This window comes from Bacteroides ovatus (assembly GCF_001314995.1).
GTDB classification, from domain to species: Bacteria; Bacteroidota; Bacteroidia; order Bacteroidales; family Bacteroidaceae; genus Bacteroides; species Bacteroides ovatus.
Genome location: NZ_CP012938.1, coordinates 2,477,230 through 2,534,900, shown reverse-complemented (window position 1 = coordinate 2,534,900; position 57,671 = coordinate 2,477,230). Strand labels below are relative to the sequence as shown.

Sequence of the window (57,671 nt, the reverse complement as noted above, 5' to 3'; positions counted from 1 at the left end):
ATGAAACAAAGCCTGAAAATCGTGTCGGCAGGGATTGAAATAGGCGAAGTGAAAGGAAAGGATTTGATCCCTAACCATGCGTTGGCAATGTGTACCTCACTTTTATGCCGGGAAGCATTCGCTACGGAAGAAATAAGTTATGAACAGGCCATCACATATTTACGAAAAGAGGCCATTACCTTACCGGTAACAGCCCCTCGTGGATATGTTTTGCTTACTTATCGGCATATTCCTCTCGGATTTGTGAAGAACATCGGCAATCGTGCCAATAATCTTTATCCGCAAGAATGGCGCATCCGTAGTGGATACTTACCGGAAAATATACGCATCTTATCAGAATACGTTACTGATTAAGGCAGTATTCCCGCAGGTATTTCCTGTTGGGAAAGACTAAAGCTAAGCTGTCTGCCTTTTCCGATTTCTGTGCCTTCAGCTATTTCTTCCAGCGTGTAGGAAGGAGGAGGTGCAGGTGATGTCCGCGTTTCTCCAATGGGCGGAGTGTTCCAGTTCAGATTTAGGCTTTTATCCAACCGATGAAATAAGTACGAGTTTCCCCATATTATGAATTTATGATCGGAAACAGGTGTTGCCATATCTTCCGAAAAAGTGAGGGTTAGTGTCATTTTCTTATCGTCTCCTTCTTCTTTTTCCAGTTTGTAACTTCCTTGGGTTATTAATTCAAGTCCGGATGAAAAGGCGGTCTGTTCTCCTTGTTTGAAAAAATAAGCATCCCGTGCGTGGTTGTTAATCAGAAAAATGTCGGAAATACCGGGTAGAAGATTCGCATCTCCGTTGGGTAAGTTAGACAAGTAGCTGCGTAGCAACTCCATATTTTCGTAATTATCGACCACCTTGATTGGTAAAGTGCAGGTTTCTTGTGTGGCGTTGTCTGTTACTGTCAGATAAGTCGTTCCGGTGAGGATACCGGTTACATAAATCATACGTCCGGCAGGTACTCCACTCCAGCCAGTTTCAGTTCCGGCACTTGCGATGCGTGTGTCTTTCACTGCAAGTGAGTAGTCACCATTTCCGCTTTCCAGGCCGAGGTAACGTCTGCCACCCATAGGTACTTCGTATTCACTGTTGTAAAAACGCAGTGGATTGTCGTCATCATCTTTACAGCCACTTAGTAGCGTAAGGATGCAGCATAACATGAATAAATAGAAATGTTTAGGTCTCATAATTCAGATTTTATGTTCGTTGCAAATGTAATGTATTGTTTTGAAATATCCAGTCGGAATTTGAAGAAAAAGAGAGGAGATATATTTAGGCACGAATTACACGGATTAACACTGTTGCTTTATAGTTATGACAATACTAAAGACCGTGAATTCTGTGTAATCCGTGCCTAATTTATTATATAAATATACTTATATAACTTAAAAATAGAAATTAGTATGTTCAGCGTAACCCATACCTAAAGGGTTTTTATGTACTATTTATAGCTTGCTTTTGTAAATCCGTGCCATTGCCTTTTGGTACTGATTTTCCAATTGCAGATAATTTTGATGACTTTGATAGATCACCGATACTTCAACGAAGTACTCGATCATACTAATTTGTCCACCTGTCAAAGCTTGTTTCAGCAATGCCAAATCTTGTTGAGACTGGAAAGTCTTGCTATATTCTTCCATTGAAGCATGCAGCGTTTTCGCTTCCCGGTAAAGTTGTGCCAATTCAGATTCCACTTGTAGTGTAGCATTATCCTTTTGCAAGTCGATGTTGAGTGCCTGCGCTTTAGCAATTTTCACCTTATTCCGATTTTCGAAAAGCGGGAAGGAAAAGCCCACCACTACACCGTTGAAAGGCACACCAGTCTCTGTATTCCGACGGTAGCCGAGTTCTAGCTTTGGCAGCCATTGGGATTTATTGACAGCAATCTGTTTATGGGCAACGAGGCTCTCGTTGCCTAGTGCCATTAAGGTACGGTCTGTAGCCATGACTTCTGATTTCAACATTTGGTAATCGCTTGGGAACGGTATAGTCGGATATTGATTTTCTTCGAAAACCACTGGAATATTACCATTCAGCGTATTCAGTTCCTGCTGCTTATTGCGAAGTGCCGTTTCGTTCAGAGACGCTTCCGTTTTGACATTCAACAGTTCCAAGTTGATTTTATTGGTTTCGAGAGCATTTGCATCCCCTGTTTGGAGACGCTTGGCGTACATTTTAGCAAGTTCTTCCGCATTGCGGAGACGTTCCTCCAAAATATGCTTTTGCTGACGAAGCATGATAATGTCCAGGCAAAGTTCTTTTGCCTGTAACAGTTTCTCCTGACGAAAAACATCCGACTGACTGTCAAGAGTTCCGGCTTTCAGACGGTTTAACTTGTTACGTGTGGCGTATAAACTAGGGAAATCAAAGCTTTGTGAAACAACCAGCTCACCGATTGTTTCGCTTTTATCTTTTGCTCCCCATAGATGCGCGTAAGAGAGAGTAGGGTCAGGCAAGTTATTATCCGTTTTGGCTTCCAGCTTCTGCGAGGTAATCAGTTGCTCGTTTGCCTGCAACTCCTTATTGTTCGTTTCGATATTCTTCAATACCTGTTCAATTCCGTTTTGGGCTTGCACTTCACCTATGGTTAAGAAAAGAAGTGCAGCGCTTATGGTCATGATTTGTTTCATTTCTAATTTCTTTATTTATTACAAGCTATTGTTGATAGATACTTTATGATAAGGCATCTATTTGTTTGACACCGAGGAACGACCCGTTCCTCACCGAGAAACACTTGTTTCCTCACCGGGGAACGATGGTTTTCTCACCGAGGAAAAATATCCCTCTCTACAGGCTTTTCTGGGCCTTTTTCCGATGCATCATCAGATAAACAATCGGAACGATAAAACCGTTCAAAAAAGTAGACGTTAATAATCCTCCTAGAATCACTTTTGCCATCGGACTTTGAATTTCGTTACCGGGCAAGTCGCCGGCAAGTGCCAATGGAATCAGTGCCAGTGCAGAAGACAATGCCGTCATTAAAATCGGATTCAGGCGGTCGAGAGAACCTTGAATCACACTATCATATACATTCAAACCTTCTTCCTTTTGCAAATGATTGTAGTGACTGATGAGTAACATACCGTTACGCGTTGCAATACCGAACAAGGAAATGAAACCGATGATAGCCGGAATACTGACTTCTCCTGTTGTAATCACCAAAGCAAATACACCACCGATCAGTGCCAGCGGAAGATTCAGCAAGATAACCCCGGATTCTTTCACACTGCGGAACTCATTGTACAGCAACAGGAAGATAACCACGATACTGATAAATGAAGTCAACGCTAATGTCCGGCTGGCAGCCTGCTCGCTTTCAAACTGTCCACCATACTCGATATGATAACCTTCGGGTAATTGTACCGATGTGTCGATACGTTTCTGAATATCATTCACAACACTGCGCAAGTCACGATCGGCCACATTGGCGGAAATGACAATTTTACGTTTCACATTCTCGCGGTTGATCGTATTCGGACCCATGGCCGATACCACTTCCGCTACATAGCTCAAAGGAACTTTGCGGCCGTCGTTCGTGTCTACCATCAGGTTACGGATTTTCTCTATTTCATCCCGGGCATCATCCTTCACTTTTACGATCAGGTCAAAACTCTTGCCCTGTTCATACACTTGTGAGATCACTTTTCCAGCCAAAGCTACATTCACATATTCCGAAAATTCCGGCAGGGTAATACCGAACTTAGCCAGCATTTCCCGTTTAGGCTGTATTTTCAGCTGCGGACGTTCAATCTGTTGTTCCACGTTCAGGTCGGCAACACCGGGAATGTCACTGATCGCTCCTTTGATTTGATTACCGAGTGAAAACATTTTATTCAGGTCATCACCGAATAATTTGATAGCAATATTCGCTTTCGTACCCGATAGCATTGCGTCGATACGGTGGCTGATCGGTTGTCCGATTTCTATGTTTGCTCCGGTGATCGTACCTAATTTTTCACGTACATCAGCTACCAGTTCACTGCGCGAGCGGTCTTTCAATTCGAACGGAGCTTCTATTTCAGAAACATTGACTCCTAACGCATGTTCATCCAATTCGGCACGTCCCGTTTTCCGGGCTACCGTTTGTATTTCGGGAATTGTCATCAATAACTCTTCGGCACGATGTCCCATTTTGTTGCTTTCTTCCAGCGAAATACCTGGCAGAGAACTGATATTGATAGTAAACGATCCTTCATTGAACGAAGGAAGGAAGCTGCGTCCAAGTGTGAAAAACACTCCGAGGGCAACTACAAAAAGTCCGATTGTACTTCCGAGAGTCACACGTTTATGTGCCAGTACCCAAGTCAGTGCTTTTTCATAAATCCCTTTCATCCAGCGGGCAACAGGAGCTTCTTTCAGTTCCTTGTTCGTCTTATTGCTTCCTAATAGATAAGAGCAGAGTACCGGAGTTAGTGTCAGGGCAACTATCGTAGACGCAAACAGGGCCACGATAAAAGCAACACCTAGTGGAACCAACATTCTGCCTTCCATGCCGCTCAAGAAAAATAACGGAACAAAGCTGACTACGATAATCAACGTTGAATTAAGGATAGGCATGCGCACCTCTTTCGACGCATTGAATACCACTTCGAGCGTACTTAGTCTTTCTGCTTCCACTTTCAGGCGGTTCTCCCGCAGTCGTTTATATACGTTTTCCACATCGACAATGGCGTCGTCTACCAATGAGCCGATAGCTATCGCCATACCTCCAAGACTCATGGTGTTGATTGTCAGCCCCATGTAGTGTAAAGTCAGGATCGAAACGAGCAGGGAAAGAGGCAGTGTCACCAATGAGATCAGCGTAGTACGTACATTTGCCAGGAACAGGAAAAGCACGATGACAACGAAAATACCTCCTTCAAAGAGTGATTTCTTCACATTGCCGATGGAGCTTTCGATAAAGCGGCTTTGACGGAATATGTCCGTTGAAACTTTTACGTCCGGCGGCAGATTTTTCTGGAGGTCTTTCAGAGATGCTTCCAGTTTGTCCGTCAGTTCCAGTGTGCTGGTAGCCGGTTGCTTGGTAACAGTCATCAGGACGGCAGATTTGCCGCGTTCTGAAGCAGTACCCAGTTTCGGAGCCTTCGGGCCGATGGTTACGTTTGCAATATCTTCCAGCGTGACAGGGAAGTTATTCACTGTCTTTACTACCGCTTTGCCAAGTTGCTCTGTTTTCGAAGTGGAGAGTACACCACGTACAATATATTCATTTCCGAATTCATAGAGCACACCTCCATTGGCATTTAGGTTCATATCCTGTGTTACAGCCATCACTTCTCCCATCGAGATGCCGTAATGACGCATCCGTTCGGGATCTAGCTGAATCTGATATTCTTTGATATCTCCTCCGAGCACAGCCACTTGTGCCACTCCTCCGGTAGACAGCAGGCGTGGACGGATGGTCCAGTCCGCAATCGTGCGAAGATCGAGCATGGAAGTGGAGTCGGCAGTCAGACCGATGATGAGCATTTCGCCTAAGATAGAAGACTGTGGTCCAAGAGTCGGTTTGCCGACATTGACCGGCAGCGATTCGCTGACCACCGCTAATTTCTCACTAACAATCTGACGAGCGAGATAAATATCCGTTCCCCAATCAAATTCTACCCAAACAACGGAAAATCCGTTAGTAGAGGAAGAGCGGACACGGCGCACACCCGTAGCTCCGTTTACGGCAGTTTCAACAGGAAAAGTAACGAGCTGTTCAACTTCTTCCGCAGCCATACCGTTCGCCTCGGTCATGATTACTACCGTAGGTGCATTTAGGTCGGGGAATACGTCTACTTCCGTATGCATGGCGGTGTACGTTCCCGCAATAAGCAGGAGGATGGCCGCACAAACTACAACCAACCGGTTGTGTAGGGAGTAATGTATAATTTTATTAAGCATGATATTTCATTAATTGAGAGTTATAAATAACTTGATAGATGCGCCGCACAAAAAAAACGGTTGCGACGCCTAGTCTCTTTAGTGTTCGTGGCTGTGTGCCGGGATTGCATTGCTTGCGCTTGCCAGTCGAACCTGATAAGCACCCTCGGTCACTACACGGTCGCCAGCCTTTACACCAGTTAGGATTTGAACGCTTTTGCCGTTGTCGGCTCCTATCGTTACTTCCTGTTTTTTATAACCCTCTTCGTCCAGTTGCAGATATATGAAGAATATGCCTTGTTCCTCTGTCAGCGCGGTGCGCGGAAGAGAAATCACGTTTTCCATTACTGAAGAAAGCAGGAATACCTCCACAAATGAGCCGGGAATCACTTCCCCTTTGTTGTCGAACTCAAAAGTGACAGGCACATAAAAAGAATTGTCTCCGGCAGCTTTTCCGAAAGAGAGAAGTTTACCGTTCAATGCTTTCAACTCGTACACCTGATTATTATAAGGAGTCTGGAAATTGGCGGAACTGATGGTGCGGAGATACGGGTAATACTTTTCCGACACTTCGGCACGGAGGAAAAGACGACGGTTCTGCGTCACGCTTACCAGCGGTTGTCCGATTGTCACATAGTCACCTTCTTTCACGAGAATACTTTTCACATATCCGGCAATAGGAGCCGTAATGTTTTGTCCGATAGCCGAATGATTCTTGGAAAGGGCTTTGTAACTAAGGCGGGCATTTTCATAACTTTGCTCTGCCTGTGCAAAATCCTTGTCAGATACAATCTTGTTTTTAACAAGATCTTTCATACGTTCGTACTCCTTCTTAGATACCTCGTAGGCAATGCGGGCTCGTTGCACCGGATCACCATCGGCGATATTCTTTGAAGAAATAGTGACTAGCGGAGTGCCGCTGCCGACGCTCATTCCTTCCGTTACTTTTCCACGGAAAGATACCACGCCGGCTACTGTAGCTACGGCAACCGATTCATCCCCTTGAGCAGCCAGCACCTGTCCGCTGGTTTTAATTACTTGCTGGAAAGGTGCAGGTTCAATAACGCTCACCTTTACACCGGCTGCTTCAGCTTTCGCTTTCGGAAGAATGATTTCATCACTGTGGGCTTCGGCAGCTTCGTTGTATTCATCGGCTGCTTCATGATTGTGTTCTCCGCTACATTCGCCTTCATGGGAATGATCGGGTCCTTCTGCCTCGTGATTATGTCCTTCCGCGGCATGATTGTGTTCATCGTGTGTGTGTGTGACGGTACTATTATTACAGGATCCCAGCACGAATAAGCCCAGGATTCCCACGAAAATAAGTTTTTTCATAATGATATTTTCCTACTAAATTTTACTGTTTTCTTTTTACGCTACAAAGATAAGGTAGCGCAGATGCAACTAATTTGCATTTACGCTTTTACGCAAAAACAGAGTAGGGAGGGGCACGAAGAGAAGTGGTACGATGAGTATCCGTACCATGCAGAGAGTCTCGGTAAACGTAATAGTTTTTAATCCGTTTCTCTTGCGGTCGTAATAAATGCTCGATGATTACATCCGTGAATAAGGTAGCGATGAATACGTAATCCGGTCCGCTATCCGTATGTATGGATGGAGTGGGAGAGTAGAAACGAGTCATACATTCACTGCTGCAACATGAGTCGTTTCCCGGGTGATGATGATGCGTGGGACATTGCTGTTCTACAGGCAAGTCCTGCTTCATGCAAATCATTCCGTTGGGGTGATGATGATGGGGAATAACCGCTGCCACCAACATAATAATGTTGATAAAAAACAGCAGAGTTACTATAATTCGTTTCTTCCCTTTCATCCTTTCTTTTAGAGGTTATCCGCTTTTCAGAGCTTCAAAGTGCAAATATACAAATACTTTTATTTCGCCTGTAGCCGATACCCTCTTTTTATTATTTATTATTTCTTTTCCAGTTCTTGCAACGAATCCATTTTCTTCTTTTCGAGGAACTCATAGATACCGCAAAGATGTTCCGTCACCTTTTGATTACCGAACTCATACACCTTGGTAACCAGCCCGTCAAGGAAGTCACGGTCGTGTGAAACGACGATCAGCGTACCATCAAAATCCAGCAATGCCTGTTTCAGAATATCTTTCGTTTTCATGTCCAGATGATTCGTCGGCTCATCTAAAATCAGGAGGTTGACAGGTTCCAGCAATAATTTAATCATAGCCAGACGGGTACGCTCTCCACCCGAAAGCACTTTGACCTTTTTCATCGATTCCTCGGGACCGCCAAACATAAACGCTCCCAGCAAATCACGAATCTTGTTCCGGATATCCCCTTTGGCTACATCGTCAATCGTTTGGAAAACCGTCAGGTTTTCATCCATCAACGAAGCCTGATTTTGAGCGAAATATCCAATTTGCACATTATGTCCGAGAGTCAATGTACCGTCATGCTCAATCTCCTTCATGATACACTTCACGAGCGTAGACTTACCCTCACCGTTCTTACCAACGAAAGCTACCTTATCACCACGCTCAATCGTCAGATTAGCATTGCGGAATACCACTTTGTCTCCGTATGTCTTTCCAACACCCTCCATGATGACCGGGTAACTGCCCGAACGGGGTGAAGGCGGGAATTTCAGTCGCAATGCAGAAGTATCCTCCTCGTCCACTTCGAGTAATTCCAGCTTCTCCAGCATTTTGACACGGCTCTGCACCTGCAACGTCTTTGAATAAGTCCCCTTGAACCGTTCGATAAACTCCTTCGTTTCAGCAATAAACTTCTGCTGCTCGTCATAAGCCTTCTGTTGCTGTTCGCGGCGGTCCTTGCGCAGCTGCAAATATTGCGAGTAATTTACCTTGTAATCATAGATACGTCCCATCGTTACTTCGATGGTGCGTGTTGTAATATTATCCACGAATTTACGGTCGTGACTAATTACAATGACCGCTTTTCCATTATTAATAAGAAAATCCTCCAGCCATTGAATAGATTCGATATCCAGATGATTCGTCGGCTCATCGAGCAAGAGCACATCCGGTTTCTGCAACAGCAATTTGGCGAGTTCGATACGCATTCGCCATCCACCGCTGAAATCACTCGTCTGGCGTTGGAAATCTCCTCGGGTGAATCCTAATCCAAGCAATGCCTTTTCCACATCCTCTTCATAATTAGTAGCATCGATTGAATAAAACTTCTCGCTCAAGCTGGACACTTCCTCGATCAGCGCCATGTAACTGTCGCTCTCGTAGTCCGTCCGTGTTTCAAGCTCCTTGTTCAACTTTTCGATCTGCGCTTCCATCTCATGAAGATGTGAAAAAGCCTGTGCCGTTTCGTCAAACACTGTTCTTCCGTCTTCCGTCATCAGATGTTGAGGCAGGTATGCTACTACGCAATCTTTGGGTGCGGAAACTTTTCCACGTGTCGGTTGCCGTGCGCCTGCCAAAATCTTCAGCAGCGTACTTTTTCCAGCCCCGTTTTTGCCCATCAGAGCGATGCGGTCTTTTTCATTAATTACGAAAGAAATATCACTAAATAAAGCAGTGCCGCCAAACTCTACGGCTAGTCCGTCAACAGAAATCATACTATTCTTTTAAATTGAGGCGCAAAGATAGCGAAATATATGAATATTTTTTATACCTTGCGGGCTGAAAAGGAAGATAGCTCTAAAAAAACAGATAAAAAAAACAATATATAAGCGATATGGAAAGCGAACAAATGAATGAATTCAGACCTTTAATTTTGGTAGCTGAAGACGATGACAGCAACTTTAAATTAATCAAGGCTATCATAGGCAAAAAGTGTGATATCGAGTGGGCTAAAAATGGCCAGGAAATGGTGGAGTTGTTTCAGCAACACCAGCAAAGAGCCAAAGCAATGCTAATGGATATTAAGATGCCGGTGATGAACGGATTGGAAGCAACGAAGATAATCCGTGAATCTAACACAGAAATTCCTATTATCATGCAGACGGCTTATGCTTTTAGCTCGGATAAGGAAAATGCAATGAATGCAGGAGCAACTGAAGTATTAGTGAAACCTATCACCTTGGGTATTCTCCGCACTACGTTGAGTAAATATTTACCAGACTTGCAGTGGTAAGATTGATTCTTACGAGATTTTTTTTAATTTATCAAAAAATGCTTAAGCGTTAAAAACGTAAAAGCATGGAAAAAAAGTATGGTTGGGTAGAAAAATGGTATTGACCTAACTTCATCTAATGCATTTGGATAAAATAAAATAGGCGAACCTCACGGTTGGCCTATTTTTGTTCGTCTCTGTTAATTTGTTAGAGTACAGAAACGACTCTATGTAAAGTCTCTCCTTTGAGAGATTTTAAGTTCATTATTTGTTTCCGCCAGCCCACCATACGGCCTCGCTATATACGTACTGTCCATCACCGAAAGCAGCTTTCACTTCAGGATTTGCCAATACATCGTCTGCTCCATAACCGAAGCGCAATGGGAATTTACTGCTGTTCTGCGGGTTTTTCAGTACAATGAAGTTTTCTCCTGCACCTTTCAGACGGCGGTAGTCATTATAGGCTTCCAGTGATTCGCCGGATGCGCCGAAGAAAGCAAGATACTTCTGTATCATTGTCTCTTGCAGAGGATTAGCATCGAATAACGGTTCCACTTCATCCGTGAAATATGCTTCTGCCACATCTGCACCCAAATCGCTGTCGCCATCAGCTACCCAAGTATCAGCGGCATCTATAATTGAGTTTTCCAGATTTTCGAATCCGGCGGTAATTGCAGCTTTCAATGCACTCTTAGCTTCGTCCAGTCTGCCTCCCAAGCGGCATAATGCTTCTGCCTCAAGGAATTTCACTTCGTGATAGCTGATTAAAAGAGTAGGAGCCGACATAGCCCATGATATCATCGACATACCATAATTGTTCTGTAACTCTTGCGGAGTTCCGTTAGGAGCCGCTTTGATGCCTGCGATGTCCGTAGCTTGCGTGCCACTTGCGTAACCGGCAGGGAAGTTTCCGCTAGGGTCTGGTTCCAGAAACGCTTGCGGTGCTCTGGGGTCATTGCGTTCAACAAATTTTTCAATCAGGCTTGCACTGGCTGCCAGACTGTTACGGCTGTAGCTGAATGCCCAAAGTGGATTTAGTTGTGCATCAGCATCATAAATAGCCAGCTTACATTCTTCGCTTGCATTGGCGAATGATTTGCTTACATAAGTAAGAATATTCTGAAGATCTGTCGTCTTATTGGCACTTTTATTGAGCAGACGCATTGTATAGCGTGCTTTTAACGCATAGGCCGTTTTAAGCCACATACTTGCCTGTGTACTGGTGTTTGAACCATAGATCAAGTCTTTAGAACCGACTGCACCGGATAACCCTGTATCTTTGGCAGTACCGTTATTCAGTAGAGTGATAGCATCATCCAAGTTCTGCATCACTTCCTGATAGATACTTTCCTGTGTATCTATTTTAGGTTGCATATACATCGGTGTACCGTCCGGATTGAGGATACCAGTCTGGCTGTACGGTGTGTTTCCGAACACATCAGCTGCCACCGCTCCATTGTAGGCGAGCAGGATTTTAGCAATCGCTTCCGTCACTACGTTTCCTTTTTCCGAGGGATCTTCTTCGCACTTCTTGATAACGATTTTAGCGTTCTTTATATTTGCATACACGTTAATCCATGCGTTATTATAAGTAGTAGCCGTTGTAGGCTCTCCGCTGCGTACTTCCGCGCGGTAAAGCTGATTGGATATACCCGTTTCATGTTCTATGTAAACAGAAGAGTAGAGTGAGAAATCCCCTCCGACAGTACTGAATCCAGTGTTTACGCCTAAGTCCGTAATCAAAAACTTAGCGGGCGCATCCAGCGGATTGTTAGGGTTTTCATTGATTTTATCCATTGCATCTTCTGTACAAGCAGAAGCAATGGCAGCAGTCAAGAAAGAAACTGCTAGCAATTTTCCTATTGATTTATATTTTTTCATTGTCTTGCAGATTAAAATTTAATGTTGAAACCAAGGCCGAAACTAGCTGTTTGCGGCATTGAATAATCTTCAAATGCTCCTGCCATGTTGTTGTTACCCTGACTGGCTTCCGGATCGAGGTCGGGCAATTGTGCCCAGATCAAGATGTTTCTGGCAAATGCATTCACAGAAAGTTCAATTGAACGCTTTTGAAGAATTTTGTAGTTGACAGCTACTTCACGCAGTTTGATGAAAGAGTTGTCATACACTGAAGATTCGTCGATATCGTTCAGACGGCTGTAATATACCTGTTGTGCGTTTGCACCAGTGATGGCGATATCATTTTTAGTTCCATCAGTTTTATATCCGTCGAAGATGATAGTACCTTCACGATTTTCCGTTCTCTTGCTGACACCATAGTAGTCTGCCAGTCCGGTTGTTCTACTGTACATCTGCCCACCCTGTTTCCAGTCGAGTACTGCGCTGATAGTACACTTCCATAAGCGTAATGTGGTGTTGAAGCCCATCAGGAAGTCCGGAGAAACCTTGCCGATTACCTGTGCTTCACCAGCAATAGGAAGACCGTTTTCGTCTACCAGACGATTGCCGTTTTCATCTCTCTTGAAACCTACACCATAGATTACAGGGAATTTTTCACCTGCTGAAGCGCGTACCTGTGGAGTAACGTAACCACCCAGGGAGATATTTTCTACACCCGGTGCCAGTTCATCTACGTAGTTGTCGATCTTTGTCCAGTTGAATGCAAAATCCCAATTGATATTCTTCGTTCGGATGGGGTTGAAGCCGAGAGTGAATTCATGCGTGTTGGTATGAATCTTTCCACCGTTGGTGAGTAGTTTGCTAGCACCGGTAGAAGAAGCCAAAGGCACTTCGAAAATCTGGTCTTTTACATTCTGGCGTGAGTACGTATAACTGAATGTGATTAAGTTATCGAGGAAGTTCACGTCAGCACCCACTTCATACGAACGTGTGTTCTGCGGTTTCAGTTTCGGGTCGAAAATCGTGTAGTACGGAGTATAGGCGGTAGTGCCTTTCATCGGGTACATGATTGGAGTCAGCATATAGAAACCACCTCCGTATGTCGGAGTCGAGTAGTAGTTTTCGAGGAAATCTCCTGCCTGTCCTACTTCCGCATAAGATACTCTCAATTTAGCGTGATTAACGACATTGTTTTTCAATGCATCCAATTCCGTCAGGATAAAACCAGCCGAAATAGAAGGATAGAAGAATGAGCGGTTCTTACGTGGCATATTAGATACGTAGTCCTGACGTCCGGTGAGGGTCAGATAAAGCATATTTCTGTAAGAAGCTGATACGTTACCGAAGAATCCCACCGTGCGGTTTTTCCATGTCTCTTCTTCTGTCTGTTGAGTAGTGGCGTTGTTGATGTGGTTCCATCCCGGGAAGTTGTAGTTCGTACCATATTCATAATACTTCTTTCTGTTGCTTTGGATAATTTCGTTACCCACTACCGCATTCAGTCCCCAGTCCTCATTAATGTGCCAGTCGTAGTTGATGGTCAGCAATGAGTTATATGTAGCGTTTGTCCAGCCGTAGTTCTCGATCTGTCCGCGACCGCCACCAGTGTTACTACCATATCCGTAGCTGTCTACGTAGTGAGTAGTGTAAGCATCCACACCGACCATGTATTTTGCGTTCAACTTGTGGTTAGTTGTGCCGAAATCAGTCTGATAGCTTGTATATACGTTTCCGAAGAAACGGTTGGTATCTTCTGTGAATTTATTATTTTCCATCGCCCAATAAGCGTTGTCAAAGCTACCACGGAAAGAATTTTGTGTGTACGGGTTGCCGTCTACATGGCTTGGAATTCCGGCCAGATCATAACTGGGAGGAGCTGCGTAAACCGTTCTCAACAGACCGTTACCGGAAGTCACTGCCTTGTCGATGGAAGTAGTGATGTAGTTGGCTGTAAATCCGGAACTCCAGTTACTAGTCAGTTTGGTGTCGGCACTAACCTTTACATTATATCTATCCATACCGGTGCTTGAGATAATACCGTCCTGGTGCGTATTTCCCAATGAGATAGAGTAGGAACTTTTTTCGAGCATCTGCGCGACATTCAGTGAGTTGCTCCAGGTAATTCCTGTATCGAAGAAATCTTTGGCATTGTCGTATGCCTGTGGAGTGGCCCATGGGTCAAGACCGGCTGACGCACGTTGGGGTACATAATATTTTCCCTGTTGCTTACCGTACTGTTGAGTGTATTTGTTGTCCGTGTTACCACCATACGTTGCATCGTTGGGAAGTTCGGAAATTTTAGGTCCCCAAGAGGTTCCCGAAGTGGGACTGAATTTTCCACCCGAACCTTGTGCGTATGTTTTCTGGAACTCCGGCAGACGGCCGACTACATCGAAGCTGACATTAGAAGAGAAGCTAACCTGCGGTTTGCCTTTTTCCAATCCTTTACCACTTTTGGTCGTGATGATAATCACACCATTGGAAGCACGGATACCATAAAGCGCAGAAGCAGCCTGACCTTTCAAAATGTTGATACTTTCAATATCATTAGGGTCGATATCCACTGCACGGTTGGCGAAGTCCGCTCCGCTCACACTACCATTGTTCTGGATATCTGTGCTAACGTCAGGAGTACTGGTCACCGGCATTCCGTCGATAACGTAAAGCGGAGTGTTGTCACCCGAGAAAGAACGTGCACCACGGATGGTGATCTGTGAAGAAGCTCCCGGCATACCACTTGAAGGCTTCACGTCCAAACCGGACACCTTACCTTGCAACGCTCCCGCCAGATTAGAGTTGGCAGCTTGCGTCAGTTGATCTGATTTTACGTCCTGAACGGCGTAGCCCAGTGCTTTTTTCTCGCGTGAGATACCCATGGCTGTCACCACAACCTCATCCAGTGCCTTCGCGTCGCTTTTCAAAACAACTTTTATCACTCCCGGTTTGATGGAAACGTCTTGCGAAATCATTCCTACATAAGAAACGCGCAAAGTTTTAGCAGAACTTGGTATGTAGAAGTTTCTGCCTTTATCATTGTTAATAGTTCTTTAACCCTTTTGAAGGTGCAAAATGATAAAAAGATACCGTTTTGGAGGTAATAATGTTCTCTTTTTCTTGAAAAGCCTGATTTTGGTGCTATCTTTATGACAGAAACTATCTTTTAAAAGATGCTAAATTTAAAAGAAGTTGTTTTAACCTATCAGTTTTTAGAAACTTATTGCTTTCAAAACGATACTTTTTAGTTAAATACGTAACACTTTTTTCGATTTGTCATAATTCGTGTTATCTTTGCAACCTGTTAGAGACAAAAAATCTGTTTATAGGTTAAATTTAAGAGAGAATTTATGAAAAGAAAATTGATGTTCTTAATGACCTTCCTTTTTATAGGTATAGGTCTGGTGACAGCGCAAACATCCAGAGTTACCGGTTTGGTTACCTCTGAAGAAGATGGGCAACCTGTCGTAGGTGCTTCAATATTGGTGAATGGCACTACCCTTGGTACTATCACTGATATTGACGGTAAGTTTACAATCACGAATGTACCAAGTTCTGCTAAGACTTATTGATTTTTCTTTTCTCCTTTCCTTCTGCTTTTTTTCTCCTATCTTGTTGTTTTTCAATGTTTTTGTTTCGGATTTTAAAAATTAACCTATTCTTCCGGTTTCTTTTATTGAAACTTCCTTTATCAATTCTTATCAATTTAGTAGTCTTTGCTTCTCATTGATTTTTGAGAAGGGATTAATATTCTACCCAAATTTTTAATAAATTTCCCGGTGTTTTTCTTTATCTAGGCGTTTTTAATATTCGTGTTTTGGAGGTATGAGTTAAATGTTACAATCTAATAGTGATTGAAATTATGAGTGATAGTAAAGAAGAATGCAAAAGACTGCAAGTATAAGTTGTCTGACACCCGGGTCTCATGATGCCTGACACCCGGGTGTCGGTATGTCTGAGACCCGGGTGTCAGATAACCTAGTTCTACTAACTAAAATAAAGGTAAAGCTATACTATTTAATTTGCATTAGAACAAATCAAATTTACGTCTTTGCAAAATGGGATTTTCAGCTTGTGTTATTTTATTCCGCCACGATCACTTTGATGTCATAACCTATGAAAAGTCCGCTCTCTATAACACCGGTGATTGCCTTCAGTTGTTCTTCGAGCGAAGAGTCGATGTAGTTGAAACGGGTGTCGAGGATAAAGTTGCCGTTTTCTGTAAAGATAGGTCCGTCTTTGCCACGAGCGGGACGAAGAACAATCTCCGAGGCACCCAGTCGCTGCAACTCATGCTCTACATAAGTCAGTGAGTCCGGAAAGACCTCTACAGGGATGGGAAATTTGCTTCCCAGCTGATTCACACGCTTGCTGGGGTCGATGATGATGAACGTTTTGCGGCTGCTTCTAATCAGTAGTTTCTCTTTGAACATCGCTCCGCCACGTCCCTTAATCAAGTTCTGTTGCGGATCTACTTCGTCCGCTCCGTCGAATGTCCAGTTGGGGCGTTTGTTCCAGAGGGTAGTTTGGGGGATGCCTAGCTGTATGCAGGTCATCGAGATTTCTTGTGAGGCGGGAATCACTTCGATATGCAAGTACTCTTCACGAATTCGTCGTGAGAGTTCGAACAGAGTCAGGTAGACTGTAGAGCCGGAGCCGGCTCCTATCACATCTCCGTCTTTTGCCGTGGCGGCAATTTCACGGGCTACGTGTTCTTTTGCCTCCCGGTTGATGATGGAGTCCGACCATTGCAGGTGTTTTATCAGGTGATTTTTCCAATCCATAAATTTGCGTTCTAAATCGTTTTCGTTTTAAGTTCCTCTTTTCTATATAACGAATTTGTGAATCTGTTTGTTTGTTCGTTTCAAATTCAGAAGGAAAAAACTCATTAGCGGCAATTCAATCATTTAAATCGTTAATAAACGATTCGTTAATTTTTAACTTTATTGCGTTAAACGTTAACGAACCTCTGCTTTTTATTAAACCGTGTTATAAGTTAGGCTGCTTTGGCCTGAAAATTTGGAGATGACCGAAAAGTCCGTATCTTTGTACTGTGTTTTTCATAGTATTAGATTTAAGGTTAACAAAGATTGGCTGTCTGGGATAGATAGCCTTTTTTTTGTCCCTACCATTCCTTACAGAATCAGCCAGATGGCAATGATGTGCCCGATGCTGCCTCCCAGACAAAACAAGTGGAAAGTGGCATGCATATAGGGTTTGCGCAATGAATAAAAAACAGCTCCCACAATATACGAAACTCCTCCGCCAATCAGCCACCAAAAAGCGGTAGTGGCTCCCAGTTCTCCCAGATGATCTAACAAAGGTTTCATGGCTACCAATATACAGGCGCCCATACCTACGTAACAAGCCGTTTCGAGATTGCTGTGTTCTTTCAGCTTTTTGAAGCTAAGAATGAAACCGGCGATAGCCGACAGCCAGACGAAAGCGAAGATTCCCCATCCCCATCCGCCGGCATGCCGCAGGACAAGTAGCGTGAAAGGAGTGTAGGTGCCCGCGATGTGCAGGTAGATAGCTCCATGATCGAATTTGCGGAGCAACTCTTTCAGTTTCCCCGGACGGCTGCCGTGATACCACGTAGAACTGATATAAGAGGAAAGCATCCCCGCCAGATAGACGGATACACAAGCAACTGCCCACTGCGGTTCCATATTCTCGGAAGCCTTTTCCAATAGGAAATATCCGGCCACGATTCCAAGCAGGATGCCTATTCCGTGGCTAAGGGTATTTGCCCATTCTTCTATATGATTGTATCGTTTGTTCTTCAATGTTCCTTTTTTTGAATGGTTAAGTCACAAAAAATGTTGAGTCGCAAAGATACTTTATTTTCTGTAAAGCGTTTCCCTCCTTATTCTTTTTTTAAAATGATTTTTCCTCCATATTGTCCTGCCACTTGCTTGCGGAAATCAATGAATGCCGCATATTCATCCGGACTGTAAACCCCTTTGCGCATAAACAATCGGTGAGTGATGTAGATTTCCTTATCTTTCACCTGAATACCGGAATGGAAACTGCCGAACTTGCTTTTCACGTCAAGCGGTTTCGGAAGTCCTTCGATTACATATCCTTCCGGCAGTTGGATGCGGATGCTGTCGGTATCTGTGTATCCGTAGTTGATGTAAATGGGATAGGTGCGCTTCGTCACAGGAGGAACACTGAATTCTTTTCGGAACACATTGGTGGGGATAAACAGACGGTTGCCCGTTTTATGCCCGTATTGATTGCTGGTGGCAGTGTAGTCGAAGGTGATAGACGGATTGGGTTCCTTGCACTCGCTGATTTGCGGGTTCTGAATATCGGCTTGGGATAAGTTGATGCTTGAACGGATGCGGTCTTTCTGTTTGTTAGGCTCCAAATAGACGATGCCTGCTTCATTCTCATATTGAAAAATCCGGGAGATTTCGTTCACCTCTATCCGTGCCTCGGCTGTGGGGGAGAGGGTGATGTTGGCAACGATGTGCTGTGTGTTCAGCGAGTCGGGATAGGTGGGCAGGCGATACATCTGGCCGCCGGTCGGTTCGATGAGTAAGGCGTCGTGTCCCGCAATGTCTTGGTGGACATAGCCGAAGGGAAGCGATGGATTTGTACATTCCAGCCAGAGCGTATCTTGGGGAAGCGGAACTTGCAGGATGACGTGATTCATCTGGTTGGCACTGGAGAAGTCTGGTAGCAAGCGCTCGTTGGTGGTGCTGATGACTGTATAAGTGGAAGCAATTCCCAACTCTTTCAGCATGGCGCGGGTGTAATTGGACAATCCTTTACAGTCGCCGAATCCCGTGCGGCAAACATCGGCGGCGGCAATGGGCTGTAAACCTCCGATGCCTAGTTGGATGCTCACGTAACGGGTGGTTTTGGCCAGATAATCGTAGATTGCTTTCACCTTGTCCCGGTCGGTAGTGCAGCTGGCTGTCAGTTCGTGCAGCTTGGCGCGGAAAGGTTCGGTGAGCAGGTCGCGTCCGTTGAGCAGTTGGTATTGCCATTCTCCGTACTTTTGCCAGCTGCTCATATCGCCTTCCGACTTGTCGTACTTGAAAGCGGAGGGAGCAAAGTAGACACGTGGAAATAGCTCGGCGAAATCCGGACCGAAAGGTTCTTTGATGATGGGAGAGAGCTTGGAAGCGGTGGCTTCGATCACTTGCTTCCCGTCGGCTCCGGTGGACTCCTTCACTTCGATTTCTTTTCCCTGCGTGTTCAGTTCGCGGTATCTGCATCCTTGTCCTGCGGGCAGCTCGATCCGGTAAGTCGCTTTCTCCACTCCCTGGTTAAATTCTGCCTGCGGGACAAAAGGGAGATAACCGATTAGTCCGTTGTTGCATTTCATTTCCCATTCGTATTTCACTGTGAAAGGGAAAGAAGGATGATTACATTCGTAATAATAAAAATAATCGTCCGTGGTAAGCGAAGAGCTGTATTCACTTTTCTGTAGTTCGGATTTCTTTATCTTACGTACACTTTGTCCGGTGGCATTGAGGATTTCTCCGGAGAATTTCTGCAAAGAACGGAACATGTCACATCCGCAGAAGAAACGGGCTGCCTCCAATCCTTTACGGTTGAGGACGCTGATTGTCAGGCTTTCTTTTTCTATGGATTGGGTCATAGATTTGCAGAGAACCTCTGTGCGTGCTTCAACGATAACGGAATTGGCATCCTTGAGAATATCCTGTGCACATGCCGGCTGTATGTGCAGACTTAGGCAGATAAGGACACAGGACAGACCGAATGCCCGGCATATCCTTTGTTTCAGGATGGGGTGGCTGGAACGGATCATTGGTGTAAACAGGTAAAGTTTATATTTTTTTGAGCACGATGAGTGCGTTGTTTTTTTCGATTACTTTGGCCCATAGTTCCTGCAGTTGTTTGTATTGTTCGGAAAGGAATATGTAGCCTTTCAGGTGGAATACATAATTGAGCAGGATTGTATTTCCCTGTTGCTGAATCATATATTTACACTGTAATCCGTCTCCTTCCGACCGGATAGATTGTGATTGAGGAAGTTCTTCCACTTCATATCCTTCGGGGAGAGTCAGCGTAGACAGCATCGTGAATTTGTACGGGTAGGGAAATTCGATGGGAAGTACCCGTTCCGTCTGGATAAAAGGATTGCTTTTCAATTGCGGAAAGAGCATTGGATTGATATAAAGGTGATCGTCCGTTCGGTCGGCTTGCAGGACGAAGTCAAACTCTTCTTCTATCAGTGCCCAGTCATTTTCCTGCTTTTTCACTTTCAGGTTGGTGACAGTGAGTTTCTCTTTCTGGCTGACTTTGTTTTCAGGATTCGAAACGAGATTGTCCTGTTTATGATTTTCATTTGCCTGATATTCGATGGCTTCCTGCCCGTAGAGAACCGTGCTGCGATGTCCTTTCACTTGATTTCCCTCTATTCGAGCATCAATCTTCATAAAACTTTTGTTGTGGGAAAGAGCCATCACGTTCACCCATTTCTTTTCTTCTTTCTCTTTTAGGGAAAGCATGCGTGCTTTGTTTACAGACAATTCAAGCGGCAATATATTAAAGGCAGGTACGTCCATAGAACTGTCTAAAAATACATATTTTTGTTTGTTTATATCGTGGATAGCAACAAAGAATGTTTTTAGTTTTTGCAGAGAAGGAAAGTTGTACGGCAGCATACCTGATGAACGTCGGCTCATAACCACCGGATAGGCTTCCAGCCCGAAGTCTTTCAGGATGCTGATAAGGATGAAATTCAGGTCGGCATTACTGCCGCTTCCTTTCTTGATTACTTTTTCGAGCTCTTTGCTGTAGAGCTGATACCGTCCGTTCCAGGCCATTTTCTTTTTGAGCACCTGGAAGGCGCAGATGATTTTCTCCTCGAAATTCATTTCGCTGTTGTAGGCTTGTTTGGTTTCAGGGCGGAAAGGGTTGGTGAGTGAGAGGTGTTCGCCGAACTGTGTATTTTCCGGTTTGAGCAACTGCTTGTCTACATCTTCCCATTTCTGGCTGTATGGCTTGTATTCGTTGGGGGTAAATTGCGTGCCTTGCAGGTCGAAACTTACTTGCACCTTGTAGTCTTCCGGGCACCAGCAGTAGGGTTCGTCTTGACGGATAGCCGGAAGGTTGCGTGAGGTAAAGGTGGTTTCCTGTGCCGAAACGGTGAAGTCTTTGCTGACTCCGCCTACACTGCCTCCCTCACGTTCCGTGGCATGGATGGAGGAGTCTCTTTGTTTCACTTGTATGTAGTCTTTTCCCCGCAATTCGATGTTATAGATAAACACATGCGGGATGGTGATCTTATACTGGTTGTAGAGCATCGGGAGTTCTTCCTGCATCATCCAGTTGTCGATGTGTGAAAAATAGTCGGAGTAGAGTTTGTAGTGATATTCGATGACAGTGCCTTCTTTGACAGCGGGCAGAGAGAATTTTAGCATTTTATACAGGTTGTTGATCCGCTCGAAAGAGATAGATTCCCGTTTCATGGACGTTTTTATACATTTCCCGTTTTCCATATTGTAGGAGCAGCCTTCTATGTCGCTGGCTCTTTCCTTCCCTTCGTCCCTATCGGTGGGAGAGTAGTAGGGAACGGACACGTCGGCGTATGACACTCCTTGCGGTTTCAGGATTTTGATGCGTACCCAATGCTCGGTAGTCAGTTGAAAACCGTCGTGGTAGACGAAGTCACTTTGTCCCTGATGGAAAAGATAAATAGCCGTGGCGGTGGTGTCGGGGGCATAGGAGGTGAGAGATAGTTCTTCTTTGGAAGGTTTTCCGTACTTTAGATTGGGCTCTATGGTGGCTGTTGTGGCTTGTTGCGAGTGGACAGGCGACAGAAATTGTAACAGAAATGCGTAGAGAATAAATAGTTTTCTCATAATTGTGTTTTTGTAGTATGCTCACAAAGATAAAAAAAATAGAGAAAGGTGTATCACCTTTCTCTATTTTAATTTTGTTTTATGTATAAAATATATTATACCAAATGTCCGATCCATTCTTCGCGGTCGCCGGGGAGAAGGTCGATAACGGGAACTTCTACCATCGTGTAGCATCCCGGTTGTTGCTTCATGGAAGCGCGTGCCACGCATACCAGTACTTGTGCGGTCAGTGCGGGGTTGTTGATACGCATATTAAATTCGAACAACTGGTTCTGTGTTTTGCCGGATACACCTTTGCGAGTCAGATTTACACCATGACCCATGTCTAGCAGGGCGTCTACACTCGGAACGAGTTTCACGTGTGTTTCATCGTTCACGAAGTAAGGATCTGCTTTGATGGCAGCGGCTACTTCTTCGAATTTATATCCGTCTTTCAGTTCGATGTATACCATGCGGCGGTGGATTCCCGTGCCGGTCGGAATGGTCATGGAAAGGGCAGCTTTCACTCCGTCAATCGCTTTTACGGCTACTGTGTGTCCCATGCTCATACCGGGACCGAAGTTGGTGTAGGTGATGCCTTTCGGAGCAATTGCTTCCAGCATGGTGCGTACGATGGAATCGCTTCCCGGATCCCATCCGGCAGAGATGATCGATACGGCTTTATGTTTTTTGGCGGTAGCATTCAAGGTACGGCGCAGGTCTACGATACCGGTGTGGATATCGAAACTGTCTACCGTGTTAATACCCATCGCCAGATATTCTTTTGCATATTTTTCTACGCTGCGGGTCGGCGTGCAAAGAATAGCTACGTCTACTTCTCCCAGCTCTTTTATGTCCTTCACTACTGCGTAGTTTGCTAACTCTTCCGGTTTGTTCTCTGCTCCTGCACGACGAACGACTCCGGCTATTTCGAAATCAGGTGCCGCCTGAAGCGCTTCAAGTACATAATGTCCAATGTTGCCATAACCAACGATGGCAGCTCTTACTTTTTTCATTCTTTTCTTGGTTTTAATGAACAAATTTCTTTCTTTTGCTTGCAAAAGTAAACAAATTACTACTAACTTTGGTTCATCTGCTTTAATATTTTTATTTTTTTCATATTCTTCATATCTAATGTACAAAAGAATAATCTGTGAAAATCAGTGTAATCTGTGGTGAGAAAGTTTTATCTTTGTCCCTGTTATGATAGAATATATTAGAGGCGAACTTGCCGAACTAAGTCCGGCAACCGCGGTGATCGACTGTAATGGGGTGGGATATGCCGCCAATATATCTTTGAATACCTATTCGGCTATTCAGGGAAAGAAAAGTTGTAAGCTATATATTTACGAGGCGATTCGTGAAGATGCGTATGTGCTCTACGGATTTGCCGAGAAACAGGAACGGGAGATTTTCCTATTATTGATTTCCGTTTCCGGAATCGGGGGGAACACGGCTCGTATGATTCTTTCGGCTCTCTCGCCTGCCGAACTGGTGAACGTAATCAGCACCGAAAATGCGAACATGTTGAAAACGGTGAAAGGCATCGGGCTGAAGACTGCGCAACGCGTGATTGTCGACCTGAAAGATAAGATAAAAACAATGGGTATGTCTGCTGCCGGAGGGGTTTCCGCAGGTTTGTTGTTGCAACCTGCCAATGCGGAAGTGCAGGAAGAGGCGGTGTCTGCATTGACGATGCTAGGTTTTGCTGCTGCACCTTCACAGAAGGTGGTGCTGGCTATCTTGAAGGAGGAGCCGGATGCTCCGGTAGAAAAGGTTATCAAACTGGCTTTGAAACGTTTGTAGTATGAAGCAACAGAAGATATATATGAAAGCATGGCTGGACGCTCATGGTCGTGCAAAAGCAGTGGATACGGATGAATGGTATCTGGATTTCGCTAACCAGCTATTGCCGTTGGTGGCAGATTCTTTTATATACGGTGGGAGAGAGTGGGAGGAAGACCAGAAGCGAGTGGCTTTGACGTGTGCCTTGTATTTGGAAGATTGCGTAGCAGACGGAGGAAATTGGCGTCAGTTTATTCATTGGCACCGGAAAAGCTACGGACGTTATTTGCCTTTTTACGCACTGACGGAGGAATATTTGCCGGACGAAATTAACCGTGAAGATGTTGTTTTCCTTTTGTGGGCCATCAATTCTCCGGTTGGCGATGATTTTGATGGAGTAGAGAACCCGATGGATGCGGATTTGCTGGAGTTTGCGGATACGCTTTACAACCGTTTGGATGCTGCGTTCGAATTGGCTCCTATCAGCGATTATCTGGCAACGGACTGGCTGATGGAAACGGAGCTGATGCAAAAGAAGCGGATGCCTCTGCCGGTAGCTTTGCCGGGAGAAAAGATGCCTACGAACGTAGAACGTTTCCTTGAAGCGAGCAAAGGTGAACCGCTTTTATACTTTGACTCTTACGAAGCGCTGAAATATTTCTTTGTGCAGTCGTTGAAGTGGGAAGATGAAGAGGATTCTTTGTTGCCTGACTTAAAGGAGTTCGGTAACTTTGTGGTTTTTGCCAATCCGAAAGGGTTGTTGATCGGTCCTGATGTAGCCGAATATTTTGCAGACAAACGTAATCCGCTCTACAATGCCGAACTGGCTGAAGAGGAAGCATACGAGCTGTTTTGTGAAGAAGGTTTGTGTCCGTTCGATCTGCTGAAATATGGAATGGAACACGATTTGTTGCCGGAAGCACAGTTCCCGTTTGAGAACGGAAAGGAGTTATTGCAGGAAAACTGGGATTTTGTGGCTCGCTGGTTTTTGGGTGAGTATTACGAAGGAGAATAAGAATTATAAGAAATAAGTACTGTTTATATAAGTGCTGTCTATGTTAATCAAAAAAAGTAACAATCCTTTTGCCGGAAAGACAAAGTCTGCAGTCGGTAAAAAGAAGACGACCGGAAAACGGGTCGGAAAATCAAAGCAGGAAAAGGCTAATAATCAGTTGAATAGAAGGATAAAATAAAGGCGTGTAGACCACGCCGTTTTTGGTTATCAGGCTACGCCGTTTGATGATGGCAGACTACGCCTTTTCTCCCTACCAGGAAACGCCTTTTCTCTCACGCAGAGGATTAAGAGTCTCATTATGCATTTGACGGGAATAGTTGTCGTTTATGAAAAATAACAACTATTCCCGTCTATTTTATTATTAACCAATGGCTTTTTCTGGTGGATGGCTTTCCTTTTACTAATCGGTAATTTCTTCCTGTGCTTTCCGTTCTTTCTTCTTATTGATGAATCCGATTTTCAGGTTGGCTTCCTCTTGTTCTTTTTTAATCTGTTCCATGGCCGAGAGGATTTGTGCTAATTCGTAAACACCTGCTGCGGCCTGGCGGTCGGTTGGACTCATTGTCGTTTTATAGGTGCGGTCGCCTATATATTCCACACGGATATTTTTGTCTTTATTGAGATTCAGGAATTCGATCACATTTCCGTCTTCCCCTAGTTTGTAGTCAGCTTTTTCTATTTTCTCGTTCATATCCGTTGTCTCGTAGCTGTCTTTGGAGCTTGGAGTTTCTGCAAAACTGCCGTCAGGAGCAATCACTTTCACTTTTGTATGGTGAATATTGCCGGCACCACAGTAGATGGAAGTCATACTCATTATACCTTGCTCGTTCACTTGGAAGCGGAGGTACGAACGGTGCATATTCTTTTCAATGGTCTGTGTAGGCCAGAGATAGTTGCCGACTTGTTGATATTCGGCATCTTTTTCTAGTTTGAATTTGTCCTTGATGGCATTGAATTCTTCTGTCTTTGCCTGAAAGGCGCTATCCAGGTAAGCAAGCGTTTTTTGCTGTGCCTTTGTTTCAACATCGAGCATCAGTGCCTGTCCCGCCTTACGTGCTTCGAACGCTTTGGGATAGAGAATCTTGATACTGTCAATTTGTAACTTAGCTTCTTCATAGTCGCCACGTTCGTAGGCAGCCTTGGCAACCATCAGTTTTTCATTGGCTTTTTTCTCAAGGCCATTTCCGCAGGCAGCTAATGCCAGCGTACCACAAAAGAGGATAATCAGTTTTTTCATCACAAATTCTATTTACTGGTTTTATTAGCGGCAAAAATACAAATATATCCCTTATTTTTGTAATTTTGTCCCCTCAAAACTTATAACTAAAAAGAATGATAGAGTTGACTCAAGAGGAATTGAAGCAGCATTTTAGCGAACCCATCTTCGGACAGATAGCCGAAACGGCTGATACACTCGGTATGGAGTGTTATGTGGTAGGTGGTTATGTTCGTGATATTTTTCTGCAACGTCCCTCTAAAGATATAGATGTAGTAGTTGTAGGAAGTGGAATTGCAATGGCGGAAGCCCTTGGAAAACAGTTGGGACGTGGTGCTCATGTTTCTGTTTTCAAGAATTTCGGAACAGCACAAGTAAAATATAGAGGCACGGAAGTAGAGTTTGTTGGTGCACGTAAAGAATCTTATCAACGGGATTCGCGTAAACCTATTGTTGAAGACGGCACGCTGGAAGACGATCAGAATCGTCGCGATTTCACGATCAATGCTCTGGCCGTATGTCTCAATAAAGCACGTTTTGGTGAATTGGTAGATCCGTTTGGAGGTTTGGAGGATATGAAGGAAAAGACAATCCGCACTCCCCTCGACCCGGATATTACTTTCAGCGATGATCCCTTGCGCATGATGCGTTGCATCCGTTTTGCTACGCAATTGGGTTTTTACATTGACGATGATACTTTCGAATCGCTTTGCCGGAATAAGGAACGGATTGAAATTATATCCCGTGAACGTATTGCGGACGAACTGAATAAGATTATTCTTTCTCCAATCCCCTCAAAAGGATTTATTGATTTGGAGCGTAGCGGTTTGCTGCCGTTGATTTTTCCGGAATTTGCTGCCTTGCAGGGTGTGGAAACACGGAACGGACGTTCCCATAAGGATAATTTTTATCATACGTTGGAAGTGCTGGATAATATCAGCAAGAAGACTGATAACCTTTGGCTGCGTTGGGCTGCTTTGTTGCACGACATTGCCAAACCTGCCACGAAACGTTGGGAGCCTAAAGCGGGATGGACGTTCCATAATCATAACTTTATCGGTGAAAAGATGATTCCGCATATCTTCCGCAAGATGAAGTTGCCGATGAATGAGAAGATGAAGTATGTACAAAAGCTGGTCAGCCTGCACATGCGCCCGATCGTTATCGCAGATGATGTCGTGACAGACTCGGCTGTACGTCGTCTGCTCTTTGAAGCGGGTGATGACATTGACGACTTGATGATGCTTTGTGAAGCGGATATTACTTCCAAGAATATGGAACGTAAACAGCGTTTCCTGAATAACTTCCAGTTGGTTCGACAGAAACTGAAGGATTTGGAAGAGAAAGACCGTGTCCGTAATTTCCAGCCACCTGTGAGCGGAGAAGAAATTATGGAGATTTTCGGCTTGGAACCTTGTCGTGAGGTCGGAGTCTTGAAGAGTGCTATCAAAGATGCAATCTTGGATGGAGTGATTCCGAATGAATATGAGGCGGCTCATGCTTTCATGCTGGAACGGGCAAAGAAGATGGGAATGACGCCTATTCGCTGATAGAAGGACGGAACAGATATAAAATCAGGCATCGTAATCCTATAGTATTCAGACACTGATTTATGCGAATCAGTAGTTGAATTGGAGTAAAACAAGGCAGGAATGAACTAATCTTAGTTCTTCTAAGATTTAATTGGTAATATGCGATGATTTAATATTCATCATACATAGATTTATTCGTCTGACAGTTGTTGAACTTTCGTCTGACAGCTGTTTCTTTTTCGTCTGACAATTGTCAGACGAAAGAACAACAATTGTCAGACGAATAAATTCATGTATCATTAGCCATAACCCCATTAGGTATCAAAAATAAATCTGCACAAGCTCGAAATTAGTTCATTTCAGTACCGGCATGAACAAGATTCACCTCTGTACCCTCCGTGTCCTCTGTGGTGAAAACCGTATAGGAATGAATGATAACTTGCTTTCCAACTGCTGATTACTCATTATTTCTTTATCTGTGTGTTTATCGTTTGGGCAACGTCACCGAAAAATGAGGATTCGGAGTATGTTGTTCAAAGATGATAGCCTTCATCTTTTCCACGATATCCGGATGTTGGAGTGTTATGTCATGATCCTCATGAATATCTGTTTTTAGATTATAGAGGAACGGTGTTCCTTTTTTCACTACCATTTTCCAATCATCCATGCGTACGGCAATCTGGTCTGTTTCATCAAACTCCCAATACAGAAAGTCATGTTTCTTTTGCTTATTTTTACCCAGCAGTGTAGGAGCGAAAGAAATCCCATCGAAATAATCGACTTCTTTTTCCTTATTGCGGTATTTCTTTTCGTAGTCTTTGATACCGATAACTTCGCAGAACGTCGGCATTAAATCATAAAATGCACAGATGTGATCGTTTACTTCGCCTGCAGGTATGTGTCCCGGCCAACGGGCGATAAATGGAATACGTATTCCTCCTTCGTGACATTGACGTTTCAGTCCGCGTAGTTTTCCGTCTCTGCCGAAGAAAGTAGGATCAGCTCCGCCTTCCTCGTGAGGGCCGTTGTCACTGGAGAAAATAACCAATGTGTTTTCGTCCAGTCCTTTTTCTTTCAGTTTTTTCAAAACTTCGCCCACGTAATAGTCCAGGCGGGTAATCATTCCGGCAAATTGGGCGTGTGTATGCGTGATGGCGTTGTATCGTGAGCCTTCGCTTCCCTTAAATTCTTTATCCGGGTTGAATTTAGCTTTGTATTCATTCAGGATAGAATCTTCCGGCTGAACGAGTTCCGCATGAGGTAAGGTGTAAGTCAATACGCCGAAAAACGGTTGTTTGCCGTCTTGCTGATCCAGCCACTCCAATGCTTTCTGGTGAATCATGTCGGCCGAATATTGCGGACGTTTCAGGTAGTCGGGACCATACATCGGATATTGGATGTTTTCATCCATCACTACACGTACCACTCCGGTGTCACCCAACGCTTTACTATAACGGTTCAGGAAATTGGGATAATAAAGATGAGCCTGAAACTGACAGATATAACCGTAGTATTCGTCTATCCCCCGTTTGTCGGGAGTGGAACAGGAACCTTCGTAACCTCCGGCCCATTTACCGAACATACCTGTGGTATAGCCGTTATCTTTCATTATCTCCGGCAGGATTACGTGGTCGGGATCATAAGGGTGTTGCCCCACTATTGAGTATTCTTTATTCTGTCCATATTCCACGATCGGTGCATTTTTCCAGTACTCCTTGTTACCTCGTACTTCACAATGGCCTGAATGTTGTCCTGTCATGAATGAAGCTCTGGAAGGGGCGCTGACGGGACTTCCTGCGTATGCTTGCGTAAAACGCATTCCTTCACCGGCCATGGCGTCTATATGAGGGGTACGGATAAATGGTTGACCGTAGCATCCTAAGTCTCCATATCCCATATCGTCACAAAGGATGAAGAGGATATTGGGCTGGGTATTTTTTTTCTGTCCGTTGGCAGATAGGGTAGATAGGAGCAGGGCACTGCCTATCAACGGGATTGATTGATAATTCATGATATTGTTGTCATTAAAATAAAAGCGTTTCAGTGTTTCATATCTGGAATTATTTCCCGATTAAGTCCTTTCCTTCGCGTACGCTTTGAAGGATACTTTGCAGTTCTGCCACTTTCTCCGGCATATTCTTTGCATAGTTGGTTACCTCTTTCACTTCTTTCATCTTATAAAGCTGGGGTTCTTTAGAGTTTCCGGTTTCTATCTTCGGTCCCCATTGAATCATTTTCGGTCCGTCATTCGGTTCGATGTATTTCCAGTCTTTGGTGCGGACAGAAAGCGTGTGATTGGAAGCCTGCTCTATTACCCACGGGCGGTCTGTCTTTTCTTTACCCAGCCAACTTCCCAGATAGTTGTAACTATCCGGTGCGGTATTCTTAGGCATCGTAGCTCCGGTCAGGGAAGCGAGAGAGGCGAGCCAGTCCACTTGTGAAACCAATAAGTCTGAAGTCATTCCTTTTTTTACTCCTGCAGGCCAGCTGACGATGGCAGGAATACGGGTTCCTCCTTCAAAGGCACTATATTTGTTGCCCCGTAGTGGTCCCGCAGGACTATGACCGTTGAGTAGTTCTTCTGCTTTGTCATCGTATCCGTCGTCTACTACCGGGCCGTTGTCACTTGAAAGAATAATGAGTGTATTTTCTCTTAATCCCAGTTTTTCGAGTGTATTCAGGATTTCACCGACACAATAATCGAACTGTACGATAGCATCGCCTCTTAATCCCATCGGATTTTTTCCTCTGAAACGGTCGTGAGGAAAGCGGGGCACATGTACGTCATTGGTGGCAAAGTAGAGAAAGAAAGGTTTGTTTTGGTTTTCCTCGATGAATTGAATGGCGTGTGTGGTAAGTGAATCAGCAATGTTTTCGTCTTTCCAGAGCGCCTTTCCACCGCCTTTCATAAAACCGATGCGTGAAATTCCATTAACGATCGACATGTCGTGACCGTGACTTGGCTTGAGGTTATAAAGTAATTCAGGATTACTTTTTCCGGTAGGTTCACCCTCGAAGTTCTTTTGATAACTGACTTCGATGGGAGCACTCGGATCATAGTTGGCTACTTTCCCGTTTTCGATGTATACACAGGGTACACGGTCGGCTGTGGCTGCCATAATGTAATGATAGTCGAAACCTAAATCGCCCAGTGCGCACGGTAACGGAGCATTCCAGTCTTGAGTGGCGGTTTGATCTCCGAGTCCCAGATGCCATTTGCCTACTGCGGCAGTGGTGTAACCGACACTTTTGAACATATCTGCCATGGTGTATTGTTCGGGACGGATAATCATTCCGGCATTTCCTGCCGCTACATCCGTTCCTTCTTTGCGCCATGCGTATTCTCCGGTTAGCATGGAGTAGCGGGAAGGGGTGCTGGTGGCGGCTGTTGCATGAGCATTGGTGAAAAGGATTCCCGATTTTGCCAGTCGGTTGACGTTGGGTGTCTGTACGTTTTTAGCTCCGTAACATTCCAGATCGCCGTAGCCGAGATCGTCGGCGTAGATAAATACAACGTTGGGTGTTTTTGACTTTGTCGGTGTGGTGTTTTCCGGTGCTTTATTGGCGGCTGTTGCAGCACAGGCAACAGAGGATACAAGGGTTAGAATGAAAGGTTGTTTCATTGGTTTTGGGGGTTAAGTGTGTTATTATTAGTAGAAAAAGATGTGCCTGTTCTTTGCCGGACACATCTTTTTCATCGTCTGTTTAACTTAATTCAATGATTTCTTCATTGCAGTTCGTCAGTTTTTCTATTCCTTCGTTGGTCACTACCCAAGAGTTCTCGATACCTACGGGACCTACACCCGGAATAACGATTTTCGGTTCGAGGGCAAAGACCATACCCAGTTCTAATTGTTGCTTTATGCGGGGAGCCAGTACCGGAGCTTCGTTAATTTCAAGCCCGATGCCGTGACCGATAAATTTGGCTTGTTGTCCTGTTCCCATAAATTTGTCGGCAAATCCGGCTGCTTTGACCACTTCGACTGCTGTGTCGTAAAGCACTTCACAGGCAATACCCGGTCTGGCAATGGAAGCAATTTTTTCTTGGATATCCAGACAAACCTGATGGGCGGTGTAAGCTTCTTCGGGCAGTTTGCCGATGGAGAATACACGGCTCATATCGTTCATGTAACCGTTGAAGTTGCCACCTAAGTCCACCATAACGCTTTGTCCCTCTTTTAACGAAGTTTTATTTGCTCCTCCCGGCAAGGCAGGATCAAGTCCCTGACCGCCTAAGGCAAAATCATAAGGAGAGGGGTAACCGGCATTATCTCCGGTCAGTACGCTACCCATGAATATTTCCATACTGCGTCCGAATACCCGGAAAATTCCGAGGCAACCTTGCAGGCGCATCAGGCGTTCTATTTCGATGGAAAATTCAATGTCCGTCATACCGGGACGATAAACACCAGGAATCTGCTCATAAGCCTTTGCATGAGCAATGCCGGAGCGGCGGAACATTTCAATTTCTACAGGTGTTTTCACGCTGCGTGCCTGGCGAATCAACGGGGTACCATTTACCACTTCCGCTTCCGGGAAGAGACCGGCCAGACGACAATATTCCGTATAAGGAAGTTCGTCACCTTCTAACATCAGTTTGGTTGGCATCGGTAATCCTTGTTCTTTCAGCAGATCAACAATTTGTTCCGGTTTGCGGATAGAGAATGAGTGCTCTCCTGTGATGTTATTAGGACGTTTAAAAAATAATAGTGCAGGCGAATGAAGGGGGAGGTAAAGATAGCCACTGACTACACAGCCATACGTGTAAATTAAATTTGCATTACACGTGATAAGTGCGGCGTCAATGCCCTGCGACACCATCAGACTGCGAATTTTGTCACGGCGAAATTTCAATTCGGGTTGTAGCATTTTTTATTTATTACTTGATTATTAATTACAAAACCAATAATGGTAAATTATTAGTTGTGAGTTGTTTATCGCATATAACAAATTCACAAACTATTATTTAACCTATCATGCTACAAAGATAATTAATTCCAGCGAAAATAATGTTAATCTCAAAAAAATAGCGCTACCCGCGTCCTGTCACAGGAGACGAGCAGCGCAAACCACAAATACAAATACAACTAAACAAAGTCCTTAAATAACGCCTTGTCCCATCATTGCGTGAGCTACTTTCATAAATCCGGCAATGTTGGCACCCTTCACATAATTAATGTATCCGTCGGGTTCCGTGCCGTATTTCACGCATTGTGCATGGATGCCGTGCATGATTGCATGGAGTTTTTCGTCCACTTCGGCGGCACTCCAGCTAAGGTGCATTGCGTTTTGAGACATTTCCAGACCGGAAGTGGCTACACCACCTGCGTTGACCGCTTTACCGGGAGCATACATCGTCTTATGTTCAATGAAAAGATCGATAGCTTCAGGGGTACATCCCATGTTGGAAATTTCTCCGACGCAAAGTACGTCATTTTTTATGAGATTTTGAGCATCTTCTCCATTTAATTCGTTCTGGGTGGCGCAAGGAAGTGCGATGTCTGCTTTCACTTCCCACGGGCGTTTTCCTTCTACGAAGGTTGCGTTCGGATACTGTTCGACATAAGGAGCCACAATATCGTTACCCGAAGAACGAAGTTCGAGCATATAGTCAATTTTTTCACCACTGATACCATCCGGATCGTAGATATATCCGTCCGGACCGGAAATCGTAATCACTTTTGCACCCAGTTCGGTAGCTTTAGTAGCTGCTCCCCAGGCAACGTTGCCGAAACCGGAGATTGCCACTGTCTTACCTTTTATATCGATCCCTTTTGCCTGAAGCATCTGGTTGACAAAATACAGTCCTCCGAAACCAGTAGCTTCCGGACGAATCAATGAACCGCCGAATTCCAATCCTTTGCCGGTGAATGTACCGGTAAATTCACGAGTCAGTTTTTTGTACATACCGAACATATAGCCCACTTCACGTCCTCCTACACCAATGTCACCGGCAGGCACATCCATGTCCGGTCCGAGATGACGCCACAACTCCAGCATAAATGCCTGGCAGAAACGCATGATTTCAGCATCACTCTTACCGCGTGGAGAGAAATCGGAACCGCCTTTACCGCCACCCATAGGCAGGGTAGTCAGTGCATTCTTGAATGTTTGTTCGAAACCGAGGAACTTCAAAATGGAAAGATTAACGGATGCATGGAAACGGATACCACCTTTATATGGGCCTATCGCATTATTGAATTGTACACGATAGCCGAGATTGGTCTGTACCTCGCCTCTATCGTCTACCCATGTCACACGGAAAGTGAAGATACGGTCAGGTTCTACCAATCTTTCTATGATTTTAGCTTTTTCAAATTCAGGATGTTGATTGTATATATCTTCGATAGAAAGAAGAACTTCCTTCACTGCCTGAAGATATTCAGATTCACCGGGATGCTTAGCCTCCAAAGAGGACATGATTTTCTGGATGTTCATGATACTATATTTTAAAAGGTTAATTCTGATAAAATGTCAACTAACTCACTGCAAATATAGGAAAATTTTTCAGATGTGATTGATTTTATGCCATTATTTTGATTAAATAATGATAAAATGATAGTAGAAAAAGCATTAGGTATCAAGTATTCAGTGCTAATACTTAATACTTGATACCTGAATTTAATACTTTGTACTTTTTACTTCTTAAAATCCGGCTTCATGTCCAAATTGTACATGATGAAACCGTAAATGTCTGCCTGTTCTTCAAGTACTTTTGCCATCGGTTTGCCTGCACCGTGACCTGCTTTGCTGTCGATGCGGATTAGTGTCGGGTTTGTACCGTCGTTGTCTGCTTGCAGCGTAGCGGCAAACTTGAATGAATGGGCGGGAACCACACGGTCGTCATGGTCGGCAGTGGTCACTAGTGTTGCCGGATATTTCGTGCCCGGTTTCAGGTTGTGCAATGGAGAATAGCCTTTGAGGTATTCAAACATTTCTTTGCTGTCTTCGCTTGTTCCGTAATCGCTTGCCCAGTTCCAACCGATAGTAAATTTATGATAGCGAAGCATATCCATCACGCCTACCTGCGGAATTGCTACACGGAACAGGTCCGGACGCTGTGTCATGCAGGCACCTACCAGCAGACCACCGTTGGAGCCACCTACAATGGCGATTTTGTCTTTATTCGTATATTTTTCGTTGATAAGATATTCGGCAGCAGAGATGAAGTCGTCGAATACATTCTGCTTCTGCATCTTAGTTCCGGCTACGTGCCAGTCTTCACCGTATTCGCTGCCACCACGCAGGTTGACTTGTGCGTAGATACCGCCATTTTCGAGGAATGGGATGCGCATTGCACTGAAACCCGGGTTGAGGCTGATGCCGAAACCACCGTATCCGTAGAGGAATACAGGATTTTTGCCGTCTTTCTTCAGATCTTTCTTATAGGTAAGGAACATCGGGACTTTTACACCGTCTTTGCTGGCAAAGAATACTTGTTCCGTCACAAAATCATCCGAGTTGAACTGTACTTTCGGTGCACGGTATAGTTCGTAGGTGTTCTGGTCCATATCATATTTGTAAGTGGCACCCGGAATGGTGAATGAAGTGAATCCAAAGAAACATTCTTTATCGTCTTTGTTGCCGCTAAAGCCTACGGAACCGAGTGACGGCAGTTGAATCTCCTGAATTTGTTTGCCGTCGAGGCCGTAAACGTATGCATGATTCGAAGCATCTTTGTCGTAAGTAAGGAACAGTTTGCCACCGATCACTTCTGCGTTTGAAAGAACGGCTTCCGATTCGGGAACGAGTTCTTTCCAGTCCTCCAGTTTCGGACGGTTGATGTCGGCTACCATGATCCGGTTTTTCGGTGCGCCATAGTTAGTATAAATATACATCTGATCGCCGATCACTTCAATCGGGTAGTATTGGTAGTCGAGGTCGGTAGTCAGTTGGATAAAAGGAGAATTCGGCTTTTTCAGGTCCCTTATAAATAAGTTGTTGCCTCTTCCGGCACCGGATTCTGTGAGGAAGAGAATACGTTCGTCTTCGCTGGTGCTGGCTGTATAGAAACGTTTCGGATAAGCCGGATTCTGATAAATCAGTTTATCTTTCGATTGCGGTTCACCTATTTTGTGATAATAGATTTTGTGCTTTTCGTTTACGTTGGAGAATTCTTTTCCTTTGGCGGGAGCATCGTAGGCGCTGTAGTAGAAGCCGTCTCCCTGCCAGGCGGCACCGGTAAATTTGGCCCATTCGATGTGCTCTTCCAATAACTTGCCACTTTCAGTGTCCATGACAAATATTTCAGACCAATCCGATCCGCTGCGTGAGATACTGTAAGCGGTATATTTGCCGTCGTTTGAGAAGTAAAGACCGGTCAGTGCCACTGTGCCATCGTCCGAGAGCTTGTTCGGGTCGAGGAAAACGCGAGGCTCGCCGTCCAGTGAATCCTGTACGTAGAATACACTCTGGTTTTGCAGGCCATCATTTTTACTGAAGTAATATTTGCCATGTTTCTTGATTGGCGCACTGATCTTCTCGTAATCGGCCAGTGTGGTCAATCGTTTCAACAAGTTTTCCCGGAATGGAATCTGACTTAGATACTCATTCGTTACTTTGTTTTGTGCTTCTACCCAGGCAGTAGTAGCTGCACTGGTGTCATTTTCCAGCCATCTGTAAGGGTCGGGAACTTGTGTACCGAAGTACACGTCTACGGTGTCTACCTTTGCCGTCTCGGGGTAGACTAGCTTTTTCTGTTGGGGAGCGCATGACATCACCATGATTCCACTCATTAATAAAGTTACTTTTTTCATGTGAATAAAAAGTCTTTTTGAATAAACTTAAAGTTACAAATCTACAAAATAATAAGAGATAAACAAGTAAACTTTATAAAGAAGATGGTGGAAAATGAGATTTAAAGAATTAACTTTGCAAAATGTGATTCTGCAGATAGACGATTTGAAATAAGAAAGGAGAATGACTTTATGCTTAGTAAATATAAATTAAACCAGCTTTACTTCAAAGATACGCAATTCGCTAACTTGATGACAAGGCGGATTTTTAACGTGTTATTAATCGCTAATCCTTACGATGCTTTCATGTTGGAGGATGACGGGCGCATTGATGAGAAGATTTTCAATGAATACACTTCTTTGTCTCTGCGCTATCCACCTCGTTTCTCGCAGGTATCTACGGAGGAGGAAGCATTGTCACAGTTGGAAAATATGTCGTTCGACCTGGTGATTTGTATGCCGAGCACGGGGGATAATGACAGTTTCGATATCGGCCGTCACATCAAAGAGAAATACGAGCATATTCCTATCGTCATACTGACTCCTTTTAGCCATGGTATTACCAAACGGATTATCAATGAAGATTTAAGTGCGTTCGAATATGTGTTCTGCTGGTTGGGTAATACCGACCTGTTGGTGTCTATCATTAAGTTGATAGAGGACAAGATGAATCTGGAACACGATGTACAGGAGGTCGGTGTGCAGCTGATTCTTTTGGTGGAAGATGGCATTCGTTTCTATTCTTCCATTTTGCCGAATCTGTATAAGTTCGTGTTGAAGCAGAGTCAGGAATTCTCTACCGAAGCCTTGAATGCACACCAGCGTACGCTCCGTATGCGCGGACGTCCTAAAATAGTGTTGGCACGTACGTATCAGGAGGCGATGGAGATCTATCATAAGTATCAGAATAATATATTGGGGGTAATCACTGACGTCCGTTTCCCGAAAGTGGAACGGGGAGAGAAAGACGGTCTGGCAGGTATCAAGCTGTGTGCGGAGATACGTAAGAATGATCCGTTTGTTCCTTTGATTATTCAGTCTTCCGAATCTGAAAATTCGTCTTATGCAGTCAAGTATGGTGCTAGCTTTATCGATAAGAACTCCAAGAAGATGGACGTTGATTTGCGCCGTATCGTCTCCGATAATTTTGGTTTTGGTGATTTTATTTTCCGCAATCCGGATACCGGGGAGGAGATTGCCCGCGTCCGGAATTTGAAGGAGCTGCAAAACATTCTTTTTGCCGTACCTGCGGAATCTTTCTTATATCATATCAGCAGGAATCACGTGTCGCGTTGGTTTTATTCACGTGCCATGTTCCCGGTGGCTGAATTTTTGAAACCGATAACCTGGAATAGTCTTCAGGATGTGGATGCTCACCGTAAAATCATCTTTGAGGCGATTGTGAAATATCGTAAGATGAAGAACCAGGGAGTTGTGGCGGTCTTTAAGCGCGATCGCTTCGACCGTTATTCTAACTTTGCCCGTATCGGGGATGGCTCTCTCGGAGGAAAAGGGCGTGGACTGGCATTTATTGATAATATGGTGAAGCGTCATCCGGAGTTTGACGAGTTTGAAAATGCGCGTATTGCTATTCCTAAAACAGTGGTGCTTTGTACGGATGTCTTTGATGAGTTCATGGACACCAACAACTTGTATCAGATTGCACTGTCGGATGCGGATGATGCTACGATTTTGAAATACTTCCTGAAGGCTAAATTACCGGACCGGTTGATAGAGGACTTTTTCACTTTCTTCGATGTCGTGAAGTCTCCGATTGCCATTCGGTCTTCTTCCTTGTTGGAGGATTCTCACTATCAACCGTTTGCCGGAATTTACAACACTTACATGATTCCTTATCTGGACGACCGCTATGAAATGTTGCGGATGCTTTCCGATGCCATCAAAGGGGTGTATGCTTCGGTTTATTTCCGTGACAGCAAAGCGTATATGCAAGCTACGTCGAATGTAATCGATCAGGAGAAAATGGCTGTTATCTTACAGGAAGTAGTTGGCAATCAGTATGGTGACCGTTATTATCCTTCCATGTCCGGTGTGGCACGCTCGCTCAATTATTATCCGTTGGGGAATGAAAAGGCAGAAGAGGGAACGGTGAATCTGGCTTTGGGATTAGGAAAATATATTGTTGACGGTGGCATGACCCTTCGTTTTTCTCCTTATCATCCTAATCAGGTGTTACAGACCAGCGAAATGGAAATTGCTCTCAAGGAGACTCAAACCCGTTTCTATGCATTGGATTTGAAAAATGCCGGACATGATTTTTCTATCGACGATGGTTTTAATTTGCTGAAACTTCATGTCAAAGAGGCAGAAAGTGACGGTGCTCTGCGTTATATTGCTTCTACCTACGATCCGTACGATCAGATCATTCGTGATGGTTTATATCCGGGAGGACGTAAGGTGATTACTTTTGCTAATATCCTGCAACATGATGTTTTTCCGTTAGCTCGTATTCTGCAGTTAGTATTGAAATATGGTGAACAGGAGATGCGCCGTCCGGTTGAAATTGAATTTGCTGCAACGTTAAGTCGCGAACATGATAAATCCGGAACTTTCTATCTATTGCAGATTCGTCCTATCGTAGACAGCAAAGAAATGCTGGACGAAGATTTGAACGAGATTCCTGATGAGAATGTGATTCTCCGTTCGTATAATTCATTGGGACACGGCATTATGAATGAGGTATATGATGTGGTTTATGTAAAAACGGACAATTATAGTGCCTCCAATAATCAGACGATTGCTTGGGAGATAGAAAAGATCAATCAACAGTTCCTGAACGAAGGAAAGAACTATATATTGGTTGGTCCGGGACGCTGGGGGAGCAGTGATGCATGGCTTGGTATTCCGGTGAAGTGGCCTCATATTTCAGCTGCCCGTGTGATTGTGGAAGCCGGTCTGACTAATTACCGGGTAGATCCCAGTCAGGGGACACACTTTTTCCAGAATCTGACTTCTTTCGGGGTAGGGTATTTCACGATCAACGCCTTTATGAATGATGGAGTATATAATCAGGATTTCCTCAATGCGCAACCGGCAGTGCAGGAAACGAACTATCTCCGTCACGTTCGCTTTGAAAAGCCTGTGGTAGTCAAGATGGACGGCAAAAAGAAGTTGGGAGTGGTCTTGATGCCAGGTGTCGATAAATAAGCTTTATTAACGTTTTAACTATTACATAATGAAGTTCTGTTTTTCATCTGAAAGGCAGAACTTTTATGTTATATCTCTTAAAAAATGTTTTATTTTTCATATTCTAGGCCTTAATTGTGGTCTTCTTTTCATATTCGGAAATAAAACTTTCTTTAGATACTTTATTATAAAGAAATAAAACTGTATTTTTGCGGTTAGTTTACAAGATAGCACCTGTATATTAGGTATTTAAGCTTATCTTTGATTTCAGAGAGAGGGACTCCGTATTATTTAAAGGCGTATTTAATTCGGTATGAAGGGTATTTTGAAGTTTATTTTATTTTTAGAGATTGTATTGTTGTGCAGTTGTGTAAACGATGAAAAGCGTTCGGGTGCCTTTGGCGGAATGAGCTTGCATCTATCCGCAAATTCTTCGGTGACAGATGTTACGACACGCTCGAGTGAGGAAGTACTGCCTTCCATACAAGATTTCTCTATTTCTGTGTTGCAAGGTGACAAAGTGCAGGCTTCCTGGGATAAGTTGAGTGACTATGATGAAGACACTACTTTTCCGGTAGGAAGTTATACCTTGAAAGCTTTCTATGGTGACATTGAGAAGGAAGGCTTTGATTCTCCTTATTATGAGGGTACTACCGATTTTAACATCCGTGGTGGCGAGACTACTCCTGTGGAAACTACTTGTAAGTTGGCCAATACTAAAATAAGTATTGAATACACGGATGATTTCAAACAGTATTTTAAGACTTATTCTTCTACCGTACAGGCAGAGTTGGGAAGTGAAGTTTCTTTTTCGTCCGGAGAAACACGTGCTGCTTATGTGAAGCCGGGTAGAATTTCAGTAAAACTGACTTTCACGAAAGTGAATGGCGGACTAAGTCCGACTACTATTGAAGTGGCTACCATTGAGGAGGCGTTAGCTCAACATCATTATCATTTGCAAATGAATGTGGACGCTGGTAAAGCCATGTTGAGCATTGTTTTTGACCGTGTAACGGAAGTCAGACCCATTACTTTGGATATTTCGGATAAAGCATTGAATATTAAACCTCCTTATTTCACATTGACCGGATTTGAGAAAACAAGTAATGATGGTAATCAGTGGGACGGTAATCCGATTGAATCGAATCAGTTATCGGCTTTGTTGACTTCTTTGGGCGGTTTTACGAAATGTATTCTTAGAACTACTTCTCCTAATTTACCCGATTGGCCGGAGGAAGGATTTAATCTGGCGGCACTTACTCCTGAAGATCAAGCATTGCTGGACAAATCAGGTGTGAAGTTGATTGGCTTTGGTATTAATCAGGATCAGATGGGTATTATTAATTTTACTGGTTTGATTCCTAATCTGAATATCACGGATAATAATGATACTCATTTATTCTATTTGAGTGCCACTAGTACTTATGGTAAGCAAAGTGAAGATTATGTGTTGAATATAACAACGCCTAAGAACTTTATGTTGCTGCCTACGGAGCCTGTGAAGATGAAGAGTAAAGAAGTGACGATTCCGGTGAAACTGAAAGAAGGCAATCCGCAGAATATTAAGCTCTATTATCGTTATTATGGTGTGATGACTTTGATTAACAATACGGTTATCACTCCGATAGAAGGAAAAGAAGGATATTACAATATAAAAGCAAGTGGTATTGATATGGGAGTTGTAGCCAAAGACTTCCAGGCTGAATATAATGGTTTGAAATCAGCCATCGTTTCCGTAGCTGTTATTATACCTTCTTATAGTGTTATCCTCGAACCGTTTGATGTGTGGTCATACACGGCTGAAATGACGATTATACCTGAATATGCCGAAGATATGTCTAATGTGATGAGTGCTATTGAAGCATATATTTCTTTGAATGGAAGTACGTGGACGAAAGTGGATGCCAAAGATTTGAAACTGGATGTAACCACTGGAAAGGCTGTCATTTCAGGACTTACTCCGGGAACTACTTATTATTTCAGAACGACTTGTGATGATGGTACGACTTATTCAATTCCTGTTATGCAGGCAACAGAGAGTGTAATACAGCTTCCGGATTTCACGCAGGGATGGGGTAAGACAATCTTTAGTGGAACTATTAATAAAGGAGGAAAGTATACTCATGGTGCTTTTGGAACTTATAAATTTGATACAACAGATTTGACTGTTTTTGATTTAGATGGAAATGGGGCTTGGGTTACTGTTAATCAGAAAACTGTACCAACTAGTGGCAATCTAAATTCTTGGTATATGGTTCCTTCTAGCATCAAACAAAATAATGGTGTTTTAATGCGCAATGTTGCATGGACCATGACTTCAGCAGATCCTCCAGGGAAAAGTGCTTTGTTTGGAAATAGCTTAACTGATCTTACGCCTCCTACGCATGGTCATCGTTCTGCCGGTAAGCTTTTCTTGGGAAGTTATAGTTATAACCATTCTACTAATGTCGAAATCTATAATGAAGGTATATCCTTCACTTCCCGTCCGATAAAGCTAAAGGGTACTTATACTTATGTAGCTAATAACGATCAGGGCGGTATTGTAACTGTAATAGTAGAAAACCGCGAAGGAGGACAAACATTAAAGCTGGCCGAAGGTAGTGAAGTCTTAACAGCGACGAGTTCTCAAAAGGACTTCACGGTGGACTTAACTTATAATACGATGTTTGAGAAAAAAGCGACTCATTTAAGAGTGATGTTTGCCTCTTCTTCCAATGCTTCAAACACTCAAAGTGTTGAAGACAGTAAGATTAAAACAACGGATAATAAGGGTGAAGCTGTTTCTACTGGTAGTGAATTGTATATAGATAAAAATATAATATTAGAATATAAGTAATGAGTAATATGAAAGCAATAAAAAAACTCGTTTTTATATGTTTGGCAAGCATCTTAGGTTTATGCAGTGCTTGTATGAATGATAACCCTGATTTTGGAAGGGACGACGAAGGAACCGGGAATACAAATCAAGGCGAAGGACAGGTAAGACTTGCGGGAACAAGTGTTTCTGTTTCTGTGGATGTGCTGTCACGTGCGGACGGTAAAGCAATCAATACAGATGATTATATCATTCGGATTTATTCAACTGATAATAATTTATTGGTAAAGGAATATACAAGATATAGAGATATGCCGGAGATCTTGACCTTGAATGTGGGTAACTATAAGATTGAAGCATTATCACATGACGTAAAACCTGCTGAATGGGAAAAACCTTTCTATAAAGGAACCCAGACTTTTACAATAAAGAAAGATGAGGTTACATCGGTTGATGTAATTAAATGCTTCTTGCAGAATATAATGGTGACAGTCGATCTCAATGATGATTTGAAGCAGAAAGTCGGTGGTGACCAATCCATTACAATAAAAGTCGGTACAGGTGAACTGACTTTTAATAATAACGATATTGGAAGTGGACGTGCCGGATTCTTTGAAGCTGCCGAAGTAAGCAATATCATTATTGTTCATTTCCAGGGAACGGTAGATGGGGAATGGACAGAAGAGCAAACCAGTTTCAGCAATGTGAAAGGTGGAGAGCACCGGAACATTATGTTTAATCTGGAGATACCTTCAGTGGGTGACATGGGATTAAGCGTAAAGCTGGATGCGGTATGTAAGAAAGTGGATTTGCTTGCTTGGGCTAATCCGGGAGCAGAAGATATATTGCCGGAAGATCCATCTGTAAATCCTGGTACAAGTGCACCGACAATCGTAGGACAAGGTTTCAATATAATGGATGAGATAGAAGTCGAGAAAGACGAAACCAAAACTATTATTGTTAATATCACGGCAGATAATGGCATTCAAAATTTGAAAGTGAAGATTGATTCGGAGACTTTGACGCCTGAAATTCTGAAGTCGGTAGGCTTGTCTTCCGAATTTGATTTGGCACATCCTGCAAATGCTGATTTGGAGAAAGCGTTGAAGAGCTTAGGTTTCCCGGTGGGCAGTGAAGTGATCGGAGTGAAATATTTGGTGTTTGATATTACACAGTTTACCCCGCTACTCGGATTGTATGGACTTGCTTCTCATAATTTTATTATTACCGTTGTCGATCAGGCAAATAATACGAGAACAGCTACTTTAGCATTGAAATCAATAGCAAAGAAAACAGAATGAAAAAACTGATACATATATTAGTCATAGCTTTCATTGTTGGACTTGTTTGTGTCTCCTGCCGTGAAAGTGATCTGACAAATAATGGAGAGGGTGCATTATCTTTAAAGATAGGTGTTCAACGTGAATTACCCACTGTTTCTGCCGGAAAAACGAGAGCTACGCTTACCGATGAAGAATTGCTTCAGAAGTGTAAAGTGTATATCCGTAACGCGGAGGGCTTGGTGCGTAAATTCGCCACTTTGGATGAAATGCCGGAACAAATACTGTTAGTTCCCGACAATTATAAAGCGGAAGTTACTGCGGGTGATTCTGTAGCTGCATCTTTTACCGATTCTTATTTCAAGGGGACGAAAGAGTTTACAATTTCAAAAGGGACGGCTATTTCGGAATCAGTAGTGTGTGGCATTCGCAATACAGTAGTCAGTCTGGTTCTGTCTGACGAATTACAGGAGGCATTTCCTACTTATAAAATTACGGTGAGTAACCGATTGGGAACCTTGGAATATACACAGGATAATATATCCCAGCTTGGATATTTTATGCTGTTGGATGATGAAAACCAATTAAGATGGAATTTTGTTGGGCAACTTAACGGCAGTGAAACAGAAATAACCAAAAGTGGAGTTATTAATTTGGTGCGGAAAGCAACCAGATATGATTTGACTTTTAGTAATTCTTCCTCTGAAGTGGGTGGTGGCATGATTTCTGTAAATGTGGTTGAGACAGCTTTGACGACGGATGAGAAAGTAGATATACTAGCACGTCCTGTTATTAAGATAATCGAGAATGATCAGATTTATGAGTTGGATAATGCAGTTTATCGTGCGCAATTCGACAAGGAAACACCTATTGTTGTGCGGATGGCTGCCAGTGTGCCTTTTACTGAACTGAAAGTGACGAGTGCGGATTTTGCACGGTTGGGAATTACCCATTTTTCTTCTTTCGACTTGATGGAATTGACTGAAGTTCAGATAAGAGAACTGGATAATCTTGGATTTAGTATCCAATTTAATGCGGATATGACAAAGGTTCAGTTTGCATTTAAGGAAAACTTGAGAGAGATAATGACTAATTCGATTGACGACGGTAATAACACCTATCGATTTGACATTGAAGTAAGGGACCGGAATGGAAAAGATAGAGCGAAAACGTTGACGGTTATCGCTACAGATGCTTTGGTTGCTACCGAGGATATTGCTACACAGAACGATATTTGGTCAACAAAAGCCACTCTGTATGGTAGTCTGGTTGCTTCAGTTACAGAAATGAATTTCCGTTACCGGGCGCTTGGTTCCAATGACTGGATGTATTCGAATCAGGCTGTGTTGAATAATAAAATATTTACGAGTCAAATAACCGGACTTGAACCTGGTATAACCTATGAATATCAGGCAATGGCTGGTACTGTTGCAGCGAAAGAAACAAAACAATTCACTACAGAAGCTCCTGCGCAATTACCGAATGCCGGGTTTGAAGACTGGCATGGAAGTTCTCCTCTTTATATTTATAAGAGTGGTGGAGAAATGTTCTGGGATAGTGGTAATACGGGTTCTGCTACATTGAATAAGAATGTGACAACGTATGACGCAACCATTAAGCACAGCGGGAATTATTCTGCAAAATTACAGTCTCAATATGTGGCTCTTTTTGGAATTGGTGCTTTTGCTGCCGGAAATGTATTTGTTGGGAAGTTCCTGAAAATAGATGGAACAGACGGTATCTTACGGTTTGGACGTCCTTTCACTTCACGTCCATCGAAATTGGTGCTTTATTATAGATATGTAGCTGGTACGGTGGACTATTCAACATTGAGTGAGTTGCCGAAAAACAGTAAAGACATGGGCTCTATTTATATAGCATTGGGTGACTGGCCACATCAGACTTTTGAAGGAGAAACGGATATACCGGTACTTGTTAAGACAAAGCCTGCTGACAGGCAGCTTTTTGATTCAAATTCTTCGAATGTGATAGGCTATGGAGAGTGTATTCTTAAAGAGTCGACGGAGGGTGAAGGATTGATTAAACTGGAGATCCCGATTAACTATCGCTCTAACCGTAAACCGACTGATATTATTTTAGTGGGTAGTGCAAGTAGATATGGAGATTATTTTACCGGAAGTACGGGCAGTACTTTGTGGCTTGATGATTTGGAATTAATTTATGAATAAGCAAAGTATGAATTACTTTATCAAAACTTCATTCCTGATAATCTTGGGAATAATTGTTGGAACGACGCAAACATGCGCGCAACAGGAGTTCAAACGGAATATAGAAATGAGAACTTTCATTCCTAAGGGACAATGGATTGTGGGTAGTTCAGTTTCTTATTCTCAATACTCAAATGATAACTATCAGTTTCTGGTGATAGAGAATTTGAGTGGAGAAGGGTATGCTTTTAAAGTGAGTCCGGTATTGTGTTATGCTTTTAAGGATAATGTAGCTGCAGGTGGACGTTTTATGTATAGCCGGACGTATACCAAGCTAAATAATATCAGTGTAAATATTGATGAAGATACCAACTTTGATATTAGTAACCTGTATGAATTGAAGAACTCTTATTCGGGAATTGCTGTCTTGAGAAATTATATCAATTTAGGTACTAGCAAGCGTTTTGCATTATTCAATGAAGTGCAGTTAGAGTTGGGAGGTTCTGTTTCAAAAGTGGTGAACGGTAAAGGGGATGACCTGACAGGAGTATATCAGACTTCTTTGGATGCAAGTGTTGGTTTGAGTCCAGGTTTGGTTGCCTTTATCAATAATTATACGGCAGTGGAAGTAAGCATTGGTGTGTTGGGACTGAATGTCAGTCGAACCCATCAAGTGACGGACCGGATTTACGAAAGCAACCGTTCGTCGATGAGTGCCAATTTTAAAATTAATCTTTTCAGTATAGGACTGGGAATAGCTTTTTACCTTTAAAAAACAAGACGAATGTATAAACGGTTATTGGTAACAGTACTGGTGTCTGTATTCGTTTTCTCTTTGTGGGGAAAGACGGAAACGGTTTGTCAATCGTTGGAGGTAGAAGATTCTGTCCCCGTTTTTCAGAAGGATACGCTACCGGTAAAAGGGAGTTTGGACTTCCTGCGAATCAAACGTATCGGACGCTATGATCGTGGAATCATGAATTATCGTTTCATTCCTAAAGGGAAGTGGATCTCTGGTTTCACAATGTCATACTGGGACTACAATAGTGCGGATAATAAACTGCTGTTTGCCTACTTTGATAATTTTGATTGTGACGGGCGTAACCTTAATTTTTCTGTGTATGGCGGCTATGCCGTGCGTGATAATATGGTGTTGGGATTGAAGTTCGGATACCGGAATATGCGGGGAGCCTTGAATAATATCACGCTGAAAATTGATGATGATGTCGATTTCTCTTTGAAAGATTTAAAGTTGGAACAAAATTTGTATAACGTGTCGTTCTTTCATCGCTCTTATGTAGGTTTGGATGCCGGTAAACGATTTGGATTGTTCAATGAGACTGCTTTGACGTTCAATTTTGGAAAGTCTAAATTCGACCGTGGTGTAGAAGAAAATCTGGTTAATACTCAAACAGATATATTTGAGGTGCAATTGGGAATAAATCCGGGATTGGCTGTTTTTATCATGCAAAATGTAAGTATTGAATGTTCGCTCGGAATAGCCGGCATTCGTTACAGGCAGGAAAAACAGAAAAATAATCTGGGAGAGACGGGAAAACGGATGACGGGTGGATCTAACTTTAGGGTGAATCCTTTCAATATTAGTTTAGGATTGACGATTTGCTTATGATTTTATGAGACATAGAAAAAAATACATATTACTGTTCCTGCTTCTGGTTGTATGTGCCGGCTTGGTATTCTTTTATGGAATAAAAAGTGAGGGACAGGAAGACAAACAGGAGGTATTGTCATCAGTAGAGGATACTCATCAGGTACCTGAAGCTGCTGTGGACTCTGCCTGCCAGATAATTGGAGAAGTGGAGGAAAACGTGTCTCCAGCAGAGAATTCTGTGGAAAAGGTTGTGAAGAAGCCTGAAGAAAGAACAGTGGAGAAATCTGAAGAAAGATCAGTGGGGAAGTTTGTAGATAAAAAGCAGGCAGATAAAAGGCAGAAGGTTGCGTCTAAGAGAGAAGCAGTAGCTGTTCCGCCGGTTTCTTCAACGGATATAAAATTGGCTTCTGATGTTGTCAATACTCCTTTGAAGTTAGAAGGAACTATTTGTGACCTTGTATTGTCGGAGCGTCAACAGGATAGTAAAATAACAGCTGCACTTCCGGTTCACGCGGTTGAAACGGTTAAAAGAGAGTTCGATTGGAAAAGTGATACGTTAGAGACCAAGCGAGGCATTGATTTATTGAGAATCAAAAGGGTAGGGCGGTTTGATCGTGGCATTGTGAATTATCGCTTTATGCCTAAAGGAAAATGGATGTTTGGTACGGATTTTTCATTTTGGGATTATAACAGTGAGGACTCTAAATTATTGTTTACTTACCTCGATAATTTTGATTTTGAAGCACGTACCATTAATGTGGCTCCTTTTATCGGTTATTTTTTCAAAGATAATCAGGTAGTGGGTGTAAAGCTCGGTTATAAGCATACGGACGGTCATTTAGGCAATGTTAGTTTTAAGATTGATGATGACGTGAATTTCACTCTCAAGGAATTGAAGTTGAAAGAAGAGTTGTATAATTGCACCTTTTTCCATAGCTCCTATATCGGGTTGGATCCGGGAAAACGTTTCGGATTGTTCAATGAAACCAATCTGCGTTTGGGATTCGGACATTCGGAGTTTACAAGAGGTTCGGGCGAGAGTTTGAAGAATACCAAAACGAATATATTTGAGGCACAGTTGGGGATTAATCCCGGAGTGGCTGTCTTTATTATGCAAAATGTGAGTGTGGAATGTAGTGTGGGAGTGATAGGCTTGAAATACCGTAAGGAAAGTCAGGTGAATAATCTTGGTGAGAAAGGTTCCCGTACGAACGGTGGAGCCAACTTTAAAATAAATTTGTTTGATATTAATTTAGGATTAACTATAAGTATGTAATCATGAAAAGTAAAGGCAGAAATAGACTTTTATCCTTAATTATATGCATTTGCATTGCATTTGCTTTTTCATCATGCGTCAAGAACGATTTGCCGTATCCTGTTGTCAGATTGTCTATTACCGGCTTTGAGGTGAATGGACAGATTGGTAGTGCAGTCATTAATAATGAAGAACGTACAGTAACAGTAGACTTGCTCGATTCTGTGGATTTGAAGAAAGTGATTGTCACTCGTTTCGATTATTCGGAAGAGGCTAATACGGATTTGAAGGTGAATACAACGATTGATTTGTCTTCTCCTAAAGAAGTGGTATTGTCTTTGTATCAAGATTATCGATGGAAGATTATAGCCAACCAGACCGTCGAACGCGTATTTAGCGTCAAGAATCAGGTCGGAGGAGCTGTGATTGACGAAAAAGCTCGACAAGCTATCGTTTATGTCAATAAAAATACGATGCTCAACAAAATAACTGTGAAAGATTTGAAGCTGGGGCCGATCAGTTCTACCGTTTCGCCTGACTTTATCACTTTGAAGGACTTTACACAAGAGCAGAAAGTAAATGTGACATTTAAAGGAAAAACCGAAGAGTGGAGTTTGTACGCATTCATCACGGATAAGGTTGTCTTTACTAATTCGGCGGATGGCTGGACTAATGTAGCATGGCTTTATGGAGAAGGACAGGAGGATGTAGTGAACGGCTTTGAAATACGTGAAGCTTCATCAGAAGAATGGACAAGGGTAGATCAGGATATCGTTGTACAGAATGGAGTAAATTTCTATGTTTGTGTTCCGCATTTGAAAGCGGACACGGAATATGTGTGCCGTGCTTTGGTGGATGGTACAGAGGATCGTGGTGAAGAGATTACTTTTAGAACGACTGCTGCGATTCCTTTAACAGGTGGTACATTTGATAATTGGAATCAGAGTGGTAAAGTCTGGAACCCGTGGGGAAGTAATGAAACTCCTTTCTGGGATACCGGAAATCAAGGAGCTACAACCTTAGGTGACAGTAACTCTGTTCCTACCGAAGATATATGGTCGGGTAAAACAACCGGTATGGCTGCGAAGCTTGAGTCTAAGTTTGTGGGAGTAGGTTCTGCCGGAAAATTAGCTGCCGGTAACCTCTTTGTCGGTAAATATGTGGCAACCGACGGAACAAATGGTATCTTGAACTTTGGGCAATCGTTCTCTGCTTATCCTACTCATCTGAAAGGATATTATAAGTACCAGCCCGGAGTCATTGATAACTCTTCCATTGAATATAATTATTTAAAAGGAAGGACAGATACCTGCTCGATCTATATTGCCATTGGTGATTGGGATAGTCCGATTGAAATACGCACCAAACCTTCTAACCGGAAATTGTTTGATAAAAATGATAAGCATGTGATTGCTTATGCTGAATTTACATCGGGAACTCCTGTTGCCGTGTATAAGGAATTTGACTTGAAACTGGAATATAGGGCTACGAACAGAAAACCAACCTATATCGTCCTGGTATGTTCTGCAAGCAAATATGGTGATTTCTTTACTGGAGCGTCCGGTAGTGTGCTTTATGTGGATGAGTTTAGTCTGGAATACGATTATGATAACTGATTGGCTTTATAGCATATAACGAAGATAATCTGTTAGTGTCCGGTCATTTACCCATTATTCCTATAGGCCAATGGACTCATGCCAACATATCGTTTAAAGTATTTGCCGAAGAACGATGTGTTGGCAAAATTGAGTGAATCGGAAATTTCTTGAATAGAGAGTCTTGTCGATTTCAATTGTGATTTGGCATCCATGATGACCATGTGAGAAATAATTTCTATGCATGTGTTCCCAGTAACCTGTTTTACTATAGTACAGAGGTGGTTGTGTGTAATTTTTAGTTTCTCAGCATACCATGCTACATTGCGTGTCTGATTATAATTTTGCATCACTAGTTGAGTGAAATTCTTGTAAATCAGCTCATTTTTTGATAGATTCTCTGTTGTATTTTGCAGCCGGTTTTTATACATGGCGGCTATTCCTGCGTGTATGTTATTATATAGATGTGGAGTAATACTTTTGCGTGTTGTTTCGTCGAAAAAGGAATAAAGTTTTATTAAAAAATGAAGATATTCTTCCAATAGCTTGGCGCCCTCCGGTTTCAATGAGATGATCGGTCTTCCCAGTGTCACAAATAAGGTATCAATTGCTGCATGGTTTAAACTAGCCTGTTCTATATATTTGGATGAGAAGCCGCCGAAGTAAAGGACAGGCTCTCCATTTAGACTGTGTATCTGAATAATACTTCCCGGCATAATTGTTACGAAATCATTAGCGTGTACTGTGAAGTGGTTCAGATTGACTGAAGCTTCTATTTCTCCATCCATGCATAATACGAAAATCTCCGATTTTAATCGGCATGGAAAATTCGTGTACAAGTTGAGTAAATCCTTATTAATACCTGTACCAATGAGCCATTCTTCTGGCAAGTCTATTTTAGGTAATTCTTTATTCATCATGCATTCTCTTTATGCAAAGGTAACCGATTTTGGGAAATAGAAGTCTTTTTTATTTCCCCAAAAATATATTGGCTGGTGAAAAAATGGTGTTTTATAAAAGAAATATGGTGTTTTTCTTCAAAATGGAACAGAAACAAGAAAAATAGACCTTGTGTTATATTAAATTAGATTGTTATTTTGCAACGTGAAATTTGGGCATTGGTGCGATGGTATATCGCGCGTTTGCTAGTATTAATTAAAAAGAGAATTTAGAAATGAAAAAGAAATTATTTTATTATCTGTTTGCAGTATTGTGTACTGCGACATTGTTTACGTCTTGTAGTGATGATGACGATGAAGTGAAATATCCGATAGATACAGAATTGGCTGGAGGCTATGTTGGTAATCTGTCTGTGAATGTGGATGGTAATCAAATGGGAACTACCGAAAATCAAAAAATCACAATTTCACAGTCTAATAAGGAAACTAACCAAATTGCATTATCATTGAAGAATTTTACTTTTTTGGTAAATGTTGGTGATATTGAAGTTGATCCTTGCACTGTGAAAGCTATAGATGGTGGTTATGCTTTTGAAGGTCAACAGAATCTAGATTTGGTACAGCCACTTGGTAATTGCCCTGTTAGTATTTCTGGTACTGTGAAAGGTAGCAATATTAATATTGAAATAGGTGTAAAGGTTGGTGCTCCTTTAAATCAAAATGTAAAGGCTACTTTTGTTGGTCGTAAATTGACAGGTAGTGAAAGTTCGGAGGCTAAAATAATAAGTTTTATTTTGGACGATGATATTGTAACAGAACAACCTATTATTAATGAAGAGGAAGGAATAGTAACTTTTAAGGTTAGCGATGCTGCTGTTGATGACGATTTGTCTGGAATGATTCCTACTATTGTGGTATCATCGAAAGCTAAAATAACTCCAGCTTCAGGTGTTGCGCAGGATTTCTCGAATGGCAAAAAGGTGGAATATACTGTCACTGCTGAAGATGGTACAACTAAAAAATATTCAGTTTTTATAGCTGGATCTTCTGACTACTATTCTTTTGAGACCTGGAAGTCTTTAAATGATGGAGCTTTTGAAGAACCGGATGGGGGATGGGCTACTTCTAACACAGGTGTGTGGTTTATAAAGACTGTTTATCCTGATGTATATAATGGTGACTATCCCGTTGTTAAAAGTGAGGATGCTAAAGATGGTGCTGTTGGAGTGAAATTGATAACATTGGATACTAAAGGACAAGCAGGGGCTGATTGGGGTTTTATTAAAATACCAGCTATTCCTAAAGTGACTTCTGGTTCTTTATTTTTAGGGACATTTGAAACTGATATTCAGAATACATTGAATAGTACTAAGTTTGGTAATCCATATTATTCTAAACCTATTTCTGTACAATTCTCTTATAAATATACTCCGGGGGCAGTGTATTATACATGCCCTGATCCGGTAAAAGCTGAAGCAGTTACTGAAGATCCTAATACAACTGATGAATGTAGTGTAACTGCTGTTATTTATGAAGTGCCATATTGGGAGACGGTGGACCCTGATGATGCTAATAATAAAGCTTATGATAAACGATTGACTGGGGCAAATTTATATACTAATACAGATCAAGTTATAGCAATGGCAACATTCTCTAGTGGTGTCCAAGAAGATTATAAAGATATTACCCTTACTTTGAACTATGAGAAAGATTATGATCCTACTAAAAAGTATCGATTTGCTATTGTATTTTCTTCTAGTAAAAATGGTGATAAATTTAGTGGAGCACCTGGGAGTACTTTGATAGTGGACAATGTGAAAGTTGTAGCTGAAAAATAGTAGATATAGAATAAATATAATTGTAACCATTCTATTTTCCGCCTTGACATAAGTTGTTAGCCGCCATATCTTTGCGCCGTAACCTTTAACAAGAATGATTATGGCAAAAGAAAAAGTAAACTATCAGGAGGTATATGACCTCTACCAGTTATGCAGCGAGACCAAAGATCTTCGAGAGTTCTGTGCTGATTATGGTGTAAATTACGACAAGTTCATGAACTGGCAGCGTCACCAGTTGTGGAGTGAGAAGTTAGGCAAGACAGTCCAGGTTGAGCAGCCCAAGGTTGCCAAAGTCCAGATAACCGGGAAACCATGCAATAGTCCAACTGTGAAGTTGGACGTGAAACATCCTGAAGGTGAACCACCAATAAAATGGATCAAGTTACAGCTGGCGTCTGGCGCAACACTGTTCCTGAGAAACACCACCGTTCTTGATTTGAGCCTGTTGCTTAATAAAATGATAGGATGATATGCTTGGACTGAGTGCTAACCTTAACTATTACCTGTTTAACGGTAATGTTGATTTGCGGAAAGGCATTTTCCGTCTGTGTGAGAGTATAAGGGAAGAAATGTCCCTTGACCCGAGCGATGCGTCCAATGTATATATGTTCATGTCCCGGAACCGAAAGGTTGTGAAGATACTTCATTACGAACGCGGTTTTTATGTGCTTTACGAAAAACGTCCTGTTATGGGCAAATTCAAGAAACCTGTATTTGATGAAGTCTCCAGGTGCTACCGGATACAGTGGTCGGACATGGCTTATCTTACGGAAAGCATTGTAGTTGACAAGATGTACGTTAGTCCGAAAGGCTAATATTAACATACTGATTATCAACAGGATAGTATAAAAAATAAACGGTAAAAAGTTTGCGTAAGTGCCTGATTTTTCGTACCTTTATATCATGATTGATGAAAGAGCATACGAGTTACTTTGCTGCCAGCTGGGTCTGGCGAATGAGGAAAAGGCAGGTCTTCGCAAACAGAATAAAGAATTGATTGCGAGGCTTGAGTCTATTGAAGAATCCAACAGGGAGAACTCTAAAAATCTGATAGATACCATCAATGATCTCAAAGATACCATCGAAAAGCAGTCAACCACGGTTGAACATTACAGGAAAGAAATGGAACTTATGAGAAAGCAGCTTGAAGCAAAGGATGAGGTGAACAGGATGCTGGCAAACGAGATCTCCAATCTCAGACTTCAGCTTGAGGACAGCAGGAAACACCGTTTCGGCCGTACTTCCGAGCAAAGAAGGCTGTTGAACAACCGTAATCTCGACAAGTCCGCTCTGGAACAATCCGAGTATGACGGTTCTGACAGGAAGGATGATAATAATAAGACCGATGATAACGAAACCGGCAGCAATACCTCTTCCGGCAACATACCTGCCCAGAACAGCAAACCTTCAAGGAGAAAGGAAACCGCACCACGTGCCGGGAAAACAAAATTGAAAGTTGACAAGGTGGTAGTACATGAAGTGGACGAGTATTACACGCTTCCAGAAGGGGGACGGTTTATGAACCGCAACGGTATGCCTGATGTGTGGGAATACAGGGTCATAGAACATGTAAGGGCTTATAACGTGGAGCATGTTTACAAGGTGGCAAGGGTAAAGCTTGCGGACGGCACTTTCACAAGCACCATGGAACATCCGCTGAAAAACCTTGGAGGTATCTTCTCTCCTGAACTGCTTGCCCGTCTGCTTTGTCTGAAATATGACTTCAGCATGCCTGAGAACAGACAGATAAGACTGCTTGCAAGAGAGGGTATCCACATAAGCAATACCACGCTGAACAGCTATATCCATAACGGAATCGCCAAACTAAGGGAGTTCATGGAAGATGTCTTCAAGGAGTTTGTACAGAGAGCTAATTACCTTATGGTTGATGAGACTACTGAGCTTGTTGGAGTGGAAACAAAGGAAGGTAAGGCTTACAGGAGAAAGTACTTATGGGCTTTCTTTGCCAAGCATATTAAGATGGTCTATTATCACTATAATAACGGCAGCAGGTCGTCCGATGCGGCAAAATCATTCCTGGAATATTTTATGGGAACCATATCCACTGACGGATATACGGTTTACAGGATGTTTGACGGAGACGACTCAAAGGTGCTTCATATAGGATGCTGGACGCATTGTAGAAGGTTGTGGGTTGATGCCCTGCCTTCAGACAGAACAGCGATGGACATAATAGATCCTATCGGTGAGATGTTCAGAAATGAAGACCTGTTCCGTATGATGAAACTCAGCGGTGAGCAGATTAAGGAAAGAAGGCTTAAGCTAACAGGACCGATTCTTGAACGTATCCATCATAAGGTGGTCATTATGATGCAGGATGCGAAGATTATGGCTAACGAACTGATGAGAAAGGCCGTGAACTATACGATAAACCAGTGGAAATCCTTGAGAAATATCCTCAAGGACGGTTCAGCAGAAATCTCGAACAACCTCTGTGAGCAAAGGATGAAACCTGTAAAGCTGCTGCTCAAGAACTGTATGAACGTTGGCAGTGAGGATGCGGCAGAAAACTCTGCATTCACCTTCTCTCTGATAGAAAGCTGTAAGTTGAACGGCATAGACCCTCAGAATTACCTGAAACACTTGTTTGAATGTATTCTTCATGGTAAGGACTGCGACAAGAAGGCTCTTCTGCCATGTTTCTATAAACCGGAATGTTAAAACAAAAATATTTTCTTACGGGCATTTTTATTTTATCGGCTGAAAGACAGCCGATAAAATTGGCGTGGCGGAAAATAGTATGGTTACAATATAATTTAGTTTTATTTCCCTTCACTCTTGTTCTTTATTATCATCTGAAGAATAAATGAGTGGAGGGATTTTTGTAGTTGTTGATAGTTATTCTAGGGTATGAAGTTTAAGGTGTAGATGAAGAATGTACCGTAATTAAATTATATGTTATGAGTGTTGGTCTATTGAGACGTCCATTTTTCTTAGACACTACTCCTGTATTTATTGATTTAGCCCATACATAAATGAAAAAACTACGAGAAGAATTCTCGTAGTTTTTTATTGACACAATATTTGGATCGTTTAATATAACAATATACTAAAATGCATATCCAAATCCTATATTCAAATAAATAGGATACATGGCAAATGAGATTGTATCAAAATCTTTTTTGAAAATATCATTCAACCCCCACGTTAAGTCGGCGTATACATTTAGATGTTTAAATGCTCTCCATTCACCGCCTAGTTGTAGTCCCCATTGGAATTTTCGGAGATTTTCGGAGAAATCATAGGTAGCTATGCTTTCCCCAGAGAAAACTACTCGTGAGCCAGTTTGGTCTGGGGTACGTAAATGACCGTCGTATACATGTCCGGAGAATCCCCTTTCGATGAGGTATGATATGTATGGGCCTGCAGACAATTTCCAACGGTTGCTTATCTTATAGTTAGCAACTACCGGAATTGTCAGATATGAATTTTTAACTTTGGTCTTTACTCCTCCTGTCCATAATCCTTGTAATTCTCCACCATTAGTATTAATAATTTTCATACCGTAATTTTTTACGGTAGCTTCGGTGGTCATATTCTTATTTTCAAGTCGTACTCCTACAGTCATCCCCCATTTGGGATCGAACCACTTAGTCGCATTACCTTCAATTGAAATTGCGATTCCTGGCGCATAACTATCAATTTTACGGATTTCTTTTGGTAGAGGTAATGGTGAAGTCCCACCAATACTGAAACCGGCCTTTATTCCATATTCCCATCCATGTAGATAAGACCAGATGATACCTTGATTTCTTTCTTCCTGTGCTTGAGCTGTGAATATGCTTACAAATAGCAGCACAACTATAATATTGATTGATTGATATTTTTTCATTGTATTAGTTTTTTTATTCTTTACAAATAAGTTCTAGCTCATCAACGTATAGAGTGCTACCGACAGCTCCTCTAAAATAGGCGCCATCTACGCTGGATGATAGTACAATACCTAATTTATATTTACCGTTTTGTAGTTTCGTATCGTCAATTTCTCGTCCTTTTACTGATTCGAAATGTATAGTAAACTCATTCCATTCATCTGATTCAACAATATCTTCAGGTTCTATTCGTGCTAATAATACCAATTTATCAGAGTTAAATACGTTATCACCATTAAGCATGATAGAATTATTTTCTGCCTCATACATAACAGCATAAATATCACATTTGTCCCTTTTTCCGGTTTGTGGCTGTCCTTCTACAGAATAAACTTCCCCAGCTTTAAATTTATAATATCCTTTAAGTGCTATGGGATGTTTATAAAATTGAAAACCAAAGTTCGTTGCTTTTCTAGGATTTGTCAGTGCATTTTCTACTTCAAATGTCCCGATAAATAAATTTCCAGCAGCAATATACATTTTTACCATTGCACCAAAATCTCCAGTATTACGAGTTTCTAGCTTTACAGCCTTACCTTTAAAACCATTTGCAACTTGTACTGTTGGGTAATCTATTCTAGAATTAGCCATACCCGTTAATTTAAAACCGGGATTACCGCTTGACCATTGTAATACTTTAGATATTTCTTGTGAGGTTGCAGGTGTAAATTCGTAAAATGTATCGTATTCACTGGAGGTTGTCAGTAATTCTTCAAATTTGAAAAGGGTAGGTAATTCCGCTAAAATCACATTAACGGTATAAACAGGCTGCCATTGACCGTCTTCTGATGTAACAGTGAATTTACGGGAGTGCGGTTCTTCGCTGAAATCATAGGTAGATTCAGTATCTCCAGTTATTGGAGTATTTACTTTAATTGTAGCTCCTTGTGGAAGTGTAAATTCTAATTTTTGTTTGGAAAGGTCGGCTCCTTTATTTACATATACATTGATTACTTTAGAATCTGCATCGATATTTGCCAATTGCACATCATCGCCTGAACAAACATCAATGGCTGCTTCTGAATTTAATGCTTCATCCTGTATGCAGGAAGATATTGCACATGTAAAGATGAAATAGGCTATTAAAGTCTTAATTTTCATTTGATTTTCCTTTTTAGTTTACTAATTCAGTCTCTTTTATAAAACTTGGTTGCAAAGTTAAGTTTCTTTTTTGAAATGCAGTACTTCATCACTTAAGTAATTCAATAAAATTAGCGCCTTTTTAAAATTAATGTTATAAATGAATTATTCTTTTTTAAATCCCAGCACTGTTTTTATAATA

General features: G+C 42.6%; 42 protein-coding genes (2 of these 42 only partly in view). 19 read left to right on the top strand and 23 right to left on the bottom strand.

The genetic code is table 11. The features are described from left to right. On the top strand, positions 1-354 hold the 3' portion of the coding sequence (locus Bovatus_RS10090; RefSeq protein WP_004321816.1) for a methyltransferase RsmF C-terminal domain-like protein. The gene continues 1,110 nt to the left of window position 1, outside the view; only the last 354 of its 1,464 coding nucleotides appear in the window; its start codon lies beyond the left edge, outside the window; the stop codon is at positions 352-354. On the opposite strand, the gene Bovatus_RS10085 is transcribed toward Bovatus_RS10090, so the two are convergent. From Bovatus_RS10085 to Bovatus_RS10060, 6 genes are all read right to left on the bottom strand, one after another. Then, entirely contained in the window at positions 351-1,181 is an 831-nt protein-coding gene (locus Bovatus_RS10085; protein ID WP_004321813.1) for a hypothetical protein, read from the bottom strand. The genes Bovatus_RS10090 and Bovatus_RS10085 overlap by 4 nt on opposite strands. A gap of 258 nt (positions 1,182-1,439) precedes the next feature. Further along, positions 1,440-2,624, bottom strand: a complete 1,185-nt coding sequence (locus Bovatus_RS10080; RefSeq protein ID WP_004297966.1) for a TolC family protein — start codon at positions 2,622-2,624, stop codon at positions 1,440-1,442. A gap of 157 nt (positions 2,625-2,781) precedes the next feature. Then, positions 2,782-5,880: an efflux RND transporter permease subunit gene (locus Bovatus_RS10075; protein WP_004297967.1), complete on the bottom strand. Its 3,099-nt coding sequence runs from the start codon at positions 5,878-5,880 to the stop codon at positions 2,782-2,784. Between the two features lie 78 nt (positions 5,881-5,958). Next, positions 5,959-7,194 (bottom strand): efflux RND transporter periplasmic adaptor subunit, encoded by a 1,236-nt coding sequence (locus Bovatus_RS10070; RefSeq protein ID WP_004297968.1) that lies wholly within the window; start codon positions 7,192-7,194, stop codon positions 5,959-5,961. An 88-nt stretch (positions 7,195-7,282) separates the two neighbouring features. Then, on the bottom strand, positions 7,283-7,693 hold the full coding sequence (locus Bovatus_RS10065) for a DUF6769 family protein (protein ID WP_004306814.1): 411 nt from the start codon (positions 7,691-7,693) through the stop codon (positions 7,283-7,285). Between the two features lie 98 nt (positions 7,694-7,791). Beyond that, positions 7,792-9,429 (bottom strand): ABC-F family ATP-binding cassette domain-containing protein, encoded by a 1,638-nt coding sequence (locus tag Bovatus_RS10060; RefSeq protein WP_004297971.1) that lies wholly within the window; start codon positions 9,427-9,429, stop codon positions 7,792-7,794. A gap of 119 nt (positions 9,430-9,548) precedes the next feature. Between Bovatus_RS10060 and Bovatus_RS10055 the strand changes: the two genes are divergently transcribed. Beyond that, on the top strand, positions 9,549-9,947 hold the full coding sequence (locus tag Bovatus_RS10055) for a response regulator (RefSeq protein ID WP_004297972.1): 399 nt from the start codon (positions 9,549-9,551) through the stop codon (positions 9,945-9,947). Positions 9,948-10,190: 243 nt separating this feature from the next. Here Bovatus_RS10055 and Bovatus_RS10050 read toward each other — a convergent pair whose 3' ends face one another. Together Bovatus_RS10050 and Bovatus_RS10045 are read right to left on the bottom strand one after the other, a co-directional pair. After that, positions 10,191-11,807: a SusD/RagB family nutrient-binding outer membrane lipoprotein gene (locus Bovatus_RS10050; protein WP_004297973.1), complete on the bottom strand. Its 1,617-nt coding sequence runs from the start codon at positions 11,805-11,807 to the stop codon at positions 10,191-10,193. An 11-nt stretch (positions 11,808-11,818) separates the two neighbouring features. Next, positions 11,819-14,776, bottom strand: a complete 2,958-nt coding sequence (locus Bovatus_RS10045; protein WP_052587917.1) for a SusC/RagA family TonB-linked outer membrane protein — start codon at positions 14,774-14,776, stop codon at positions 11,819-11,821. Between the two features lie 354 nt (positions 14,777-15,130). On the opposite strand from Bovatus_RS10045, the gene Bovatus_RS10040 reads away from it, so the two are divergent. After that, on the top strand, positions 15,131-15,352 hold the full coding sequence (locus Bovatus_RS10040) for a carboxypeptidase-like regulatory domain-containing protein (RefSeq protein WP_004297975.1): 222 nt from the start codon (positions 15,131-15,133) through the stop codon (positions 15,350-15,352). Between the two features lie 510 nt (positions 15,353-15,862). Here Bovatus_RS10040 and rpiA read toward each other — a convergent pair. The 5 genes from rpiA to Bovatus_RS10015 form a co-directional block, all read right to left on the bottom strand. Continuing rightward, on the bottom strand, positions 15,863-16,564 hold the full coding sequence (rpiA, locus tag Bovatus_RS10035) for a ribose 5-phosphate isomerase A (RefSeq protein WP_004297978.1): 702 nt from the start codon (positions 16,562-16,564) through the stop codon (positions 15,863-15,865). A gap of 351 nt (positions 16,565-16,915) precedes the next feature. Next, on the bottom strand, positions 16,916-17,566 hold the full coding sequence (gene trhA / locus Bovatus_RS10030) for a PAQR family membrane homeostasis protein TrhA (RefSeq protein WP_004297979.1): 651 nt from the start codon (positions 17,564-17,566) through the stop codon (positions 16,916-16,918). Positions 17,567-17,646: 80 nt separating this feature from the next. Beyond that, positions 17,647-19,566 carry a transglutaminase domain-containing protein gene (locus tag Bovatus_RS10025; RefSeq protein WP_004297980.1) on the bottom strand — a complete coding sequence of 640 codons (1,920 nt, stop codon included), beginning with the start codon at positions 19,564-19,566 and terminating at the stop codon, positions 17,647-17,649. Positions 19,567-19,585: 19 nt separating this feature from the next. Next, positions 19,586-21,625 (bottom strand): DUF3857 domain-containing protein, encoded by a 2,040-nt coding sequence (locus Bovatus_RS10020; protein WP_004297981.1) that lies wholly within the window; start codon positions 21,623-21,625, stop codon positions 19,586-19,588. Positions 21,626-21,720: 95 nt separating this feature from the next. Continuing rightward, positions 21,721-22,620, bottom strand: a complete 900-nt coding sequence (locus Bovatus_RS10015; RefSeq protein WP_004321792.1) for a diaminopimelate dehydrogenase — start codon at positions 22,618-22,620, stop codon at positions 21,721-21,723. Positions 22,621-22,807: 187 nt separating this feature from the next. Here Bovatus_RS10015 and ruvA point away from each other — a divergent pair, with 187 nt between their 5' ends. Genes ruvA through Bovatus_RS25485 form a run of 3 tightly spaced genes read left to right on the top strand, consistent with a single transcriptional unit; the run spans position 22,808 to position 24,582 of the window. Continuing rightward, a complete protein-coding gene (gene ruvA / locus Bovatus_RS10010) occupies positions 22,808-23,410 on the top strand; it encodes a Holliday junction branch migration protein RuvA (protein ID WP_004297984.1) in 603 nt (200 codons plus the stop codon). 1 nt (position 23,411) lies between these two features. Beyond that, a complete protein-coding gene (locus Bovatus_RS10005; protein ID WP_004297985.1) occupies positions 23,412-24,404 on the top strand; it encodes a DUF3843 family protein in 993 nt (330 codons plus the stop codon). Positions 24,405-24,444: 40 nt separating this feature from the next. Further along, positions 24,445-24,582: a hypothetical protein gene (locus Bovatus_RS25485; protein WP_004297987.1), complete on the top strand. Its 138-nt coding sequence runs from the start codon at positions 24,445-24,447 to the stop codon at positions 24,580-24,582. A 222-nt stretch (positions 24,583-24,804) separates the two neighbouring features. On the opposite strand, the gene Bovatus_RS10000 is transcribed toward Bovatus_RS25485, so the two are convergent. Further along, the gene (locus Bovatus_RS10000; protein ID WP_004297988.1) at positions 24,805-25,641 is read right to left on the bottom strand and encodes an outer membrane protein assembly factor BamD; all 837 of its coding nucleotides are present in this window, start codon (positions 25,639-25,641) and stop codon (positions 24,805-24,807) included. A 95-nt stretch (positions 25,642-25,736) separates the two neighbouring features. Here Bovatus_RS10000 and Bovatus_RS09995 point away from each other — a divergent pair, with 95 nt between their 5' ends. Then, on the top strand, positions 25,737-27,170 hold the full coding sequence (locus tag Bovatus_RS09995; protein ID WP_004297989.1) for a CCA tRNA nucleotidyltransferase: 1,434 nt from the start codon (positions 25,737-25,739) through the stop codon (positions 27,168-27,170). Between the two features lie 466 nt (positions 27,171-27,636). Here the strand turns inward: Bovatus_RS09995 and Bovatus_RS09990 are convergent, their stop codons facing one another. The 5 genes from Bovatus_RS09990 to Bovatus_RS09970 all read right to left on the bottom strand — a co-directional run bounded on the left by Bovatus_RS09990 (position 27,637) and on the right by Bovatus_RS09970 (position 35,908). Beyond that, positions 27,637-29,163, bottom strand: a complete 1,527-nt coding sequence (locus Bovatus_RS09990; RefSeq protein WP_004297991.1) for an arylsulfatase — start codon at positions 29,161-29,163, stop codon at positions 27,637-27,639. Between the two features lie 49 nt (positions 29,164-29,212). Continuing rightward, entirely contained in the window at positions 29,213-30,775 is a 1,563-nt protein-coding gene (locus Bovatus_RS09985; RefSeq protein ID WP_004297992.1) for a sulfatase family protein, read from the bottom strand. Positions 30,776-30,857: 82 nt separating this feature from the next. Continuing rightward, positions 30,858-32,021, bottom strand: a complete 1,164-nt coding sequence (locus Bovatus_RS09980; RefSeq protein WP_004297994.1) for a M24 family metallopeptidase — start codon at positions 32,019-32,021, stop codon at positions 30,858-30,860. Between the two features lie 231 nt (positions 32,022-32,252). After that, positions 32,253-33,590 (bottom strand): NADP-specific glutamate dehydrogenase, encoded by a 1,338-nt coding sequence (gdhA, locus tag Bovatus_RS09975; protein ID WP_004297996.1) that lies wholly within the window; start codon positions 33,588-33,590, stop codon positions 32,253-32,255. A gap of 200 nt (positions 33,591-33,790) precedes the next feature. Next, positions 33,791-35,908 (bottom strand): prolyl oligopeptidase family serine peptidase, encoded by a 2,118-nt coding sequence (locus Bovatus_RS09970; protein ID WP_004297998.1) that lies wholly within the window; start codon positions 35,906-35,908, stop codon positions 33,791-33,793. A 171-nt stretch (positions 35,909-36,079) separates the two neighbouring features. Between Bovatus_RS09970 and Bovatus_RS09965 the strand changes: the two genes are divergently transcribed. The 8 genes from Bovatus_RS09965 (at position 36,080) to Bovatus_RS09930 (ending at position 49,780) form a co-directional block, all read left to right on the top strand. Further along, a complete protein-coding gene (locus Bovatus_RS09965; RefSeq protein WP_004298000.1) occupies positions 36,080-39,055 on the top strand; it encodes a PEP/pyruvate-binding domain-containing protein in 2,976 nt (991 codons plus the stop codon). A gap of 292 nt (positions 39,056-39,347) precedes the next feature. Then, a complete protein-coding gene (locus tag Bovatus_RS09960; RefSeq protein WP_004298002.1) occupies positions 39,348-41,870 on the top strand; it encodes a DUF4493 domain-containing protein in 2,523 nt (840 codons plus the stop codon). A gap of 8 nt (positions 41,871-41,878) precedes the next feature. Continuing rightward, positions 41,879-43,150 carry a DUF4493 domain-containing protein gene (locus tag Bovatus_RS09955; RefSeq protein ID WP_004321783.1) on the top strand — a complete coding sequence of 424 codons (1,272 nt, stop codon included), beginning with the start codon at positions 41,879-41,881 and terminating at the stop codon, positions 43,148-43,150. Further along, the gene (locus Bovatus_RS09950; protein WP_004298005.1) at positions 43,147-45,318 is read left to right on the top strand and encodes a DUF4493 domain-containing protein; all 2,172 of its coding nucleotides are present in this window, start codon (positions 43,147-43,149) and stop codon (positions 45,316-45,318) included. Before Bovatus_RS09955 ends, Bovatus_RS09950 begins: the two co-directional genes overlap by 4 nt. Positions 45,319-45,325: 7 nt before the next feature. Continuing rightward, positions 45,326-46,069 (top strand): hypothetical protein, encoded by a 744-nt coding sequence (locus tag Bovatus_RS09945; RefSeq protein ID WP_004306842.1) that lies wholly within the window; start codon positions 45,326-45,328, stop codon positions 46,067-46,069. Between the two features lie 12 nt (positions 46,070-46,081). Beyond that, positions 46,082-46,927, top strand: a complete 846-nt coding sequence (locus Bovatus_RS09940) for a hypothetical protein (protein ID WP_004298008.1) — start codon at positions 46,082-46,084, stop codon at positions 46,925-46,927. 4 nt (positions 46,928-46,931) lie between these two features. After that, complete coding sequence (locus Bovatus_RS09935) at positions 46,932-48,185, top strand: hypothetical protein (protein ID WP_004298010.1); 1,254 nt, start codon at positions 46,932-46,934, stop codon at positions 48,183-48,185. A gap of 2 nt (positions 48,186-48,187) precedes the next feature. Beyond that, complete coding sequence (locus Bovatus_RS09930) at positions 48,188-49,780, top strand: PCMD domain-containing protein (protein ID WP_004298011.1); 1,593 nt, start codon at positions 48,188-48,190, stop codon at positions 49,778-49,780. Between the two features lie 47 nt (positions 49,781-49,827). On the opposite strand, the gene Bovatus_RS09925 is transcribed toward Bovatus_RS09930, so the two are convergent. Beyond that, entirely contained in the window at positions 49,828-50,676 is an 849-nt protein-coding gene (locus Bovatus_RS09925) for a helix-turn-helix domain-containing protein (protein WP_004306845.1), read from the bottom strand. A gap of 257 nt (positions 50,677-50,933) precedes the next feature. Here Bovatus_RS09925 and Bovatus_RS09920 point away from each other — a divergent pair, with 257 nt between their 5' ends. The 4 genes from Bovatus_RS09920 to tnpC all read left to right on the top strand — a co-directional run bounded on the left by Bovatus_RS09920 (position 50,934) and on the right by tnpC (position 55,178). Further along, positions 50,934-52,496: a PCMD domain-containing protein gene (locus tag Bovatus_RS09920; protein ID WP_004298014.1), complete on the top strand. Its 1,563-nt coding sequence runs from the start codon at positions 50,934-50,936 to the stop codon at positions 52,494-52,496. Positions 52,497-52,596: 100 nt separating this feature from the next. Next, a complete protein-coding gene (locus Bovatus_RS09915; RefSeq protein WP_170834904.1) occupies positions 52,597-52,965 on the top strand; it encodes a hypothetical protein in 369 nt (122 codons plus the stop codon). A 1-nt stretch (position 52,966) separates the two neighbouring features. Continuing rightward, the gene (tnpB, locus tag Bovatus_RS09910) at positions 52,967-53,311 is read left to right on the top strand and encodes an IS66 family insertion sequence element accessory protein TnpB (protein ID WP_004297053.1); all 345 of its coding nucleotides are present in this window, start codon (positions 52,967-52,969) and stop codon (positions 53,309-53,311) included. 88 nt (positions 53,312-53,399) lie between these two features. After that, entirely contained in the window at positions 53,400-55,178 is a 1,779-nt protein-coding gene (gene tnpC, locus Bovatus_RS09905) for an IS66 family transposase (RefSeq protein ID WP_004300191.1), read from the top strand. A 388-nt stretch (positions 55,179-55,566) separates the two neighbouring features. On the opposite strand, the gene Bovatus_RS09900 is transcribed toward tnpC, so the two are convergent. The 3 genes from Bovatus_RS09900 to Bovatus_RS09890 all read right to left on the bottom strand — a co-directional run. Then, positions 55,567-56,349 (bottom strand): porin family protein, encoded by a 783-nt coding sequence (locus tag Bovatus_RS09900; RefSeq protein WP_004297659.1) that lies wholly within the window; start codon positions 56,347-56,349, stop codon positions 55,567-55,569. Positions 56,350-56,362: 13 nt separating this feature from the next. Further along, complete coding sequence (locus tag Bovatus_RS09895; RefSeq protein WP_004297660.1) at positions 56,363-57,490, bottom strand: PCMD domain-containing protein; 1,128 nt, start codon at positions 57,488-57,490, stop codon at positions 56,363-56,365. Positions 57,491-57,663: 173 nt separating this feature from the next. After that, positions 57,664-57,671, bottom strand: the end of a protein-coding gene (locus Bovatus_RS09890) for a HipA domain-containing protein (protein ID WP_004306852.1). It continues 928 nt past the right edge of the window; the window shows 8 of its 936 coding nt (coding positions 929-936); the start codon falls outside the window, past its right edge; it ends in the stop codon at positions 57,664-57,666.

Bases quoted from the DNA above. Each gene is read 5' to 3' on its own strand.
- Bovatus_RS09990 (WP_004297991.1), bottom strand. From the start codon at position 29,163: ATGAATTATCAATCAATCCCGTTGATAGGCAGTGCCCTGCTCCTATCT.
- Bovatus_RS09930 (WP_004298011.1), top strand. From the start codon at position 48,188: ATGAAAAGTAAAGGCAGAAATAGACTTTTATCCTTAATTATATGCATT.
- Bovatus_RS09985 (WP_004297992.1), bottom strand. From the start codon at position 30,775: ATGAAACAACCTTTCATTCTAACCCTTGTATCCTCTGTTGCCTGTGCT.
- Bovatus_RS09900 (WP_004297659.1), bottom strand. From the start codon at position 56,349: ATGAAAAAATATCAATCAATCAATATTATAGTTGTGCTGCTATTTGTA.
- Bovatus_RS09895 (WP_004297660.1), bottom strand. From the start codon at position 57,490: ATGAAAATTAAGACTTTAATAGCCTATTTCATCTTTACATGTGCAATA.
- Bovatus_RS25485 (WP_004297987.1), top strand. From the start codon at position 24,445: ATGTTAATCAAAAAAAGTAACAATCCTTTTGCCGGAAAGACAAAGTCT.
- gdhA (WP_004297996.1), bottom strand. From the start codon at position 33,590: ATGAACATCCAGAAAATCATGTCCTCTTTGGAGGCTAAGCATCCCGGT.
- Bovatus_RS09965 (WP_004298000.1), top strand. From the start codon at position 36,080: ATGCTTAGTAAATATAAATTAAACCAGCTTTACTTCAAAGATACGCAA.
- Bovatus_RS10025 (WP_004297980.1), bottom strand. From the start codon at position 19,566: ATGATCCGTTCCAGCCACCCCATCCTGAAACAAAGGATATGCCGGGCA.
- Bovatus_RS09960 (WP_004298002.1), top strand. From the start codon at position 39,348: ATGAAGGGTATTTTGAAGTTTATTTTATTTTTAGAGATTGTATTGTTG.
- Bovatus_RS09925 (WP_004306845.1), bottom strand. From the start codon at position 50,676: ATGAATAAAGAATTACCTAAAATAGACTTGCCAGAAGAATGGCTCATT.
- Bovatus_RS09935 (WP_004298010.1), top strand. From the start codon at position 46,932: ATGAGACATAGAAAAAAATACATATTACTGTTCCTGCTTCTGGTTGTA.
- Bovatus_RS09995 (WP_004297989.1), top strand. From the start codon at position 25,737: ATGATAGAGTTGACTCAAGAGGAATTGAAGCAGCATTTTAGCGAACCC.
- Bovatus_RS10065 (WP_004306814.1), bottom strand. From the start codon at position 7,693: ATGAAAGGGAAGAAACGAATTATAGTAACTCTGCTGTTTTTTATCAAC.
- rpiA (WP_004297978.1), bottom strand. From the start codon at position 16,564: ATGGATTGGAAAAATCACCTGATAAAACACCTGCAATGGTCGGACTCC.
- Bovatus_RS09915 (WP_170834904.1), top strand. From the start codon at position 52,597: ATGGCAAAAGAAAAAGTAAACTATCAGGAGGTATATGACCTCTACCAG.
- Bovatus_RS09950 (WP_004298005.1), top strand. From the start codon at position 43,147: ATGAAAAAACTGATACATATATTAGTCATAGCTTTCATTGTTGGACTT.
- Bovatus_RS09940 (WP_004298008.1), top strand. From the start codon at position 46,082: ATGTATAAACGGTTATTGGTAACAGTACTGGTGTCTGTATTCGTTTTC.
- Bovatus_RS10060 (WP_004297971.1), bottom strand. From the start codon at position 9,429: ATGATTTCTGTTGACGGACTAGCCGTAGAGTTTGGCGGCACTGCTTTA.
- Bovatus_RS10070 (WP_004297968.1), bottom strand. From the start codon at position 7,194: ATGAAAAAACTTATTTTCGTGGGAATCCTGGGCTTATTCGTGCTGGGA.
- Bovatus_RS10055 (WP_004297972.1), top strand. From the start codon at position 9,549: ATGGAAAGCGAACAAATGAATGAATTCAGACCTTTAATTTTGGTAGCT.
- ruvA (WP_004297984.1), top strand. From the start codon at position 22,808: ATGATAGAATATATTAGAGGCGAACTTGCCGAACTAAGTCCGGCAACC.
- tnpB (WP_004297053.1), top strand. From the start codon at position 52,967: ATGCTTGGACTGAGTGCTAACCTTAACTATTACCTGTTTAACGGTAAT.
- Bovatus_RS09955 (WP_004321783.1), top strand. From the start codon at position 41,879: ATGAAAGCAATAAAAAAACTCGTTTTTATATGTTTGGCAAGCATCTTA.
- Bovatus_RS10005 (WP_004297985.1), top strand. From the start codon at position 23,412: ATGAAGCAACAGAAGATATATATGAAAGCATGGCTGGACGCTCATGGT.
- Bovatus_RS10020 (WP_004297981.1), bottom strand. From the start codon at position 21,625: ATGAGAAAACTATTTATTCTCTACGCATTTCTGTTACAATTTCTGTCG.
- Bovatus_RS10075 (WP_004297967.1), bottom strand. From the start codon at position 5,880: ATGCTTAATAAAATTATACATTACTCCCTACACAACCGGTTGGTTGTA.
- tnpC (WP_004300191.1), top strand. From the start codon at position 53,400: ATGATTGATGAAAGAGCATACGAGTTACTTTGCTGCCAGCTGGGTCTG.
- Bovatus_RS10050 (WP_004297973.1), bottom strand. From the start codon at position 11,807: ATGAAAAAATATAAATCAATAGGAAAATTGCTAGCAGTTTCTTTCTTG.
- Bovatus_RS10015 (WP_004321792.1), bottom strand. From the start codon at position 22,620: ATGAAAAAAGTAAGAGCTGCCATCGTTGGTTATGGCAACATTGGACAT.
- Bovatus_RS10080 (WP_004297966.1), bottom strand. From the start codon at position 2,624: ATGAAACAAATCATGACCATAAGCGCTGCACTTCTTTTCTTAACCATA.
- Bovatus_RS09920 (WP_004298014.1), top strand. From the start codon at position 50,934: ATGAAAAAGAAATTATTTTATTATCTGTTTGCAGTATTGTGTACTGCG.
- Bovatus_RS10000 (WP_004297988.1), bottom strand. From the start codon at position 25,641: ATGAAAAAACTGATTATCCTCTTTTGTGGTACGCTGGCATTAGCTGCC.
- Bovatus_RS09980 (WP_004297994.1), bottom strand. From the start codon at position 32,021: ATGCTACAACCCGAATTGAAATTTCGCCGTGACAAAATTCGCAGTCTG.
- Bovatus_RS10040 (WP_004297975.1), top strand. From the start codon at position 15,131: ATGAAAAGAAAATTGATGTTCTTAATGACCTTCCTTTTTATAGGTATA.
- Bovatus_RS10085 (WP_004321813.1), bottom strand. From the start codon at position 1,181: ATGAGACCTAAACATTTCTATTTATTCATGTTATGCTGCATCCTTACG.
- Bovatus_RS09970 (WP_004297998.1), bottom strand. From the start codon at position 35,908: ATGAAAAAAGTAACTTTATTAATGAGTGGAATCATGGTGATGTCATGC.
- Bovatus_RS09945 (WP_004306842.1), top strand. From the start codon at position 45,326: ATGAATTACTTTATCAAAACTTCATTCCTGATAATCTTGGGAATAATT.